This window comes from Sinorhizobium sp. M4_45 (assembly GCF_002885915.1).
In the GTDB taxonomy this organism is placed as follows: domain Bacteria; phylum Pseudomonadota; class Alphaproteobacteria; order Rhizobiales; family Rhizobiaceae; genus Sinorhizobium; species Sinorhizobium meliloti_A.
The window spans coordinates 227,951-284,285 of sequence record NZ_NWVE01000002.1; the positions used below are offsets into that span (position 1 = coordinate 227,951).

53 protein-coding genes, 1 tRNA gene and 4 pseudogenes (1 of these 58 only partly in view) are annotated in these 56,335 nt (G+C 61.8%); 41 read left to right on the forward strand and 17 right to left on the reverse strand.

Annotated features, from left to right (window positions below; genetic code table 11):
• Positions 1-59 precede the first annotated feature (59 nt).
• Together CN933_RS06735 and aceA are read right to left on the reverse strand one after the other, a co-directional pair.
• On the reverse strand, positions 60-299 hold the full coding sequence (locus tag CN933_RS06735) for an SMc00767 family acetate metabolism repressor (RefSeq protein ID WP_003527087.1): 240 nt from the start codon (positions 297-299) through the stop codon (positions 60-62).
• A gap of 109 nt (positions 300-408) precedes the next feature.
• Positions 409-1,698 (reverse strand): isocitrate lyase, encoded by a 1,290-nt coding sequence (gene aceA, locus CN933_RS06740; protein WP_018094265.1) that lies wholly within the window; start codon positions 1,696-1,698, stop codon positions 409-411.
• A 228-nt stretch (positions 1,699-1,926) separates the two neighbouring features.
• Here aceA and CN933_RS06745 point away from each other — a divergent pair, with 228 nt between their 5' ends.
• From CN933_RS06745 to CN933_RS06765, 5 genes are all read left to right on the forward strand, one after another.
• Positions 1,927-3,339 (forward strand): helix-turn-helix domain-containing protein, encoded by a 1,413-nt coding sequence (locus tag CN933_RS06745; protein WP_102761371.1) that lies wholly within the window; start codon positions 1,927-1,929, stop codon positions 3,337-3,339.
• Positions 3,340-3,614: 275 nt separating this feature from the next.
• Positions 3,615-4,709 carry a polyamine ABC transporter substrate-binding protein gene (locus CN933_RS06750; protein WP_102761372.1) on the forward strand — a complete coding sequence of 365 codons (1,095 nt, stop codon included), beginning with the start codon at positions 3,615-3,617 and terminating at the stop codon, positions 4,707-4,709.
• A 115-nt stretch (positions 4,710-4,824) separates the two neighbouring features.
• The gene (locus tag CN933_RS06755; protein WP_026168535.1) at positions 4,825-5,967 is read left to right on the forward strand and encodes an ABC transporter ATP-binding protein; all 1,143 of its coding nucleotides are present in this window, start codon (positions 4,825-4,827) and stop codon (positions 5,965-5,967) included.
• A gap of 4 nt (positions 5,968-5,971) precedes the next feature.
• Positions 5,972-6,883, forward strand: a complete 912-nt coding sequence (locus CN933_RS06760) for an ABC transporter permease subunit (protein ID WP_018094269.1) — start codon at positions 5,972-5,974, stop codon at positions 6,881-6,883.
• Positions 6,884-6,886: 3 nt separating this feature from the next.
• Positions 6,887-7,708: an ABC transporter permease subunit gene (locus CN933_RS06765; RefSeq protein WP_018094270.1), complete on the forward strand. Its 822-nt coding sequence runs from the start codon at positions 6,887-6,889 to the stop codon at positions 7,706-7,708.
• 201 nt (positions 7,709-7,909) lie between these two features.
• Here CN933_RS06765 and CN933_RS06770 read toward each other — a convergent pair whose 3' ends face one another.
• A complete protein-coding gene (locus tag CN933_RS06770) occupies positions 7,910-9,736 on the reverse strand; it encodes an AsmA family protein (protein ID WP_018094271.1) in 1,827 nt (608 codons plus the stop codon).
• A 172-nt stretch (positions 9,737-9,908) separates the two neighbouring features.
• Between CN933_RS06770 and CN933_RS06775 the strand changes: the two genes are divergently transcribed.
• Positions 9,909-11,861 (forward strand): acetoacetate--CoA ligase, encoded by a 1,953-nt coding sequence (locus CN933_RS06775; protein ID WP_018094272.1) that lies wholly within the window; start codon positions 9,909-9,911, stop codon positions 11,859-11,861.
• A gap of 6 nt (positions 11,862-11,867) precedes the next feature.
• Here CN933_RS06775 and CN933_RS06780 read toward each other — a convergent pair whose 3' ends face one another.
• Positions 11,868-13,550, reverse strand: coding sequence for an ABC transporter permease (locus tag CN933_RS06780; RefSeq protein WP_018094273.1), 1,683 nt, complete (start codon positions 13,548-13,550; stop codon positions 11,868-11,870).
• Positions 13,551-13,672: 122 nt separating this feature from the next.
• Positions 13,673-17,068 (reverse strand): PAS domain S-box protein, encoded by a 3,396-nt coding sequence (locus CN933_RS06785; protein ID WP_018094274.1) that lies wholly within the window; start codon positions 17,066-17,068, stop codon positions 13,673-13,675.
• Positions 17,069-17,300: 232 nt separating this feature from the next.
• Here CN933_RS06785 and phaP1 point away from each other — a divergent pair, with 232 nt between their 5' ends.
• The 4 genes from phaP1 to CN933_RS06805 all read left to right on the forward strand — a co-directional run bounded on the left by phaP1 (position 17,301) and on the right by CN933_RS06805 (position 20,316).
• Positions 17,301-17,747: a phasin PhaP1 gene (gene phaP1, locus CN933_RS06790; protein ID WP_003527110.1), complete on the forward strand. Its 447-nt coding sequence runs from the start codon at positions 17,301-17,303 to the stop codon at positions 17,745-17,747.
• 161 nt (positions 17,748-17,908) lie between these two features.
• A tRNA-His gene (locus CN933_RS06795) sits at positions 17,909-17,985 on the forward strand.
• 314 nt (positions 17,986-18,299) lie between these two features.
• Positions 18,300-19,067, forward strand: a complete 768-nt coding sequence (locus tag CN933_RS06800; protein ID WP_018094275.1) for an SDR family NAD(P)-dependent oxidoreductase — start codon at positions 18,300-18,302, stop codon at positions 19,065-19,067.
• A 10-nt stretch (positions 19,068-19,077) separates the two neighbouring features.
• Positions 19,078-20,316 (forward strand): D-arabinono-1,4-lactone oxidase, encoded by a 1,239-nt coding sequence (locus tag CN933_RS06805; RefSeq protein ID WP_018094276.1) that lies wholly within the window; start codon positions 19,078-19,080, stop codon positions 20,314-20,316.
• A 71-nt stretch (positions 20,317-20,387) separates the two neighbouring features.
• Here the strand turns inward: CN933_RS06805 and CN933_RS06810 are convergent, their stop codons facing one another.
• On the reverse strand, positions 20,388-21,269 hold the full coding sequence (locus CN933_RS06810) for a LysR family transcriptional regulator (RefSeq protein ID WP_018094277.1): 882 nt from the start codon (positions 21,267-21,269) through the stop codon (positions 20,388-20,390).
• 115 nt (positions 21,270-21,384) lie between these two features.
• Here CN933_RS06810 and CN933_RS06815 point away from each other — a divergent pair, with 115 nt between their 5' ends.
• Positions 21,385-22,881, forward strand: coding sequence for a CoA-acylating methylmalonate-semialdehyde dehydrogenase (locus CN933_RS06815; protein WP_018094278.1), 1,497 nt, complete (start codon positions 21,385-21,387; stop codon positions 22,879-22,881).
• A 149-nt stretch (positions 22,882-23,030) separates the two neighbouring features.
• Here the strand turns inward: CN933_RS06815 and CN933_RS06820 are convergent, their stop codons facing one another.
• On the reverse strand, positions 23,031-24,071 hold the full coding sequence (locus CN933_RS06820) for a Fe(3+) ABC transporter substrate-binding protein (RefSeq protein WP_102761373.1): 1,041 nt from the start codon (positions 24,069-24,071) through the stop codon (positions 23,031-23,033).
• Between the two features lie 189 nt (positions 24,072-24,260).
• On the opposite strand from CN933_RS06820, the gene rirA reads away from it, so the two are divergent.
• The 8 genes from rirA to CN933_RS06860 all read left to right on the forward strand — a co-directional run bounded on the left by rirA (position 24,261) and on the right by CN933_RS06860 (position 32,432).
• Positions 24,261-24,725 carry an iron-responsive transcriptional regulator RirA gene (rirA, locus tag CN933_RS06825; RefSeq protein WP_018094280.1) on the forward strand — a complete coding sequence of 155 codons (465 nt, stop codon included), beginning with the start codon at positions 24,261-24,263 and terminating at the stop codon, positions 24,723-24,725.
• 454 nt (positions 24,726-25,179) lie between these two features.
• The gene (locus tag CN933_RS06830) at positions 25,180-26,775 is read left to right on the forward strand and encodes an ABC transporter substrate-binding protein (protein ID WP_018094281.1); all 1,596 of its coding nucleotides are present in this window, start codon (positions 25,180-25,182) and stop codon (positions 26,773-26,775) included.
• A 104-nt stretch (positions 26,776-26,879) separates the two neighbouring features.
• On the forward strand, positions 26,880-27,884 hold the full coding sequence (locus tag CN933_RS06835) for an ABC transporter permease subunit (RefSeq protein WP_018094282.1): 1,005 nt from the start codon (positions 26,880-26,882) through the stop codon (positions 27,882-27,884).
• A gap of 10 nt (positions 27,885-27,894) precedes the next feature.
• Positions 27,895-28,803, forward strand: a complete 909-nt coding sequence (locus tag CN933_RS06840; RefSeq protein WP_018094283.1) for an ABC transporter permease subunit — start codon at positions 27,895-27,897, stop codon at positions 28,801-28,803.
• A 1-nt stretch (position 28,804) separates the two neighbouring features.
• Complete coding sequence (locus CN933_RS06845; RefSeq protein WP_018094284.1) at positions 28,805-29,659, forward strand: ABC transporter ATP-binding protein; 855 nt, start codon at positions 28,805-28,807, stop codon at positions 29,657-29,659.
• A complete protein-coding gene (locus CN933_RS06850) occupies positions 29,656-30,483 on the forward strand; it encodes a dipeptide ABC transporter ATP-binding protein (RefSeq protein ID WP_018094285.1) in 828 nt (275 codons plus the stop codon). Before CN933_RS06845 ends, CN933_RS06850 begins: the two co-directional genes overlap by 4 nt.
• Positions 30,484-30,547: 64 nt before the next feature.
• On the forward strand, positions 30,548-30,892 hold the full coding sequence (locus CN933_RS06855) for a RidA family protein (protein ID WP_018094286.1): 345 nt from the start codon (positions 30,548-30,550) through the stop codon (positions 30,890-30,892).
• A 409-nt stretch (positions 30,893-31,301) separates the two neighbouring features.
• A complete protein-coding gene (locus tag CN933_RS06860; RefSeq protein WP_018094287.1) occupies positions 31,302-32,432 on the forward strand; it encodes an AI-2E family transporter in 1,131 nt (376 codons plus the stop codon).
• Positions 32,433-32,735: 303 nt separating this feature from the next.
• Here CN933_RS06860 and rsiB2 read toward each other — a convergent pair whose 3' ends face one another.
• Complete coding sequence (rsiB2, locus tag CN933_RS06865) at positions 32,736-33,533, reverse strand: PhyR-type response regulator RsiB2 (protein ID WP_018094288.1); 798 nt, start codon at positions 33,531-33,533, stop codon at positions 32,736-32,738.
• A gap of 244 nt (positions 33,534-33,777) precedes the next feature.
• Between rsiB2 and CN933_RS06870 the strand changes: the two genes are divergently transcribed.
• Complete coding sequence (locus CN933_RS06870) at positions 33,778-33,966, forward strand: NepR family anti-sigma factor (RefSeq protein WP_018094289.1); 189 nt, start codon at positions 33,778-33,780, stop codon at positions 33,964-33,966.
• 77 nt (positions 33,967-34,043) lie between these two features.
• On the opposite strand, the gene CN933_RS06875 is transcribed toward CN933_RS06870, so the two are convergent.
• A complete protein-coding gene (locus CN933_RS06875) occupies positions 34,044-34,292 on the reverse strand; it encodes a YMGG-like glycine zipper-containing protein (protein WP_003527142.1) in 249 nt (82 codons plus the stop codon).
• A gap of 172 nt (positions 34,293-34,464) precedes the next feature.
• Between CN933_RS06875 and CN933_RS06880 the strand changes: the two genes are divergently transcribed.
• The 4 genes from CN933_RS06880 to CN933_RS06895 all read left to right on the forward strand — a co-directional run bounded on the left by CN933_RS06880 (position 34,465) and on the right by CN933_RS06895 (position 37,121).
• Positions 34,465-34,854 carry a hypothetical protein gene (locus CN933_RS06880; protein ID WP_245425063.1) on the forward strand — a complete coding sequence of 130 codons (390 nt, stop codon included), beginning with the start codon at positions 34,465-34,467 and terminating at the stop codon, positions 34,852-34,854.
• A gap of 146 nt (positions 34,855-35,000) precedes the next feature.
• Positions 35,001-35,165, forward strand: a complete 165-nt coding sequence (locus CN933_RS06885; RefSeq protein WP_003527150.1) for a DUF1328 domain-containing protein — start codon at positions 35,001-35,003, stop codon at positions 35,163-35,165.
• A 239-nt stretch (positions 35,166-35,404) separates the two neighbouring features.
• Positions 35,405-36,658 carry an NAD(P)/FAD-dependent oxidoreductase gene (locus CN933_RS06890; RefSeq protein ID WP_018094291.1) on the forward strand — a complete coding sequence of 418 codons (1,254 nt, stop codon included), beginning with the start codon at positions 35,405-35,407 and terminating at the stop codon, positions 36,656-36,658.
• A gap of 214 nt (positions 36,659-36,872) precedes the next feature.
• On the forward strand, positions 36,873-37,121 hold the full coding sequence (locus CN933_RS06895; protein ID WP_018094292.1) for a hypothetical protein: 249 nt from the start codon (positions 36,873-36,875) through the stop codon (positions 37,119-37,121).
• 24 nt (positions 37,122-37,145) lie between these two features.
• Here the strand turns inward: CN933_RS06895 and CN933_RS06900 are convergent, their stop codons facing one another.
• Together CN933_RS06900 and CN933_RS06905 are read right to left on the reverse strand one after the other, a co-directional pair.
• Entirely contained in the window at positions 37,146-37,718 is a 573-nt protein-coding gene (locus tag CN933_RS06900) for an MgtC/SapB family protein (protein WP_018094293.1), read from the reverse strand.
• A gap of 125 nt (positions 37,719-37,843) precedes the next feature.
• Positions 37,844-38,290, reverse strand: coding sequence for a hypothetical protein (locus tag CN933_RS06905; protein ID WP_018094294.1), 447 nt, complete (start codon positions 38,288-38,290; stop codon positions 37,844-37,846).
• Between the two features lie 305 nt (positions 38,291-38,595).
• On the opposite strand from CN933_RS06905, the gene CN933_RS06910 reads away from it, so the two are divergent.
• Entirely contained in the window at positions 38,596-39,252 is a 657-nt protein-coding gene (locus CN933_RS06910) for a DUF8692 domain-containing protein (RefSeq protein WP_018094295.1), read from the forward strand.
• 200 nt (positions 39,253-39,452) lie between these two features.
• On the forward strand, positions 39,453-39,818 hold the full coding sequence (locus CN933_RS06915; protein WP_018094296.1) for a UCP034077 family protein: 366 nt from the start codon (positions 39,453-39,455) through the stop codon (positions 39,816-39,818).
• Here CN933_RS06915 and CN933_RS06920 read toward each other — a convergent pair.
• Entirely contained in the window at positions 39,802-40,086 is a 285-nt protein-coding gene (locus tag CN933_RS06920) for a hypothetical protein (protein ID WP_018094297.1), read from the reverse strand. The genes CN933_RS06915 and CN933_RS06920 overlap by 17 nt on opposite strands.
• A gap of 7 nt (positions 40,087-40,093) precedes the next feature.
• A complete protein-coding gene (locus CN933_RS06925; protein WP_018094298.1) occupies positions 40,094-40,906 on the reverse strand; it encodes a DUF899 domain-containing protein in 813 nt (270 codons plus the stop codon).
• Positions 40,907-41,027: 121 nt separating this feature from the next.
• Here CN933_RS06925 and CN933_RS06930 point away from each other — a divergent pair, with 121 nt between their 5' ends.
• The 3 genes from CN933_RS06930 to CN933_RS06940 all read left to right on the forward strand — a co-directional run bounded on the left by CN933_RS06930 (position 41,028) and on the right by CN933_RS06940 (position 43,570).
• Positions 41,028-42,251 (forward strand): hypothetical protein, encoded by a 1,224-nt coding sequence (locus tag CN933_RS06930; RefSeq protein ID WP_018094299.1) that lies wholly within the window; start codon positions 41,028-41,030, stop codon positions 42,249-42,251.
• A 34-nt stretch (positions 42,252-42,285) separates the two neighbouring features.
• Entirely contained in the window at positions 42,286-42,930 is a 645-nt protein-coding gene (locus CN933_RS06935; protein ID WP_018094300.1) for a Vgb family protein, read from the forward strand.
• A gap of 271 nt (positions 42,931-43,201) precedes the next feature.
• A complete protein-coding gene (locus CN933_RS06940; protein ID WP_018094301.1) occupies positions 43,202-43,570 on the forward strand; it encodes a DUF1236 domain-containing protein in 369 nt (122 codons plus the stop codon).
• A gap of 12 nt (positions 43,571-43,582) precedes the next feature.
• On the opposite strand, the gene CN933_RS06945 is transcribed toward CN933_RS06940, so the two are convergent.
• The 3 genes and pseudogenes from CN933_RS06945 to CN933_RS31790 form a co-directional block, all read right to left on the reverse strand.
• Positions 43,583-43,765 (reverse strand): hypothetical protein, encoded by a 183-nt coding sequence (locus CN933_RS06945; RefSeq protein WP_080636391.1) that lies wholly within the window; start codon positions 43,763-43,765, stop codon positions 43,583-43,585.
• A 213-nt stretch (positions 43,766-43,978) separates the two neighbouring features.
• Complete coding sequence (gene chrA, locus CN933_RS06950; protein WP_234704901.1) at positions 43,979-45,442, reverse strand: chromate efflux transporter; 1,464 nt, start codon at positions 45,440-45,442, stop codon at positions 43,979-43,981.
• A pseudogene (locus tag CN933_RS31790) lies at positions 45,402-45,594 on the reverse strand (sulfurtransferase); the annotation flags it as partial. The pseudogene CN933_RS31790 and the gene chrA, both read right to left, overlap by 41 nt.
• A 4-nt stretch (positions 45,595-45,598) precedes the next feature.
• Here CN933_RS31790 and CN933_RS32520 point away from each other — a divergent pair.
• The 11 genes and pseudogenes from CN933_RS32520 to CN933_RS07005 all read left to right on the forward strand — a co-directional run.
• Positions 45,599-45,688 (forward strand): annotated as a pseudogene (locus CN933_RS32520) (LysR family transcriptional regulator); the annotation flags it as partial.
• A gap of 218 nt (positions 45,689-45,906) precedes the next feature.
• Positions 45,907-47,415 (forward strand): ATPase domain-containing protein, encoded by a 1,509-nt coding sequence (locus tag CN933_RS06960; RefSeq protein ID WP_102761374.1) that lies wholly within the window; start codon positions 45,907-45,909, stop codon positions 47,413-47,415.
• Positions 47,399-49,444, forward strand: coding sequence for a hybrid sensor histidine kinase/response regulator (locus tag CN933_RS06965; RefSeq protein WP_102761375.1), 2,046 nt, complete (start codon positions 47,399-47,401; stop codon positions 49,442-49,444). The genes CN933_RS06960 and CN933_RS06965 overlap by 17 nt, the downstream gene beginning before the upstream one ends.
• 90 nt (positions 49,445-49,534) lie before the next feature.
• A pseudogene (locus tag CN933_RS32345) lies at positions 49,535-49,758 on the forward strand (DUF378 domain-containing protein).
• 28 nt (positions 49,759-49,786) lie between these two features.
• Positions 49,787-49,948, forward strand: a pseudogene (locus CN933_RS32350) (tryptophan-rich sensory protein); the annotation flags it as partial.
• On the forward strand, positions 49,945-50,454 hold the full coding sequence (locus CN933_RS06975; RefSeq protein WP_018094306.1) for a hypothetical protein: 510 nt from the start codon (positions 49,945-49,947) through the stop codon (positions 50,452-50,454). The pseudogene CN933_RS32350 and the gene CN933_RS06975, both read left to right, overlap by 4 nt.
• A gap of 297 nt (positions 50,455-50,751) precedes the next feature.
• On the forward strand, positions 50,752-52,551 hold the full coding sequence (locus CN933_RS06980) for a site-specific integrase (RefSeq protein WP_102761376.1): 1,800 nt from the start codon (positions 50,752-50,754) through the stop codon (positions 52,549-52,551).
• Complete coding sequence (locus tag CN933_RS06985) at positions 52,552-53,136, forward strand: hypothetical protein (protein WP_102761377.1); 585 nt, start codon at positions 52,552-52,554, stop codon at positions 53,134-53,136.
• Positions 53,137-53,647: 511 nt separating this feature from the next.
• Complete coding sequence (locus CN933_RS06995) at positions 53,648-54,745, forward strand: phage portal protein (protein WP_245425065.1); 1,098 nt, start codon at positions 53,648-53,650, stop codon at positions 54,743-54,745.
• 2 nt (positions 54,746-54,747) lie between these two features.
• Positions 54,748-54,939 carry a hypothetical protein gene (locus CN933_RS07000; protein WP_102761380.1) on the forward strand — a complete coding sequence of 64 codons (192 nt, stop codon included), beginning with the start codon at positions 54,748-54,750 and terminating at the stop codon, positions 54,937-54,939.
• Positions 54,940-55,162: 223 nt separating this feature from the next.
• The gene (locus tag CN933_RS07005; RefSeq protein ID WP_102761381.1) at positions 55,163-55,753 is read left to right on the forward strand and encodes a hypothetical protein; all 591 of its coding nucleotides are present in this window, start codon (positions 55,163-55,165) and stop codon (positions 55,751-55,753) included.
• A gap of 59 nt (positions 55,754-55,812) precedes the next feature.
• On the opposite strand, the gene CN933_RS07010 is transcribed toward CN933_RS07005, so the two are convergent.
• Complete coding sequence (locus CN933_RS07010) at positions 55,813-56,151, reverse strand: hypothetical protein (RefSeq protein WP_102761382.1); 339 nt, start codon at positions 56,149-56,151, stop codon at positions 55,813-55,815.
• 148 nt (positions 56,152-56,299) lie between these two features.
• Between CN933_RS07010 and CN933_RS07015 the strand changes: the two genes are divergently transcribed.
• Positions 56,300-56,335: the 5' portion of a hypothetical protein gene (locus CN933_RS07015; protein ID WP_102761383.1), read on the forward strand. The gene runs 204 nt beyond the window's last position; 36 of the gene's 240 nt are visible here — the first part of the coding sequence; the start codon lies at positions 56,300-56,302; its stop codon lies beyond the right edge, outside the window.

Here is a 56,335-nt window from a genome sequence, read left to right on the forward strand (position 1 = left end):
GTGGCTGTGACTCAGGGCGGAAAGGATGAGTGCTACCGTTGTCCAGGTGACGACAGCCATCAGTGCCGTCCCTGGGTGACGATGACGGGGATCAGAAGATCGCCCCAGTTGCCGTCGCCGCCGTGATGGCGGGCCGAACGGACCAGTTCGACGGAGACGCCGGCGTCCACGGCCTTCATGACCGCCTGGTTGAGGCGATGCAGGTCGTTGGCGACCATGCGGATCGCCGCCTGCTGTTCCGGTGTCATGGCCGACGATTGTTCCTCGGCCCGTTCCTTGACGCGTGTCTGTACAGTCATCGGAGTGCTCCTTTGGGCGATGGTCGCGGGGGACTTCTTCGACCCGCTTCAGTTTCGAGGTCTGGTTGGGGACGCGCGGCGGGGCAGGGGTGCCGCGCGTCCCGCTCGTTCATTCTGCTGCCGGGCGGAACTGATCGTGCTCGGTGGATTCCTTCATGGCCGTGGTCGACGACTGGCCGCCGGTGATCGCGACCGACACGGCATCGAAATAGCCGGTCCCCACTTCGCGCTGGTGCTTGGTCGCCGTATAGCCGTTGGCTTCGGCTGCGAATTCCGCTTCCTGCAGTTCCGAATAGGCCGCCATCTGCCGGTCCCTGTAGCCGCGCGCCAGTTCGAACATGCCGTAGTTCAGCTGGTGGAAACCGGCGAGCGTGATGAACTGGAACTTGTAGCCCATGGCGCCCAATTCGCGCTGGAACTTGGCGATCGTCGCGTCGTCGAGGTTCTTTTTCCAGTTGAAGGACGGCGAGCAATTATAGGCGAGCAGCTTGCCCGGATGCGCCCTGTGCACGCCTTCGGCGAACTTGCGCGCCTGCTCCAGGTCGGGCTTGGAGGTCTCGCACCAGATGAGATCGCAATGCGGCGCATAGGCGATCGCGCGGGCGATGCAGGGCTCGATGCCGTTCTTCACCTGGTAAAAACCCTCGACGGTGCGGCCGGCATCGTAGTCGACGAAGGGGCGGTCGCGCTCGTCGATATCGGAGGTGAGCAGCTTCGCCGCTTCCGCGTCGGTGCGGGCGATGACCAGCGTCGGCGTACCCATTACGTCGGCGGCAAGCCGTGCCGCATTCAGATTGCGGATATGCGCCGCGGTCGGGATCAGCACCTTGCCGCCGAGATGGCCGCACTTCTTTTCCGACGCGAGCTGGTCCTCGTAGTGGACGCCCGCCGCACCCGCTTCGATGAAGGCCTTCATGATCTCGAAGGCGTTGAGCGGCCCGCCGAAGCCGGCTTCCGCATCGGCGACGATCGGAGCGAACCATGTATCGACGGAGAGACCCTTGCCTTCCGCCGTCTCGATCTGATCGGCGCGCTGAAGCGTGCGATTGATGCGCTTGGCAAGTTCGGGAGCCGCGTTGGCCGGATAGAGCGACTGGTCCGGATACATGGCGGAAGCGGTGTTGGCGTCGGCTGCGACCTGCCAGCCGGAGAGATAGATCGCCTTCAAGCCCGCGCGCACCATCTGCATCGCCTGATTGCCGGAAAGCGCGCCGAGTGCATTGACGAAGTCCTCCTCATGGATGAGCTTCCAGAGGCGGTTCGCACCCATTTCGGCAAGCGAATAACGGATCTCCACCGAGCCCCTGAGCCGCTTCACGTCCTCGGCGGAATAGGGCCGCTCGATTCCGTCGAAGCGCCCCTCCGGCGCATGGGGAACGAGCTTGTAAAAATCAGTCATACTTGCCTCCTCGTGAAATCGCTTCGTCTTCGGCTTTCGTCTTGCGGCACCTCTAGGCCGAAAGATCATGTGACAGTTTTTACATTGCGCTGCATAAACCTGCTATCGAATTCCCGTAGCTAGCGGCTGGAAACGGGTTAGCTTGTCTTGCCTTTGACAGTATGCGGAAGTAAAGTTGTAAAAGATGTCAAAGCGGATCATCTGCCGAATTTGTAAAGGGAATTACAAATGGCCGAGAACAAGATCTTTGCCGGGCCGCGGGTCAGGCGAATCCGAAACGGCCTTCAGCTGACGCAGACGGCCATGGCCGAGGGGCTTGGCATCTCTCCTTCCTATCTGAACCTCATCGAGCGCAACCAGCGGCCGCTGACGGTGCAGCTGCTCTTGAAACTGGCCTCCGTCTACAAGGTCGACCTCGAAGAGCTCCAGGGCGAGGCGGGCAGCGGTCTTGCGCAGCTGCGCGAGGTCTTTGCCGATCCGCTGCTTGCCGGCGAACTGCCGGGGGATCAGGAGTTGGTGGAGGTCGCCGAAGCGGCGCCGAACGTCTCCGGTGGCATCGTCAAACTTCATCGCGCCTACCGCGAACAGGCGTCGCGGCTGAGGGATCTCGCCGCCCTGCTGGCGGGCGAGGGACACATGGCGGCACTTGCCGATACGCGCCTGCCGATGGACGAAGTCCGCGAGGCTTTCGAGGCACGGGCCAATCACTTCGCCCGCATAGAGGAGGCGGCGGAGGCCCTGCATGCAAGCCTCTCGCCCGGAGACGATCTTTCAGGCGCAATGAAGGCTTGGCTCAGAAGGGAGCACGGCCTGGCGGTGCGGACGCTGCCGGTGCACGTGATGCCCACCCTGCGCCGCCGCTTCGACCGCCACTCGATGCGCCTCTTCGTCTCCGAACGCCTGTCGCCCTTCGATCAGCTGCGCGAGATCGCGATCGAGGTGGCTTCGATCGCCTGCCATGAGGCGATTGCCGCCGAGCTCGAGCAGTTCCGCTTTACCACGGCCGAAGCGCGGCGCATCGGCCGCTTCGAACTCGCGCGCTATGCTGCCCATGCGCTGATGATGCCCTATGCGGCATTTCTCGCCGCCGCGCAGCGGATGAAATACGATGTGGCTGTCCTGGCAGCGCGTTTCCAGGTTTCCTACGAGCAGGTCGCCAACCGTCTGACGATGCTGCAGCGGCCCGGTGCGGCGGGGGTTCCGTTTTTTCTCATCGAGATCGACAGCGCCGGCAACAGGCTGCGTCGCGCCGGAGCGCAGGGATTTCCCCATGCCCGCTTCGGCGGCGGCTGTCCCAAGCTCAACGTCCAGGCTGCCTTTGCCGTGCCCGGCCAGGTTCTCGTCGATCGCGTCGGAATGCCTGACGGCACCGAATTCATCACTGTCGCACGCACCGTCGACGGTCCGCAGGCCGCCTTCCACGAACGGGTTCGGCGCACGGCGATCCTCGTCGGTTGCGAGGCCGCCTTCGCGAGCGAGATGGTCTATGGCGCCGCCGCGGTCGTGCCGGCGATCGCAATCGGTCCGGCCTGCCGGCTTTGCGAGCGGCAGGGGTGCCTGGCGCGCGCCGAACCGCCGATCACTCGACCGCTCGGTCTCGACGAGATGGCCACCGGGCTGAGCGTCTTCGACTTTCAGTGAGCCTGCGCGAAATGGCACGCAATCCGCAGCGGACGTCGTGATGACGCCAGCAACTCCCCGAAACGCTCCCCATCCCTGCGACAAGGACAGGGTGCGGTAAGAGGAGGGAATTTCGGGTGAAAAACCGCGAACCACTTTTTTCCTGGAACCGCTCTAACTCCTTGAGCTTATCGAGAAAGATGCCTAACCTCCGCATCGGCACGATCAAAAGACGGGGCGTAACGGCACTGGAGAAGAAATTACTGTCCCGAGCCGATAATCAAGAGGGGAGTTGCATGTCCAAACTCATCGTCGCAACCTTGACCACCGCGGTGCTTGCGGGATCGACCATGCTGGCTTCGGCCCAGGAGCGGGTCGTCAACGTCTATAACTGGTCGGACTATATCGATGACAGTATCCTCGAGGATTTCACCGAGGAGACCGGCATCAAGGTCGTCTATGACGTGTTCGACTCGAACGAGATTCTGGAAACGAAGCTGCTCGCCGGCGGCTCCGGTTACGACGTCGTCGTTCCGACCGCCTATTTCCTGCAGCGCCAGATCGCTGCCGGGGTGTTCCAGAAGCTCGACAAGTCGAAACTGCCGAACATTTCCAACATGTGGGACATGGTCATGGAGCGTACCGCGCAGTACGATCCCGGCAACGAATACGCCGTCGACTACATGTGGGGCACGACCGGCATCGGCTACAATGTCGAGAAGATGAAGGAGATTCTCGGCACGGACGAGAAGCCGAACTGGGATGTCATTTTCGACCCGGAGATTGCGGCGAAGTTCAAGGACTGCGGCATCCATCTCCTCGATTCCCCCACCGACATCATGCCTTCGGCGCTCGCCTATCTGGGGCTCAATCCCGACAGCCACGACCAGGCGGACCTCGAAAAGGCAGCCGACCTGCTGATGAAGGTCCGGCCCAATATCCGCAAGTTCCATTCGTCCGAATATATCAACGCGCTCGCGAACGGCGACATCTGCCTCGCCGTCGGCTTCTCCGGCGACGTCTTCCAGGCGCGCGACCGGGCGGCCGAGGCGAAGGCCGGCGTGACCGTCGACTACTCGATCCCGGAGCAGGGCGCGCAGATGTGGTTCGACATGCTGGCTATCCCCGCCGATGCGCCGCATGTCGCCGAGGCGCATGAGTTCATCAACTACATGATGAAGCCGGAAGTCATCGCCAAGGCCTCGAACTACGTGTTCTACGCCAACGGCAACAAGGCCTCGCAGGAGTTCCTCGACAAGGAAGTGCTCGAAGACACCGCCATCTATCCATCCGATGCCGTGATGCAGAAACTCTTCACCACGACGCCCTTCGAGGCCAAGGAGCAAAGGGTATTGACCCGGCTCTGGACCAAGATCGTCACTGGTCAGTAGGAAAACGAATTGCCCGGACCTCAAATCCGGGCAATTTTCTGCATGTTTCTGCGCTCAACTCTCGACGTGTCGGCGCCGGCCATTGCGTATGGGCTGCGCCATTCGAGGATAGATGATGAAGTCTCTCGGAAGTATCCGGCGTTCTTTCGCGCCATGGGCGGACCCCGCCTCCAAGCCTTTCATTTCCGTCAAGAACGTCACCAAGAAGTTCGGTGACTTCACCGCCGTGGACGATCTTTCGCTGAACATCTACACGCGCGAATTCTTCGCCCTGCTCGGCGCTTCGGGCTGCGGCAAATCCACCCTCCTGCGGATGCTGGCCGGTTTCGAGCAGCCGACATCGGGCGAAATCATCCTCGACGGCCAGAGTCTGGCGGGCATCCCGCCCTACCGCCGCCCCGTCAATATGATGTTCCAGTCCTATGCGCTGTTTCCGCACATGACGGTCGAAAACAACGTCGCCTTCGGCCTGAAGCAGGACGGAATGCCGAAAGCGGACATCGCCGAACGCGTCGGGCAGATGCTGAAGCTCGTCAAGCTCGAGAAGTTCGCCAGGCGCAAGCCGCATCAGCTTTCCGGCGGCCAGCGCCAGCGCGTCGCCCTTGCCCGTTCTCTGGCAAAGCGGCCGAAGGTGCTGCTGCTCGACGAACCGCTCGGCGCGCTCGACAAGAAGCTGCGCGAGGAAACGCAATTCGAGCTCATGGACCTCCAGCAGGAACTCGGCCTCACCTTCGTCGTCGTCACCCACGATCAGGAAGAGGCGATGACCATGGCGGACCGCATCGCCGTCATGAGCCACGGCAAGGTCGTCCAGGTGGCGACGCCGGCGGAGATCTACGAAGCGCCGAATTCGCGCTTCGTCGCCGATTTCATCGGCGACGTGAACATATTCGACGGCAAGGTCACCGCGGCCGAAGACGGCTATATACGTGTCGAGACGACGGGCGGTATACCGGTCCGGATGGCGTCGCCGGAAACGCCGGGAAACGGCGCAAAGGCGGCCGTCGCCATCCGGCCCGAGAAGATCAGAATTGGCCGACAGCCGCCGGCGCATGCGCCGGTGAACGCCGCCGAGGGCGAGATATGGGACATCGGCTATCTCGGCGACATGACGGTTTTTCACATCCGGCTGAAGGACGGCAAGGTCGTCAAGGCGTCATCGCTCAACGCGGCGCGAGCGGTCGAGGACCCGCTCGGTTACGACCAGCAGGTCTGGATCTCCTTCGGTGAAGATGCGGGCGTCGTTTTGAAGGATTGAAGCCATGGCGAAACTCGCCTCAGCCATCGTCAGCCGCCTGGTCATAATCATTCCCTATGCCTGGCTCCTGTTCTTCTTCCTCATTCCTTTCTTCATCGTCTTCCGCATCTCGCTGTCGCAGACGGCCGTCGCGATGCCGCCCTATATGCCAGTCTTCGACCTGGCGGGCGGCCTTTCCGGCATCGTGGAGAAGCTCGGTGAATTCTCGCTCGACAATTACGTATGGCTGACCGAGGACGTCCTCTATTTCAACGCCTATATATCGAGCGTCGTCATCGCCGCTATCTCGACCCTGCTGACGCTCCTGATCGGCTATCCGATCGCCTATGGCATGGCGAAGGCGCCGCGTTCGCTGCGACCCACGCTGCTGATGATGGTGATCCTGCCCTTCTGGACGAGCTTTCTGATCCGCGTCTATGCCTGGATCGCCATCCTGAAACCGGAGGGCCTGCTCAACCAGTTTCTGTCGGCGGTCGGCCTGATCGATCAGCCGCTCATCATCCTCAACACCAATTGGGCGATCTATATCGGCATCGTCTATTCCTATCTGCCCTTCATGGTGCTGCCGATCTACTCGGCGCTTGAGAAGATGGACCACTCGCTGACCGAAGCCGCCCAGGACCTCGGCTGCACGCCTGCCGCCGCCTTCTGGCGCGTGACCTTTCCCCTGTCGCTCCCCGGCGTCGTGGCCGGCTGCCTGCTCGTTTTCATTCCGGCTGTCGGCGAGTTCGTGATTCCCGACCTCCTCGGCGGCTCGGAAACGCTGATGATCGGCAAGACCTTGTGGAGCGAGTTCAATTCCAATCGCGACTGGCCGGTTTCGTCTGCCGTGGCGATCATCCTGCTCATGATCCTGGTGATACCCATCGTCTATTTCCAGAACATTCAGGCCAGAACCGACGGCGAGGGGAGGTGAGCTATGGAGAAGTGGTCCCGTTTCAACATCGCCTCGGTCGTTCTAGGCTTCGGCTTTCTCTATCTGCCGATCGTGCTCCTGGTGATCTTCTCCTTCAACGAGTCGAAACTGGTCACCGTCTGGGCGGGCTTCTCGACCAAGTGGTACAGTCAGCTCTGGCATAACCAGGGCCTTCTGGACGCGGCCTGGGTAACGATCCGGGTGGCGTTCCTTTCGGCGACCTGTGCGACCGTCCTCGGAACTCTGGCGGCACTCGCGCTGGTGCGCTACACCCGATTTCGCGGCCGTGTTCTCTTTTCCGGCATGGTCTATGCGCCTCTGGTGATGCCGGAGGTGATCACCGGCCTGTCGCTGCTGCTGCTCTTCGTGGCGATCGGGTTCGACCGCGGTTTCTGGACGATCACGCTCGCCCATATCACCTTCACCATGTGCTTCGTCGCGGTCGTGGTCCAGTCGCGTCTTCTGAGCTTCGACCAGTCGATCGAGGAGGCGGCGCTCGATCTCGGCGCGACCCCGGTCAGGACCTTCTTCGCGATCACGCTGCCGGTGATCGCGCCGGCCGTCTTTTCCGGCTGGATTCTCGCTTTCACGCTCTCGCTCGACGATCTCGTGATTGCTAGCTTCACGACCGGGCCGGGCGCCACGACGCTGCCGATGAAGATCTATAGCCAGGTCCGCCTGGGCGTGACGCCGGAAATCAATGCCATCTGCACGATCCTGATCGGTATCGTCGCTTTGGGTGTGATCGTCGCATCGATCGTCACGAAGCGTCGTGAAGTCCAGCGCGAAAAGGACGAGCGAGCAGCCTTCGCGGCGATTGGTTGAGCGAGGGCGTGTTGAGGTTCATCTCGCGTTTGTGACGGCTGCTCGGAGGAGTGCCATCTCTTTTCCTCCTCATCTCTCACGAGCACAGGGGTGAGGAGATCAAACAAGCCGCTGCGAAAACCGCCAATCTCAACAGGCTTCAAAGCACTTCCACGAAAAGTGTGTAACGGTTTCCGTCCGGAGTGCATTGTCTCAAAGATGTTACTGTGGACTGAGGAGAACCGAAAGCGGTGAGATTACTGCGTTCGGCCAGGAGCCGCCGATGAAGAATTGCAGCGGTTCCTTGTTGGCCTCGGGGCCTGCGAGCGTTCCCGCCAGGGCCAGACTGCCGCTTCGATAGGGGACGACGCCGGTCACCGAAATATTGCCGGCGGGGCCGACGAAAGCGGCCCGGTCCAGCCGTGCGGTGCCGCTGCCGAAGCTCGCCTCGATGTCGGCCGTCTGGAACTCGAGCGTGCCGTCGCTTGCCTGCGACAGGGAGAAGAATTCCCCCTTGCGCACGAGATCGGTGAAGGCGTGAACGTCGAAATCGGCGAGCCTACCGTTGGTGAGCGAATAATCGAGACGGCCGAAGACATCGGCGAGCCCCGTCTCCCAGAGGGGGCGGCCGGTCGCAAGTTCGACGCTGAGAACGCCCCGGCCGGTCGGAACGGGACCCTTGAGGCCGAAGCTGTCGAGGACGGCAGCGAAATCGGCGTCTTTCAGGTTCATCTGCAGCTTGCCGCCTTGCCCCACCCCTTTTTCCGAGAGCACGGCGCGGCCGCTCAGCCTGCCATTCGCATAGGTGCTGTCGCCGATGTCGAGCGAAACCCGGCTTCCGTCGATCATCACTCCGGCAGCGACATCGGTCAGGTGCAACGGACCGGCCAGGACTTCCTGGGACGACAGCCGGACATCCAGACGCCAGCCCCCGACAAGAGTCTGGGCCATCCGCCATCCGCGGTCGTCCTCCTGTGCCGGCTTCAGCGTTGTCAGGGGCAAGCCGTTGAGGTCGATCCGGTCGAAGGCGAGCGTGCCTTCCACGCGCGGCTCCTTGCCGGAGGGCAATTGCACATCCAGAACGCCCGTCGCCGTGGCTTCGCCGACCGCCAGCTGCAGGTCCTCGAGCTTCAACGCCGTCTCACCGGTGGTCACCCTCGTATCGATACTGAACCCGCCCGGAGGCAATCCCGCATCCGGAGCCCCGCGGTACCACGCGGCAAGCGCTGCCAGTGAAGGTGCGGACATCTGCAGATGGCCGAAGGCGAAAGGCTGGGTGGAGAAATTGCCGATACCCTCGAAGGAAAAGGTCAACGGAGCCGAGGTGAGCGATGTCTTGAGAGCGGCGTTGCGCCTGGCGAAGAGGGCGAGCGGCTCCTCGCATACGAAGGCCCAGCCAACCGCTTCTCCGCCGATGATCGCGGAGAATTGTGCGCTCAGCCGCCCTCCGAAGGAAGGCCATTTGAGGGTACCGGAAATCCCCGCGACGTCTATGCCCTCACCGGTTGGCGCCATGTGGTCGACAACGCGGAAGCGGCCATTCTCGATGGTGATGTCTCCGAAGGGAGCCTCGTCACGCGGCACGGTATTGCCCGGCGGCACCAGCCAGTCCGGTTTTTGCCAGTTGAACGCGCCGTCGGCCCCGCGCTCGAGCGTGAGGACCGGATCGACGAGCGTGATCTCGTCAAGAGCCTGTTCGCCACGAAGTGCGGAAAGCAGGCTGAACGAAGCGGTGATGCGGCCGATCTCGGCGAGCGGGCGCGGCTCGGGTCCGGTGGAGACGATCGTCGTTGCGGGGAGCGTCACCACGGGTTCCGGCCAGAACCGGACTTCCGGCTCGCCGCTGATCTTGCTTTTCCCGCCCGACCAGTCGTCGAGCATCCGCTCCATCGCCGCGCGGGCCTCGGTCGTCGAAACCACGAGCGGCAGCGCGGCATTGTATGCGGCGGCGAGGGCGATGCCTATGGCGGCCGACCAAACGAGGTGGCGCCGGCGAAGCCGCGCCCACAGGCGCGAATCGCCCAATATCTGGAACATCTTCCTCGTCATTTCGGTCGGACTGCCATCGCCTCGGGTAAGCCGCTTGGATAGGACTTCAGCCTGCATAAAGCAAATGCCGCTGACATGGAAATGTCGCCGTCGCGATCATGCGGAGCCGCATCCGCACTGTTTGTTCCGCGCTGCAGCATGATATAGAAAAGTCCGAAGAGCGGAGGAAAGCATGCAAGCAGAACGGCCTTTATGGATTCCGGACAGGGAAATTCTCGAGCGCAGCCCGATGGCTGAGTTCATCGCCTGGTGCGGGGAGCGCTTCGGGCGCAGCTTCTCCGACTATGATGCCTTTCATGACTGGTCGGTGACCGAGCGCGGCGATTTCTGGACCGCCGTATGGGAGCATTGCAAGGTGATCGGCGAAGGCGGAGAAAGGGCGCTGGTCGACTGCGACCGGATGATCGACGCCCGCTTCTTTCCGGAAGCGAAGCTCAATTTCGCCGAAAACCTGCTGCGCAAGTCGGGGAACGGCGATGCCCTGATCTTCCGCGGCGAGGACCAGGTGAGTTATCGGCTGACCTGGGACGAACTGCGCGCCCTGGTGTCGCGTCTGCAACAGGCGCTGAAGGCGCAGGGGATCGGCGTCGGCGACCGCGTCGCCGCTATGATGCCGAATATGCCGGAGACGATCGCCCTCATGCTTGCGACCGCTTCGGTCGGCGCGATCTGGTCGTCCTGTTCGCCCGATTTCGGCGAGCAGGGCGTTCTCGATCGCTTCGGCCAGATCGCCCCCAAGCTCTTCGTCGTTTGCGACGGCTACTGGTATAACGGCAAGCGGCAGGACGTGGACGCGAAGGTGCGTGCGGTGGCCAAGGCGCTCGGGGCGCCGACCGTCATCGTTCCCTATGCCGGAGACAGTGCCGCGCTTGCGCCGACCGTCGATGGCGGGGTGACGCTTGCCGATTTCATCGCCGAATTCCAGGCCGGACCGCTTGCCTTCGAGCGCCTGCCGTTCAGCCACCCGCTCTATATACTGTTCTCCTCGGGCACGACCGGCGTACCCAAATGCATCGTCCATTCTGCCGGCGGAACGCTGCTGCAGCACCTCAAGGAACATCGCTTCCATTGCGGGCTGAGGGACGGCGAGCGGCTGTTCTATTTCACCACCTGCGGCTGGATGATGTGGAACTGGCTGGCCTCGGGCCTCGCCGTAGGCGCAACGCTGTGCCTCTATGACGGCTCACCTTTTTGCCCCGACGGCAACGTGCTCTTCGATTATGCCGCCGCCGAACGCTTCGCCGTGTTCGGCACGTCGGCGAAATATATCGACGCCGTGCGCAAGGGTGGATTCACCCCGGCAAAGACGCACGACTTGTCGTCCTTGCGGCTCATCACGTCCACCGGCTCGCCGCTTTCGCCGGAGGGCTTCTCCTTCGTCTATGACGGCATCAAGGGCGATGTCCAGCTCGCCTCGATTTCCGGCGGCACCGACATCGTCTCCTGCTTCGTGCTCGGCAATCCGCTGAAGCCGGTGTGGCGCGGAGAGATCCAGGGCCCCGGCCTCGGCCTCGCCGTCGATGTCTGGAACGACGAAGGCAAGCCGGTGCGCGGCGAAAAGGGCGAACTCGTCTGCACCAGGGCGTTTCCGTCGATGCCAGTCATGTTCTGGAACGATCCGGACGGCTCGAAGTATCGAGCCGCGTATTTCGACCGCTTCGACAACGTCTGGTGCCACGGCGATTTTGCCGAATGGACGCCGCATGGCGGCATCGTCATCCACGGCCGCTCCGACGCGACATTGAATCCCGGCGGCGTGCGCATCGGCACGGCGGAAATCTACAATCAGGTCGAACAGATGGATGAAGTCGCCGAAGCACTGTGCATCGGCCAGGACTGGGAGGACGATGTCCGCGTCGTCCTGTTCGTGCGGCTGGCCTCCAGAGTCGAGCTGACCGAAGGACTGACAAGGGAGATCAGGAACCGCATCCGGTCCGGCGCCTCGCCGCGGCACGTGCCGGCGAAGATCATCGCCGTCGCCGACATACCTCGCACCAAGTCCGGCAAGATCGTCGAACTGGCTGTGCGCGACGTGGTGCACGGCCGTCCGGTCAAGAACAAGGAAGCGCTGGCGAACCCGGACGCTCTCGACCTCTTCGCGGGGCTGGAGGAACTCAAGAGCTGAATTCGTCTATGACCTGCGTTCGAGCGACCGGGACACCAGGATGACGGGGACCATCCCGGCCAGGACGATGATCATCGCCGCAACGGAGGCGTCTTCCACCTTCGCCCGCGAGGCATCCTCGTAGACCAGCGTCGCGAGCGTATTGAAATTGAACGGACGCAGCATGATGGTCGCGGAAAGCTCTTTCATCGTCTCTATGAAGACGAGGAGCGCGGCCGTCAGCACTGCGGGCCGCATCATGGGCAGGAGGACCGCCCGCAGCGTCTGGCCGCTCGTGCGCCCGAGCGCGCGTGCGGCCATGTCCAGATGCGGCGACAGTTTCTGGAAGCCGGCCTCGAGCGTCCCTTCCGCCATGGTCAGGAACCGGACCGTGCAGGCATAGATGATGGCAAAGCCGGTGCCGCTCATGAGCAGGCCGGTGGAAATCCCGAAAAGCCCCCGCATCTCGGCGTCGATGGCATTGTCCAGGGCCGCGAGCGGAAAGAGCACCCCGATTGCCAGGACCGTTCCGGGCACGCCATAGCCGAAGGAGGCGAGCCGCCCGGCGATATCGATGATGCGCGAACGCCCGGTGCGCGCGGCATAGGCGAGCACGAAACCCAGGAGCACGGTCGCAAACGCCGTCAGTCCGGAGACGAGGATGCTGTTTAGCAGCGCACTCAGGAGGCGGGGTGCCAGGAACTGGTCGAGGCGTTTCAGGGCATAGTCGCCCAGAACGAGGAATGGAACGGCAAAGCCCGACAGCGTCGGCAAAAGGCAGGCGGCCGTCGCTGCCCATTTCTTCCAGCCGGAAAGTTTCAGCCTCGCGGCGTCGTGAACTGCGGCCGTGGTCTTCTGGCTCGCAAAGCGCTGTCTGCGGCGCGCCACCCTCTCGACCATCATCAGCCCAATGACGAAAACCAGCATGATGCAGGCGATCTGCGCCGCGCCGGCGAGGCTGCCGCGGTTGAGCCAGGTGTCGAAGATGGAGAAGGTCAGGGTCTGCACACCGAGAAATTCGACCGCCCCGATATCGTTCAGCGTTTCCATGGCAACGAGCGTGAGGCCGATCATGATCGCCGGCCGCGCCATCGGAAGCTGGACGCGGAAGAAGACCTTCAGCGGTCCGGCGCCGAGCGTCCGGGCCACGTCCGCGGCGGCGCGGCCCTGCATGAGGAACATGGAGCGGCAGGCGAGATAGATATAGGGATAGAGCACCGAGCTCAGCACGAGCACGGCGCCGCCGAGGGAGCGCACGTCGGGAAACCAGTAATCGCGGCTCGTCTGAAATCCGAAGAGGGCTCGGATCAGACCCTGCACAGGGCCGGTGAAGGTGAGCAGCTCCCCGAAGGCATAGGCCGAAAGATAGGCCGGTATGGCAAGCGGCAGCACCAGGGCCGCGGAAAGGAAGCGGCGTAACGGAAATTCATAGGTTGCCACCAGCCAGGCGGTGACGATGCCGATCACGGCGGTGGCGGTGCCTGTGAACAGGACCAGGAGAAGCGTGCGACCGGTTGCGCGCGGGATGACGTTTTCAATGAGATGCGGCCAGTCTGCGGTGCCGCCGGAAATGGCGAGCCACGCAATGGCAAGAATCGGCATGAGCACGACGGCGGAGGCGAGTCCGGCCCAGCCGGTGAGCAGCGGATGGTGAAGGCCGGTGCCGGAGCTGGCGTAGCGCCGCTTGAGGCTTTTGGCGGTGAAGTGCAAACGATCCGTCCGAAGCAATGCCGATCGAAATGACGAGTGAGGAAACGGCCCGCAGTTTCCTCGACCTTCGAGAACCGACAAACTGGTTCCTTCAGGTCAACATTTCCTTACAGCATTCGGTTTCAATTGGCCAAGACGCGTTGTGAGGGAAAGGATATTTCCACCAGTGTGCCCTCGTTCGGGGCCGAAGTGATTGCGAACTGCGCTCGGTTCGCTTCCGCCATCGCTTTCGTCAGCGGCAGGCCGAGGCCGGTGCCGTCGCCACGCTTGCGGCCGCCGGTCGTGACCTGACGGAAGGGCTTCATAGCCTGGTCGAGCTCGTTGCGGGTCATGCCGATGCCGGTGTCGCGGATTCTCAGCATGACGCTGCCATTGGCCTCGTAGGACGTCGACACGACGATCTGGCCGCCCGACGGCGTAAAGCGGATGGCATTCGCGAGGATGTTCAGGGCTATCTGCTTGATCGAACGGTCGTCGGCGACGACTTCCGGCACGGAGCCCGACAGCGAAGTGCGGATAATCACGCGCTGGCTATTGGCCTGCGGCTGCACCAGCGACACGGCCTCGGAAACGGCCTCATTGAGATCGACGGCGCCGAAGTCGAGATCCATCTCGCCGGCCTCGATCTTCGAGATGTCGAGCAGATCGTTGACGATGTCGAGGACATGCCGTCCCGACCGGCCGATGTCGCCGGCATATTCGATATAGCGCGGATGGCCGATGGGGCCGAAATGCTCGCTCGCCATCATGTCGGAAAACCCGATAATGGCGTTGAGCGGCGTGCGGATCTCGTGGCTGACCCGGGCCAGGAATTCCGTCTTGTGAGCATTTGCCGTCTCGGCGGCGCGCTTGGCGTTGCGAAGTTCCTCTTCGGTCCGCTTCCACTGGGTGATGTCGCGGATGACGGCGCAGTAACCGTTGGAGGAGGAGAGCCGGCCGATGGTCATGAACAGCGGAATGAAGCCGCCGGCGGCCTCGCGGCCGATCACTTCCCGGCCATCGTTGAGCACGCTTGCGACGCCGTGGCCGGAAAGGCCTTGGAGATAGTCGATCACCGCCTTCTGGCTCTCATGGGCGAAGAGCGCGGCGAACGGCTTTCCGCGCATATCGGCCTCGTCATAGTCGAAGAGCGCGCTTGCGGAGCGGTTCATCGTCCGGATGTCGCCGTCCCGTCCGAGGACCACGACCCCATCGGTCGCGGTCTCCAGAATCGATCGGAGCTCGTCGATCTCCATCCGGAGCCGGCTTGCTTCTGCCGCTCCTTCGTCTTCGAGCGCCTGCTTCTCCGCTTCGCTTGCGCCGGCCGGGGTCAGCGCAAGCATCAGCGCGCTCTTTCCTTCCCAGCGGATCGAATGCAGGTGGGCGCCGACGGGAACGAGCCTGCCATCCTTGCGGACCAGCGTCATGGTTCCGTTCGGCTTTGCCGCGCCTGCCTCGTTGCCGAGAGCGAACAGGGCCTCGAGGCCACCCTCCTGCTCGAAGGCTTCGAGATCCTCATATCCGGTCAGCCGCAGGAATTCCGCATTGGCATGCAGCAAGGCGTCGCCGTGGTGAACCAGCAACGCGACCGGCAGCCTGTCGAGGATGTCGCTGCTCATGGCTGCGCCGTTGCGTGCGGCGAGGCCGGGCTCCGTTGCCGCAGCAGGGGTCTCGCCCGCGGGCGTCGCATCGTGCTGTCCGCCTGGCGCCTCGGCTTCCTCCGTCTGTCGGCTTTCTTCCATGGCAGCCGGCGTGCTGGGGGAGGTGTCCGTTGCGGGCCGGCCTTCGGATTTGCCCTCCTGCGGCAGCGGATCAGGGGCGAAATGCTCGCCGAGCTGCCTTGCAATCTCGCGGAAGGCCGCCTGCTCGCCGCGGGTCAGCGCGCCGGCTCCCGCCGGTCGGCGCTCGTCGAGGTCGATGACCTTGTCGGAGGCCTGCCGTCCGGTGGTTTCGACGACCCGCAAGGCGGGCTGTTCGCCGCGGAAAGGGTCTTCCGATACGTCCTGTGCAGCCTCGGCCGCATCTTTCCCACTCTCGGCGGCAGGGCCGGTCCTGGAGCCAGCCTCGGCCTGCGGCGCATCGGCGCCCTCAGCCGACATGTCGCTTGAAGCCTGCGCGATCGGCGCCGGCGCCGGCCGGTCGAGCGAAAGCCCGGCCGCCTTCGCGTCCGGCACGGCGTCGGCGACCCTGACAATGCCGAAGCCGCGGAAGCCGTCGAACTCGCGCGAACGGGAATAGGTGGGAAGGGCGGCGAGATCGACCGGCACCTTGAGATTGGTTCCCTGGACCGGCCAGAAGATCGTTTTGCCGGACCAGGTATCGCGGCGGTGCAGAAGCTCGTTGATCTTGTCGTCGGGGTCGAGATCGTAGCGGTCGGCGAGATCGGTGAAGGTCACGCCGATCACGTCGGCGGCCTTCGGGCCGACGGCCGACGCGAACTCTTCGGAGATTTCGCTGAAACGTCCCTCCGCGTCGATCTTCCAAACGAACCGAACCGCCCGTCCGCCGGCCGCAAAGGCAAAGTCGGCGGTTTCGCCGCCACGATTCGCATCGCCAGCCGGTTCGCCGGAAGCCGGTTCGGCTTCAAGCGGCGTTTCAGGCTCGGCGAGATCGGCCGCCTCGGCCTCGTCCTTCGGAGCGAGCTTCCCTTGCGCAGCCTCCGCGGTGCCGTTCTCGACAGGCACTTCGTGTTCTCTCGCCGCAGCCGCCTCCGGGGCCTCGGTTTCCTCAACGGGTGCTTCCGCCTGGTCCGTCTCCGCCGGTGTCGCGGACGGAGGAACCGCCTCTCGTGTTTCGCTCGACGGCGCAGGTGCGGCGGGGATCGCCTGCTCCTGCGCTGTTCCGCCGACGGCCTCTTCGGTCTCCGGTTTTTCGAGAATTGCCTCGACTGCGAAGAGCAGGTGGAGGGCCGGGTGGTCCGAAATCTTGCCGACTGCAGCCGGCAGGCGCCCTTTTTCCGTCGCGACCGGACGCTTGATCAGGCGATCCTTGTCGTTCGCAGCGGCTGCAACGAGCGTTCGGCGAATATCCGCCGAAAGGCCAAGACTATCGAAGCCGGTCGAGCCGGCAATGATGGACCCGTCGCTATCGAGCACGGCCATGTGCGTATCCGGGCCGTCGAGCCCGGCAATCATAGCCTCTGCGCGGGCCTCGGCCGAAAGCGCCTTGCCGTTGTTCGGCGCGGTGAACAGAATTGCCTCTTCCCCGGGCGCGATGCGGATCATCTCCACGGCGGCGTTGAGCGGAAGCCGGCGAAAGCCCGATGCCATACGGATCAGAAGCTGCCGGCGGTCCCCGACGGCGGCGAGCTGCGCCGCGGCGGCGCGCAGCTGGCGAAGCGAAAGATCGCTCGGATCGAGGTCGGTATCGATGAAATCGTAGACCGAGGCCGTTCCGAACAGCTTTGCGCCCTGGTCGTTGGCCCATAGCACCCGCGCGACACTCTTCGAAAAAAGGACGGACGCATCCCCCCGGGCAAAATGCTCCCGCACCCGTGCATGCACGGCAATGTCGATGAAGGGGTACTGTCTTTCGGGCATCGGCAGACCTACTGACGGATCGCTTGCGCGTTAACGCTCTATTAATACCCAGCCCATCGGCGAGGGTCCAGCAACGGTGCGGCCTCGGCCACGTCTTTCGGCGCGGAAGGTTAATGTGCACGGTTTATTGTGCGCTGCACAAATTTATTGCAACGCACAACCAAATCCGCTATAGAACCGTCATCAATCAAAACGGCGCCTCTCAAGAGGGCCACACCAAGGAGCGCATGAAATGGCTACCAGGAAGACCGAAGACGCATTTTCCCTCTCTTTCGACCCGACCAAGTTTGCCGACAGCTTCCGCGAGTTCGCCGAAAAGGGCGCCGCGCAGTCGAAGGAAGCCTACGCCAAGATGAAGACCGCGACCGAGGAAGCAGCGAAGACTGTCGAAGCGACGGTCGAGAGCGCTCAATCGGGCACCGTCGAACTCGGCCTCAAGGCCATCGACGCGCTGCGCACCAATGCCGAAAGCTCGCTCTCGCACATGGAAGCTCTGCTCGGCGTGAGGTCGCTCTCCGAACTCGTCGAACTGCAGACCGCCTTCATCCGCAAGCAGGCCGAGCTTGCCGTCGAGCAGGCGAAGACGATGCAGGAAGCAACGCGCAAGGTCGCCGAGAACGTTGCCAAGCCCGGCAAGGATGCCGCGGAAAAGGCGATGTCCAGCCTCAAGAAGGGCTGATCGGCCGCGCCGTTTCAATCGGATTCGAAGCAAAGACCGGGTGGCTTGCCATCCGGTCTTTTTGCTGGATAATCTGAACTTAAGGCTTGCAAATCGGTGTGAGTGACCGTATGTGAGCCGCCAAGCGACGACCCGAATAACATTGGAGTCGCCCGTCGAGTGCGGTTGTAGCTCAGTTGGTTAGAGCGCAGGTTTGTGGCACCTGAGGTCGGTGGTTCGAGACCACCCAACCGTACCATTTCTTTCAAGACATATCCTTCCAGCCGGTCCACGATCCGCAAGGCTCGTGGTTGTGGTCGAATGCCCAGGCGGCGAAAACGCCGATAGGTCTGGCACTTCGGCCTTCTGCGCTCGCCGCACTCAATCCTCGTTGCGTCGGGGATGTGGCCCCGACCTTATCACCTCTGGAATATAGACTGCTTCGTCACGCTGCGGCATTCTCACCGAGTGGGACAAGCATCATAGCTGCCTTAGCCGACCTGGACATCAAGACGCTGAGAGAGCCGTTCCAGGCCGCGCCGGCAGGCAGCACGACGACGGCTGGAGGAGCACGTGGCTGGTCGACTGGACGGAAAAATTGCGCTTATCAGCGGCGGGGCAGGGGGGTGTGGTCTCGCCGCCACCGAACTTTTCGCTCGGGAGGGCGCAGCGGTCGGGATCGTGGATCTCCCGCAGAGCGATGGCGAGGCCATCGCCGCCCGCCTCCGCAGCGAGGGCTTCAGAGCGGCATTCGCCTCGGCCGACGTGTCGGACGAACGTCAGGTAACGCAAGCGGTGGAGAGGGTTTCGGGAGAACTCGGACCGATCACGGTCCTGTTCAATCACGCGGGCACCATCGTCATTCGGCCGTTTCTGGAGACCACGGTCGACGAGTGGGACAGGCTGATGGCCGTCAACGTGCGCAGCATGTTCCTCATGACCCGCGCCGTTCTTCCCCAGATGATCGACGCCGGAGGCGGATCGATCGTCTGCACCTCTTCCATATCGGCGGTGGCCGCAACGCCGATGGAGGTTCTTTACAATACGACCAAGGGGGCGTGCCACATGTTCGCCCGATCCGTCGCCGTGGAGTTCAGGGATCGGAACATCCGGTGCAATGCGGTTTGCCCCGGTTTCATCCAGACGGCGCACGGCCAAAGGGAAGTCGAGGAGCTGACCCGCTACGGGGTCGATGTCTCCGAGGCGGCGATCGCCGCCCAGCAGGGGCGGATGTCCCGGCCGGACGAGGTCGCCAAGGCCGCCCTTTATCTTGCGAGCGACGACGCAAGCTTCGTCAGCGGCGCCCATCTGTTCGTCGACAATTGTTTTACAGCGGTGTGAGGGGAGAAACATGGCTTTCGAGAAAGGTGGAGTCTGGCGGAACTGGGTAGGCAATCAGTATTGCGTATCGCAATACAAGGCCTCGCCCGAATCCGAGTCCGAACTGGCCGAACTGGTCGCAGAGGCGGACAAGCGGGATCTCGGAGTGCGCGTCTCGGGTTCGGGCCACTCCTTCACGCCGGTCGTAGGGACCAGCGGTCTCCTTTTGTCGCTGGCAAATCTCAGGGGCGTTCAGAACGTCGACAAGGCGCGCAAGCAAATTACCGTGGCAGGCGGAACGCGCATCAACGAGGTGGGCAAGACGCTGAAGCAGCACGGACTGTCGCTGATCAATCAGGGCGATATCGACAGCCAGGCGGTCGCCGGCGCCTTTACCACCGGAACCCACGGGACCGGGATCAAGCTCGCAAACATGGCGTCTTCGATCGCCGGAATGAGGATCGTCAAGGCGAACGGGGAAATTCTCGACATCGATGGGAGCCACGAAGAACTCCTCCACGCGGCTCAGGTCTCGGTCGGCACGCTCGGCGTCATCTCGTCCATGACGCTCAACGTCATGGACGCCTATAACCTGCACGAGCGGCTGTGGCGTGACGACTTCGAGACCTGCATCGAGCGCCATGACGAACTGGCCGCAAATCACCGGCATTTCGGATTTTTCTGGTGCCCGACGCCGGAAAGCCGTCACCTCTACTGCCTGCCGGATACCTCGGCCGTCTCGTCCACGAACAAATTGGCCGATGTCTGCGAAATGAAGGTGACGGATATCACCGACGCAGCGCCCATGGAGAGCGAGTTCGAAAAGATCGCCTACAGTTCGGAAGTCTATCCCATCGAATACGTCCCCAACTTCGTCGAACTCGAATATGCGGTGCCCCTCGAACACGGCAAGGCAGCAGTCAGAGCCGTGCGCGATCTCATGCTCAACAAGCATACGAACTGCATCTATCCGATCGAATATCGCTTCACCGCCGGCGATCCGGCGTGGATGAGCCCCTTCCATCACCAGGACAGCATCACGCTCTCCGTCTCGGGCGGCCCGGGGATCGATTACTGGGCATATCTGAAGGACGTCGACCAGATCCTGCGCGGATACGACTCGCGGCCGCATTGGGGGAAGATGCATTTCCTCGACACCGACGATGTGACGCATCTCTATCCGCGTGCCGGGGACTTCCGCGCGCTGCGAAGGGAACTGGACCCGAAAGGGCGCTTCCTGAACGACCATCTGAAGATGCTGCTCGGCTGACCTTCATGATTTCAGGTGGAGTTGACACGCGGGATGCGGCCGAAACCGCACACAGTTTTCCTCATCCCGCTCTAAACGAATATCTGATGCTCCGCCGTCACCAGTTCCTGCAGAAACGCTGCGACCGTGCGCACGCGCACCAGGTCGCGGGCGCTCTCGTGATAGGTCGTCCAGTAGGCGCGTCGGATCGTCGTCTGGGGGAGCAGGCGTACAAGCTCCGGATATTGCCGGGCGATGTAGTTATGCAGGATGCCGATGCCGGCGCTGGAGCGGGCGGCTTCGGTCTGGCCCGTGGCGCTGGAGATCTCGAAGGAGGCATTCCAGCTGCGCATGACCTCGCTGGAGAAATTGAGCGACGGCGTGAAGATCAGATCCTCCACATAACCGATCCGGCGATGGTTCTTGAGATCGTCGACAGACCCGGGTGTGCCGTAGCGGCCAAGATATTCTGCCGATGCGTAGAGGCCCAGTGTATAATCGGTAAGCTTGGACGAGACGAGCCGCCCCTGTTCCGGCCGTTCGATGGTAATCGCGATATCGGCCTCGCGCTGCGACAGCGAGAAGGAGCGCGGAACAGGAACGAGCTGGAGCTTCAGTTCCGGGTAACGTGCCGTGAGCCGCCCGAGACGCGGCGCCAGGAACGAGACGCCGAAACCATCAGGGGCGCCGATGCGCACCGTGCCCGCGATCGCCGTATCGATCCGCCCGACCTGCGATTGGGCGGCGAGCATCTCGGTTTCCATGCGCTCGGCCGCGGCAAAGAAGACCTCGCCTTCGGCCGTTAGTTCGCAGCCGTTGGGACGCCGGATGAGGAGCTTCGCTTTCAGCTTTTCCTCGAGCGCGGTAACCCGCCGGCTGAGCGTCGCGTGATTGATGCCGAGCCTTTTCGAGGCGGCGAGGATCTGGCCCGTCCGAGCGACGGCCAGAAATACCCGGACGTCGTCCCAGTTCATGCGAACGCTTTCATGGGCTTTAATTTGTGCACAACGGTTCCTGAAATTCGGAAATTGAATTGTTGAAATCGTAGTGCGATCATGAGGGCACAATCAAGGGTCAGGAGAAACACTCATGTATGAACTCGGTCATTTTATCGACGGCAAGCGCGTTGCCGGCACGAGCGGTCGCGTCAGCAACATCTTCAACCCGGCAACGGGCGAAGTTCAAGGCACCGTAGCGCTGGCGAGCGACGCGGACCTGGCCGCCGCCGTCGAGAGCGCCAAGGCTGCCCAGCCCAACTGGGCCGCAACCAATCCTCAGCGCCGCGCCCGCGTCTTCATGAAGTTCGTCCAGCTCCTGAACGACAACATGAACGAGCTGACCGAGATGCTTTCCCGCGAGCACGGCAAGACCATCGACGACGCCAAGGGCGACATCGTGCGCGGCCTCGAAGTCTGCGAATTCGTCATCGGCATTCCACACCTGCAGAAGAGCGAATTCACCGAAGGCGCGGGTCCCGGCATCGACATGTACTCGATCCGCCAGCCGGTCGGCGTCGGCGCCGGCATCACCCCGTTCAATTTTCCCGGCATGATCCCGATGTGGATGTTCGCCCCGGCGATCGCCTGCGGCAATGCATTCATCCTCAAGCCTTCCGAACGCGATCCCTCCGTGCCGATCCGCCTTGCCGAACTGATGATCGAAGCCGGTCTGCCGGCGGGCATCCTCAACGTCGTCAACGGTGACAAGGGCGCGGTGGATGCGATCCTGACGCATCCCGATATCGCCGCCGTTTCCTTCGTCGGCTCGACCCCGATCGCCCGCTACGTCTATGGCACGGCTGCGATGAACGGCAAGCGTGCGCAATGCTTCGGCGGCGCAAAGAACCACATGATCATCATGCCGGACGCCGACCTTGACCAGGCGGCCAACGCACTCATCGGCGCCGGCTACGGTTCCGCGGGCGAGCGTTGCATGGCGATCTCGGTCGCCGTTCCGGTCGGCGAGGAAACCGCAAACCGTCTGATCGACAAGCTTGTTCCGATGGTCGAAAGCCTGCGCATCGGTCCCTATACCGACGAAAAGGCCGATATGGGCCCCGTCGTCACCAAGGAGGCGGAGCAGCGCATCCGCAGCCTGATCGACAGCGGCATCGAGCAGGGTGCGAAGCTCGTGGTCGACGGCCGCGACTTCAAGTTGCAGGGCTATGAGAACGGCCACTTCATCGGCGGCTGCCTCTTCGACGACGTCACACCCGACATGGACATCTACAAGACCGAAATCTTCGGACCCGTCCTGTCGGTCGTCCGCGCCAGGAATTACGAAGAGGCCCTGTCGCTGCCGATGAAGCACGAATACGGCAACGGTGTCGCCATCTACACCCGCGACGGCGATGCGGCGCGCGACTTCGCCTCCCGCATCAATATCGGCATGGTCGGCGTCAATGTTCCGATCCCGGTTCCGCTCGCCTACCATTCCTTCGGCGGCTGGAAATCCTCGTCCTTCGGCGACCTCAACCAGCATGGGCCGGACTCGATCAAATTCTGGACGCGGACGAAGACGATCACGTCCCGCTGGCCGTCCGGCATCAAGGATGGGGCCGAGTTCTCGATACCGACGATGCGATAACGCGGCAGCGAACGCCTGACCGACTGGGGCCTCCTTCGGGAGGCCCCGGATTGGATCGAGGCGGCGCGAATAACCGTTCGTCCCACTGGAGCCGTCACGAAAACGGCGGGCATGCGCCCGCCGTCCTCGTATTGCTTAGATCGTCGGTCTCAGTCCTGCGGGCCGTCGTTGTAGCCGATCTTGTCGACGATTTCCGAGGCCTTCTTGCGGTTTGCCGCGATTTCGGCAAGCGGCAGCGTGTCCGGCTTGATCTCACCGAAGGACTTAACGACTTCCGACGGTTCGGCGCCCGGCAGAACCGGATACTCGAAGACCTGTTCGGCATAGATTTTCTGCGCTTCGCCTTCCGACAGGAATTCCATGAGCTTGAGGGCATTTTCCTTGTTCGGCGCATTCTTGGCGAGCGCCATGCCGGAGATGTTCACATGCGTGCCCCGGTCCTTGGTGTTCGGGAACAGCACCTTGATCGCCGAAGCCCATTCCTTCTGCTCGGGCTCCTTCTCGTTGGTGATCATAAGGCCGACATAGTAGCTGTTGCCGAGCGCAATGTCGCATTCGCCGGCGAAGATCGCCTTGGCCTGGTCGCGATCGCCGCCGTCCGGCTTCTTGGCGAGATTGTTCCTGAGGCCGGTCAGCCATTTTTCCGCTTCGGCTTCGCCGTAGTGGGCGATCATGGAGGCGAACAGGCCGACATTATAGGAGTGCTGGCCGTCGCGGGTGCAGATCTTGCCCTTCCACTTCGGGTCGGCGAGTTCCTCATAGGTGATGTCGTCCTGCGCTACGCGCTCCTTCGAGGCATAGACGACGCGGCCGCGTGTCGTCAGGCCGAACCAGTTGCCGTCCGGATCCCGGAAATGGTCGGGAATGTCCTTGTTGATGGTCTCGTTGACGACCGGCTGCGTCACGCCCGCGTCCTTCGCTTCGGTCAGGCGGCTGATGTCCACGGTCAGAATCACGTCGGCTGGAGAGTTTGCGCCTTCAGCCTGGATGCGCTCGACAAGACCCTTGTCGAGGAAGAGGACGTTGGTCGTAATGCCCGTCTTCTCGGTGAAGGCGTCCAAAAGCGGCTTAATGAGGTCCGGCTGCCGGTAAGAGTAGATGTTGACCTCTCCGTCGGCTCGGACCGCCGTAGAGGCAAGAAACGTCGCCGCTACGGACAGCGCTCCGATCAGCGCTTTTGAAATTTGCATGGTGCTCTCTCCTTTTTCGTGTTTTAAACTTAACTAACTCAATCATATTTCTGCCGTCCGCCGGCGCGTCAGTCAACAGCGAAAAGGTAAAGAGATAACCTTCGTGAATATTTCCACTTTTTGGAATTGTTCCAAACTGCGATCCGTCCTATATGATGAGGCACGAATTTATCGAATCCGGAGCAAAAAATGCGTCTGACGAAGCAAACCAACTACGCGGTACGCATGTTGATGTACTGTGCTGCGAACGGCGAGAAGCTCAGCCGCATTCCCGAGATTGCCAGGGCTTACGGCGTATCCGAGCTGTTCCTCTTCAAGATTCTGCAGCCGCTCACGAGAGCCGGCCTGGTCGAGACGGTGCGCGGCCGCAACGGCGGCGTCCGCCTGCCGAAGCCGGCGTCGGAGATCACCCTTTTCGACGTCGTCAAAGTCACGGAAGACAGTTTCGCCATGGCGGAATGCTTCGAGGCGGGCGAGATCGACTGCCCGCTGGTGGACAGCTGCGGCCTCAACGCCGCGCTGCGCAAGGCGCTGAACGCCTTTTTCGAAGTGCTTCAGGGATACACGATCGACGACCTGGTCAAGGCCAGGCCGCAGATCAACTTCCTCCTGGGCCTGGAAGAGCCGGTGCGCCCGCAGACCTCGGCCGCCTGAGTTCACTCGCGTCTGCGAGCTTGTGGCCGAGAGGCTCTGCCCTGAAGCAGCGTGAGAGCGGGACGGAAAACCCGCGCACGCTGGCGGCAACTCATCCGCGAACTGCTGCTTCCAGTCGACAGTCTTGCTTCCGGCGGGCGATCTCGGCACCTTGAAGGTAGCGAGCATTTTCGAGGTCGAATGTTTCCCTTCGACAGCGCAGCTTAGAGTTTATCTGCATTCCCCTTGAGAGTTCGCGACTCGCATTGCTTGCCCCGGAACCGCGGCTGCCGGCGAAAGTCGGGGATAGTTCCGCATGCTCTGTTTGCGGAAGAATTTTTCGCATAGACAAAATTCCAAAGCGACTTATTGCATTGCGACGCCAAATGTCGTTCCATCCGCCCTTGACCGGGTGTAAACGTCATGCCGTGTCAGATAAATTGCGAGAACAAAAACAAATCTGGGAAGCAAGCTCATGAAAAAGCTCACTACTCTCTTGGCAGCGACGGCGATTGCCACGCTGATGGCCGGCACCGCCTGGTCGAAAACGTTCGTCTTCTGCTCGGAAGGGTCGCCGGAGGGCTTTGATCCCGGCCTCTATACGGCCGGCACGACCTTCGACGCTGCCGCGCATACCGTCTACAGCCGTCTTCTCGAGTTCAAGAAGGGCACGACGGAGACCGAGCCCGGGCTCGCCGAAAGCTGGACGATTTCCGACGACGGCCTTGAATATACTTTCAAGCTGCGTCCCGGCGTCAAGTTCCAGACGACCGAGTTCTTCACCCCCACTCGCGAACTGAACGCCGACGATGTGATCTTCTCGATCGAGCGCCAGTGGAAGTCCGACCATCCGTGGCACGGCTACGTAACCGGCGGTTCCTGGGAATATTTCGCCGGCATGGGCCTGCCGGAACTGCTCGAGTCGGTCGAGAAGGTCGACGACATGACGGTCAAGATCAAGCTGAAGCGCAAGGAAGCGCCGTTCCTCGCCAATCTTGCCATGCCCTTCGCTTCGATCATGTCGAAGGAATATGCCGACAAGCTGCAGGCCGAAGGCAAGATGAACCAGCTCAACCAGATGCCGCTCGGCACCGGTCCTTTCGCCTTTGTCGGCTACCAGCAGGACGCGGTCATCCGCTACAAGGCTCATCCGGACTTCTGGGGCGGAAAACAGAAGATCGATGATCTGGTCTTCGCGATCACCACGGATGCGGCCGTTCGCTTTCAGAAGCTGCAGGCCGGCGAATGCCACCTGATGCCATATCCGAACGCGGCCGATGTGGAAGCCATGAAGGCCGATCCGAACCTGAAGGTGATGGAGCAGGCCGGCCTCAACGTCGCCTATCTCGCCTACAACACGACGCAGGCGCCTTTCGACAAGGTCGAAGTGCGCAAGGCCCTGAACAAGGCGATCAACAAGCAGGCGATCGTCGATGCCGTCTTCCAGGGACAGGCGCAGCCGGCGGTCAACCCGATTCCGCCGACGATGTGGTCCTATAACGAACAGATCGAAGACGACACCTACGATCCGGAAGCGGCCAAGAAGATGCTCGAGGATGCCGGCGTCAAGGACCTATCGATGAAGGTCTGGGCAATGCCTGTCGCGCGTCCCTACATGCTGAACGCCCGTCGCGCCGCCGAACTGATGCAGGCGGACTTTGCAAAGGTCGGCGTCAAGGTCGAAATCGTCTCCTACGAATGGGCGGAATATCTCGAGAAGTCCAAGGCCAAGGACCGCGACGGTGCGGTCATCCTCGGCTGGACGGGCGACAATGGCGACCCGGACAACTTCCTCGACACTCTGCTCGGTTGCGATGCCGTCGGCGGCAACAACCGCGCGCAGTGGTGCAACAAGGAGTTCGACGACCTCGTCACGAAGGCGAAGGAGGCATCCGACGTCGCAGAGCGCACCAAGCTCTACGAGGAAGCGCAGGTCATCTTCAAGCGCGAAGCTCCCTGGGCAACGCTCGACCACTCGCTCTCCATCGTCCCGATGCGCAAGAATGTCGAAGGCTTCGTGCAGAGCCCGCTCGGCGACTTTGCTTTCGACGGCGTTGATATTGTAGAGTAATCTTATCGACAGATCCGAAGGGGGCGTTTGCCGCTGGCGAGCGCCCCTCTTCCTTTTTGCCAGTGCCGCCACTCATGCGGGCACGGTTGGCATGAGGTTTGACTATGTTCCGATTCCTTCTGGGGCGTTTGGCAGTGCTGATCCCGACTTTCATCGGGGTTTCCATCATCGCCTTTTCCTTCATCCGCCTGCTTCCCGGCGATCCCGTGGCGCTGCTTTCCGGCGAACGGGTGATGTCGCCGGAGCGGCATGCCGAGATCTCCCACCAATTGGGCTTCGACCGACCCATCGTCATGCAGTACCTGGATTATCTCTGGGGCGTTCTGCAGGGCGACTTCGGGACGTCGATCGTCACCAAGAAGCCGGTGATCGATCAGTTCATGGAGCTCTTCCCGGCGACCGTCGAGCTGTCGCTCTGCGCCATCATCTTCGCGGTGGTCGTCGGCATCCCCGCTGGTGTCGTCGCGGCAGTCAAGCGCGGGTCCATCTTCGACCAGATCATCATGGGCACCGCGCTCATCGGCTTCTCGATGCCGATCTTCTGGTGGGGCCTGCTGCTGATCATCGTCGTCTCCGGCATTCTGCAGTGGACGCCGGTGTCCGGGCGTATCTCGTTGATGTTCTTCTTCCCGTCGGTCACCGGCTTCATGCTGATCGACTCGCTATTGTCCGGCCAGGAAGGGGCGTTCCAGTCGGCCTTCAATCACCTCATCCTGCCGACGATCGTTCTCGGCACCATTCCGCTCGCCGTCATTGCGCGCCAGACCCGCTCTGCAATGCTCGAAGTGCTTTCCGAGGACTATGTGCGCACGGCCCGTGCCAAGGGGCTCTCCACCTTCCGTGTGGTCGGTATTCATGCGCTGCGCAATGCGATGATCCCTGTCGTCACCACCATCGGCCTGCAGGTCGGTGTGATGCTGGCGGGCGCGATCCTGACGGAGACGATCTTCTCCTGGCCGGGGATCGGCAAATGGATGGTCGATTCGGTCTTCCGGCGCGACTATGCCGTCATACAGGGCGGGCTTTTGATCATCGCCGCGGTCATCATGCTGGTGAACCTCGCCGTGGATCTGCTCTACGGCCTGATCAACCCCCGCATCCGGCACTGAGGAGAGCGATATGACCGAAGTTACTGCGACAACCGCCATATCGACCGATCCGACGCGCCGGGCGCGTCTCGCCGAATTCTGGTACTATTTCTCGGAGAACCGCGGCGCCGTTATCGGCCTGTTCTTCTTCCTGTTCCTGGTGCTGCTCGCCATCTTCGCTCCGCTGGTGGCACCCCATAACCCGACCATCCAGTTCCGCGAGGCGGTGCTGCTCCCGCCCGTCTGGCAGGAAGGCGGCCGCGCGACTTTCCTGCTCGGGACCGACGCCGTGGGCCGCGATATGCTCTCCCGCCTCATCTACGGCACACGTTTCTCGCTCTTCGTGGGCGTCATCGTGACGGTTCTGTCCCTGACGGGCGGAATCCTCGTCGGCGTCATCGCCGGCTATTTCCGCGGGTGGATCGACACGGTCATCATGCGGATCATGGACATCATCCTGGCCTTCCCGTCGCTCCTGCTGGCGCTCGTCCTGGTGGCGGTGCTGGGGCCGGGCCTCACCAATGCGATGATCGCGATCGCGCTGGTTTTCCAGCCGCATTTCGTCCGCCTGACGCGGGCGGCGGTGATGACGGAGAAAACGCGCGACTACGTCGTGGCGGCGAAGGTCGCCGGAGCCGGACATGCGAGGCTGATGTTCAAGACCATCCTGCCGAACTGCATGGCCCCGCTCATCGTCCAGGCGACGCTCTCGTTTTCGAGCGCGATCCTCGATGCGGCGGCACTCGGCTTCCTGGGTATGGGTGCGCAGCCGCCGACGCCGGAATGGGGAACGATGCTGGCGGAAGCACGCGAATTCATCCTCCGTGCCTGGTGGGTCGTGACGCTTCCCGGCCTCGCTATCCTCGTGACCGTTCTGGCAATCAATCTGATGGGCGACGGCCTGCGCGACGCGCTCGACCCCAAGCTGAAGAGGTCCTGACATGGCGCTTCTCGAAATCGAAAACCTCGTCGTCGAATTCCAGACGGCGTCCGGGCCGTTCCGAGCCGTCGACGGCGTCTCGCTCAAGGTGCATGAGGGCGAGGTCCTGGCGATCGTCGGGGAATCGGGCTCCGGCAAATCCGTGTCCATGCTTGCCGCCATGGGGCTTCTGCCCTGGACCGCCAAGGTGACCGCGGACAAGCTCGCCTTCAATGGACGGGATCTATTGAAGATGCCGGCCTCCGACCGTCGCAAGATCGTCGGCAAGGACATTGCGATGATCTTTCAGGAGCCCATCGCCAGCCTCAATCCGTGCTTCACGGTCGGTTTCCAGATCGAGGAAGTGCTGCGCATACATATGGGCCTCGACCGGGCAGCGCGGCGTAAGCGCGCCATCGAGCTGTTCGATGCGGTCGGCATTCCCGACCCCGCCGAGCGCCTCGGGCACTTTCCGCACCAGATGTCGGGCGGGCAGTGCCAGCGCGTGATGATCGCCATCGCGCTTGCCTGCAACCCGAAACTGCTCATCGCGGACGAGCCGACGACCGCACTGGACGTGACGATCCAGAAGCAGATCCTCGATCTCCTGATGAAGCTGCAGCAGGAATACCGCATGGGCCTCATCATGATCACCCATAATATGGGCGTCGTAGCGGAGACGGCGGATCGCGTCATCGTGCAGTACAAGGGCCGGAAGATCGAAGAGGCCGATGTCCTTTCGCTGTTCGAGTCGCCGAAGAGCAATTATACCCGCGCGCTTCTCTCGGCCTTGCCGGAGAATGCGACGGGAGACCGGTTGCCGACGATTTCCGAACTTTTCAATGAGCAACAGATGCTCGAGGGAGCTGCTCGATGACCCATGTTCTCGAAGCCCGCAACCTGGTGCGCGACTATCATATTCCCGGAAACCTGTTCCGTGCGGCGCGCACCGTTCATGCGCTGAAGGGCGTAAGCTTCACGGTCGACGAGGGCAAGACGCTCGCGATCGTAGGCGAAAGCGGCTGCGGCAAGTCTACGCTCGGACGCATCATCACGCTCATCGACCCGGCGACGGCGGGCGAGCTGTCGATCGACGGCAAGACGGTCGACATCGCGCGCGAGGGGCTGACGGCGGAGATGCGCCGCAAAGTTCAGATCGTCTTTCAGAACCCTTACGGCTCCCTCAATCCTCGCCAGAAGATCGGCGATATTCTCGCGGAACCGCTCATCATCAACACCAAGGTTCCGGCAGGCGAACGCCGAGAGCGGGCAATGGCGATGTTGAAGAAGGTCGGCCTCGAGGAGAAGCACTACAATCGCTATCCGCACATGTTCTCCGGCGGCCAGCGGCAGCGCATTGCGATTGCCCGTGCGCTGATGCTCAATCCCAAGCTTCTGGTTCTGGATGAGCCGGTTTCGGCGCTCGACCTCTCCGTACAGGCGCAGGTTCTGAACCTGCTCGCCGATCTGCAGGACGAATTCAAGCTCACCTATGTCTTCATCAGTCACGATCTGTCGGTGGTGCGCTACATCGCCGATGACGTAATGGTGATGTATTACGGCGAAGCGGTCGAGTATGGCAGCCGGGACGCGGTATTCTCCGACCCGCAGCACGATTATACAAAGACCTTGTTCGCGGCGACGCCGCGGGCGGATGTTGCCAGCATCAAGGCCCGGCTCGCCCGGAAGAATGCCGCCTGAGCGGAAATACGTATCACCCAAATGCCGGCAGACCGTTGTTCGGCCCAACACCAGGATGAGGATTATGGAAATCAAGCGTTTCGAAAGCGGCTCGAGGATGAGCCAGGCCGTGGTCTACAACAACACGGTCTATCTCGCCGGCCAGGTCGGCAATGCCGGCGACGACGTCGTCACCCAGACGAAGCAGGCGCTGGCGGAGGTCGATCGTCTGCTGGCGCTCGCAGGCACGGACAAGACGCGCATTCTTTCCGCGACCGTCTGGCTCGCCGACATGGCGGATTTCGCCAAGATGAATTCGGTCTGGGACGCCTGGGTGCCTCAGGGCCACGCGCCGGCGCGCGCGACCGGCGAAGCGAAACTCGCAACCCCGGAATATCTCGTCGAAGTCATCGTGACGGCAGCTCTCTAAGCCGTTGGCGCAAGCAGATATACGCTCCACTTTCCCCGCCGTCGGCCCCTCGGCCGGCGGCGTTTTGCTGCCGTCCTTACACGCTTGTCGCGCAGGAACGATTTCCGCAGTTGCGGCGTTTATCGGTGCGTTCCGCAAGGAGGATGAGACATGCTCTACCGGGTGCCAGGACCCGTCGTGACGTGCCGGTATTCGGCATGGATCTCTTCCCGCGCACGCCGCAGGGCGTGGCCTAAACATTGCTGATCACCATCGGTGGGCCTGGCCTGCTTTCCGCCACGCTTCACCTGTCCCGCTTGAGCGACATTGAGCAAGGCTTCGCGGGGGCATCCGCGGTGGAGTGCGCCACCTCCTTCCCGCATTCGCGAACGAACTGTTCGCAGCACGAGCGTTTGAGAGGTAGGTGCCGATGGACATAGTCGGGCGGACGACGGCCGAGCGTCGACGAAAGCGCGAAGCGGAGAGAGAAATCGCGCTTGCCGAGGCATCGGCGATCGTCGCCCGAAAACGCGACAGCATCGATCTCGCCGGCGCCTGGAGCGTCATTGGTCTGTTTGTGATCGCCTGCGCGGCCGTCGTCTATGCGATGGAAGCGATCCTCCTGCCGATCACGCTCGCCGTCGTCATCGGCATCGTTCTCGGCCGCGCTGCCGATGAACTGGCCCGGTTCGGGCTGCCGCCCATGTTCGGCGGCCTTTTGCTGGCACTTTGCTTTCTGCTTGGCCTGTCATACCTGGTCAACGCCATCCTCTGGCCGATCACCGAGGTCGCGCGCGAGGCGCCGCGGCTGGTCGAAGGCCTCATGGAGCGGATATTGCCCTATCTGCAGCGCTTCGAATGGATAAACGTAGCGCTTGCCCGCGGCAGCGGAGAAGAGGCTTTCGCCGACGTCATCGTCAAGAATGCGGGACCGCTGATCGGCGGCGCGGCGGCAAGCCTGACGCCCGCTCTGGTGCAGACCCTGATCTTTTTGGCCGCCCTTGTGCTCTTCCTGCTGGGGCGCGTTCAGTTGCGCAGCACGATCATTCTCGCTTTTCCCAGCCGCGAAGGTCGCCTGAGCGCGATCCGGATCATGAACGCCCTGGAGGATGCGCTTACGCATTATTTCTCGACCGCCAGCCTGATCTATCTGGCGCTGGGCTTCATAACCATGGTCATTGCGCTGGTCGGCGGATTGGCGATGCCCCCGCTTTGGGGGCTGTTCGCCTTCGTCTCGAGTTTCATTCCCTATCTCGGGGTCACCTTCATGACCCTCTCTTTGCTCGTCGGCGGGCTGATGACGCATGATGCGCTCATCGTGGCCATCGCCCCGGCGGTCGCCTTCTTCACCGTTCACCTCGCCATGGAAAATCTGCTGGTGCCCGCCATCCTCGGCCAACGCTTCGATATCAACCCGTTCCTGGTCTTCGTCGCGATCATTTTCTGGACGTGGATGTGGGGTGCTGTCGGGGCGTTTCTCGCCTTTCCGCTGTCGCTGATCGCGATGATCATTTTCGAGCAGACCCTGCTGCCGCAGCCGGAACGCCAGTTGCCGGGCTGATCCCTTCATGCGCGCGCCTCATAAGACGCGCGGCGCTGTAGAAAGTCTCTCCTTTTCCTCATCCCTTTGCTCGTCACAGGGATGAGAGCAGCGCCGCGTCTGCGGCGCGGAAGAACCTTTCCAGCCCAAGGACTTGGACTGGCTGGATTCCTGTGACAAGCACAGGAATGAGGAAGCGGCGGCGGGTGGCCGAATCTCAACAGGCCTCAGAGCACTTCCAGGAGAAGCGTGTACCGGTTTTCCTGGAAGCGCGTGGGACCAAAGAGTCAGAGTATTTCAGCGTTTCCATGAAACATGAATGCTCTAGCTCGCTCCGGCTTGCGCATGTTCGTCGAAGAAAAGAGCCTGACTGATCAGCGCCTTCACGGTTTCCGGGTTGAAGGGTTTGGTCACCAGAAAGGCCGGCTCGGGTTTCTTGCCGGTCAGTAGCCGTTCGGGAAAGGCGGTGATGAAGATGACCGGTACGGCCGCCTGCGTCAGGATGTCGTTGACCGCGTCTATGCCCGAACTGCCGTCGGCAAGCTGGATATCCGCGAGCACCATTTTCGGCGATGTCTGGTGATAGAGATCAAGCGCCTCGCGGCGCGTGCGGGCGATCCCGGTGACCCGGTGACCGAGGCTCGTCACCATGTCCTCGATGTCCAACGCGATGAGAGGCTCATCCTCGATGATCATCACGTCGGTCGCGATCTGGCGCGAAATCTCCTCCGAGGCGCTGGTCAGCAGCTTGCCGAAGGCGCCGTGGTCCAGCCCCATGATTTCCGCAGCCTCGCCGGTCGAGAAACCCTCAAGGGCGACGAGAAGGAATGCCTGTCTCTGGGGCGGCGCGATGAGGGAGAGATTGGAAGCCGCCTTCTGCTCCCATGCGAAAGGCGAAGCGAGCTGGGTTCGGTCGATCTTGAGTTTTCCGAACAGGGAACAGAACAACTTGTAAAGACCGATTCGATCGTTCGACGCGGCCGGGAAAAGCCCCAGATCGTCGATCAGCGCTTCGAGCACGGCAGAGACATAGGCATCGCCGGCTGCTTGCGAGCCGGTGACGGCACGGGCGTAACGCCGAAGATAGGGGAGGTGGGGCGCAATCCTTGTGGAAAGTGGCATTTAGACCTTCCTAAACTATTGTGCATATGTTCCTGTCTTGCCGACGGCGCAAGCAGGATACCTCAAATGTTTTGAGCACGTATTCCTGTTTATGGAAAGCCTTGAGAAACAATCGCGGCAAATGAATTGGGCGACCGGCTGCTGCGACCTGAATGGGGTTGGCTGAAGCTTATTCCGACAGCACGAACATCAGGTACCGCGGATCTGAAATGGCGCGGAACTGCAGCCCGCACGGAACGGGAAGATGAAGAAGTCCTCAAAGAAAGGCGCCGTGCCAGCGGGGATCGACCGCGCCGAGACGACGCAACCTCACGGTCAAATCGCTTCGAAGCTGAAGGCCCTCTACCAGGCGGTGGAGAACGAACCCGTGCCGCAGCACTTTCTGGACCTTCTGCACCGTCTGGATGAGGCCGAAGAACGACCGCGCGAGTGACGCCGCAGCTTTCACGCTGGCGGCCACCGACAAAACGAGCCGCCCCGGCAGGAGCGCGGCCCGGAGAACTATCCGTATCAGCAGCGCGCCGTGTAGCGGCGGCCGTAGCGGTCGCGATAGACGCAATAGCCGGGCTCGTTCGCACGACCGATAAGGGCACCGGCGACACCGCCGACAGCGGCACCTACCGCAGCTCCCCTGACATCATTGGATATGGCACCGCCGATGATACCGCCGGAGGCAGCGCCGATTGCCGCACCTCGTTCCGTTTGCGTGCAGGCAGCCAAGGGAAGGATCAGGCTTGCGACGACGAGTAACTTCTTCATGACGCGTTCCTATTCAGGGTTGACACAGAACTGCTGGAGATGCCGAGCATAGTCTTCGGTGGAAATGCGCACCGAGGCATGGCTGGAGCCGCTGCGACGCTCATCTGAGCGTCGGTCCCCGTTGGAGGGGTGGTCACAACAGGCGCCGCCAAGGCTTGCATTCCCATCTCCCATGGATGCCGCCGCCGCGGCGCTTGTTATTGTCGCCAAAACGCCGATTGGCGCCTTTTGTTCCGCGCGCGATGACGCCGGCGCGCATGCCTGTTGCCGGAGGGACACGGAGCCGTCGTCATTTATGCGACTGGCGTTCGGCACGTTCCAGAGTCTCGAGCAGCGCCTGGATCCGCTTGTTGTACTTTTCCTCGGAGTGCCGCTGAAGGTCGCGCATCGTCCTGCCGATATGGAGATTCCGATCACGCAGATCGGCCTGATAACGGCCCGCATCGTTTACGGTCTTCCAAATATGTCGCGATGGTATCTTCATTGTCTTCCTGGAGATTCTTTCATTCCGAACAACGCCAAGCGCTTTCGAAGGTTCCTCTCGCTTGCACGCGAAATATAAGTTCCGTTCTATTTGCGGTTCTCTTGGTTAATCAATGCTTTCTGAACCGGACAGACACCCTCGCACCGCGTAGCCACAGCCGGCCCGGGAACAAAGGCGAGCCGACACGCGTTTCGATTTCGGTAACGCAGACAAGGAGATAGCAGATGCTCTATTACGCTCTCGTGTTCCTGATCGTCGCGATCATCGCCGGCGTCCTCGGCTTCGGCGGAATTGCCGGCGCTTCGGCGGGAATTGCGCAAGTCCTCTTCTTCCTGTTCCTCATATTCCTCGTGATCTCGCTCGTAGCGGGTCTCATCCGCCGAACGTGAGCCTCCAGGCGGGGCTTGCCGCCCGCAAAAAAGGTGCCGATCGATAAGGGGTGGAGCTCTCGTCTCCACCCCTTTCCAGTTGTGGTGTGACGCTCTGTTCCCTTGCCCTGCCGGGTCCGCTTGGCTATTCATGCGAATATCCGCCGCGCATGTCAGGACACCATCTCCCATGAAATCCCTGGAAGTTGTCGTCGTGAAGTGACGCGGCACGGCGGCATGACGGATAGGAGCATCTGCACATGAAGACGGACGTAGTGGTTCTCGGTGCCGGCATTATCGGGATTTCCAGCGCGATCCATCTGGCTCGGCTTGGAAAGTCGGTGGTGCTTCTGGATCGGCGCGGCGCCGGGGAGGAAACGTCCTTCGGCAATGCAGGCCTGATACAGCGCGAGGGCGTCTTCCCCTACGGCTTCCCGCACAATTTCGGAGCGCTTTTCCGTTACGCCCTGAACAACACGATCGACGCCAGCTATCACTTCCGTGCGCTGCCCAGTCTCGTGCCGTTCCTCGCGCGCTACTGGTGGCACTCGGGCTTCACCCAGCACCAGAAGATAGCTCATCTCTATGCCCCGCTTATCGAACATTCGATTGCGGAACATCAGGACCTGATCGACGCATCCGGCGCCGGCGACCTCATTCGCAAGGATGGCTGGATGAAGGTTTTCCGCACCGAAAAGGAGCGGGACGCGGCCTATAAGGACGCAGAACGGCTTTCCGCCGGGTTCGGAGTCAATCACCAGAAGCTTTCGACCAGCGAGCTGAAGACGATCGAACCATCCATCCAGGTCGAACTCGCCGGCGGCCTGCGCTGGACGGATCCGTGGTCGATCCGCGATCCGCACAGCTTGAACAAGGCATATCTCGCCTATTTCCAGTCGCTCGGCGGCCGGCTCGTTTCCGGGGATGCCGCGACACTGGAGCACATTCTGGAAGGGGCGGGATGGCGTGTCGCAACACCGGACGGCCCGTTGGAGGCGCGGGAGGTCGTCGTCGCGCTCGGGCCGTGGGCCGATACGGTGACGCGAAAGCTCGGCTACCATTTCCCGCTCGCCGTGAAGCGCGGCTACCACATGCATTACGGCGCCCGGGAGGGCGCTCAGCTCAACAACTGGGTGCTCGACGCCGAGAAGGGATATTTCCTGGCGCCGATGCTGCGCGGTATCCGGCTGACGACCGGCGCCGAGTTCGCACTGCGCGATGCGCCGAAAACGCCGGTGCAGCTGACGCGGGCGGAGCGGGTCGCTCGCGAATTCTTCCCGCTCGCCGAGCGGCGCGACGAGGAGCCGTGGATGGGCGCGCGGCCCTGCACGCCCGACATGATGCCCGTTATCGGCAAGGCTCCGCGACACGAAGGCCTCTGGTTCGCCTTCGGCCACGCGCATCACGGCATGACGCTCGGGCCGGTCACCGGCCGCGCGCTGGCACAGGCGATGACGGGTGAGAAGCCCGTGATCGACATTGCGCCGTATCGGCCGGAGCGCTTCCTCGCATAGAGGATGAGGAGGAGTGTGTTCGATGGTTTAGCTCGAGCCGAGCTGAAACGTCGACCGTGACAATGGCAGCGCTTCATGAGGAGAGGCGATCGTCATAGCTGTTTTTTAATTCTGGCGCCGGAACCAACCTGGTCTTCGCGTGTTTCTCCTCCGGCTGACCGCGAGAGTCGGCAGGCTTGGGCTTTGCCCCGCCGAGGGAGGAGTTTCAAACACGATGAGCAAGCACACGGTGGAGTTTGCCGGCGAGGCTGTCGGTGCGCTGATTCCGGAGAACGGCCGATTGCGGTTCATGGCCGTGAAATTCAGCGTCTGGTCCCTGGAAGGCCAGTTGTTCGCGACGCCGGACGAAGCCCGTAAGGCCGTTGCTGTCATTCATGGCCTGAAGGAGGGCAGGTCGGTCTTCGACAACCGTCCGCTCCCCTTGGGCGGGTATCAGACAACCCCAATTTCCGAACTGCGCTGATCGGGCGGCCATTGGCGGCTCCGATCATCGTTCGCCCACATCGACCCGGTCTCGGGGCCGGTCTTCTCCTCCATCTTCATTCTTCTGCGACGTAGCGTCCGTGTCGTAGAACTCGTCCGGTGCCTTCCACTGCAACGCCACCTCCAGCCGGCCGAGGACAAAGAGCACGACGAGGCTCGCAATGGCGGCGAAGGCCGCTATCAGCCAGAAGCCGAACCCGACCCCGAGACCGACGGCGCCGGCAAGCCACATGCCGGCGCCGGTCGTCAGGCCCTTCACCTCACCCTTCGAAAAGACGATCATGCCGGCGGCGAGAAAGGCCACTCCCGCGGTTACGGCTTCCACGACGCGAATGGGATCGATGCGCACCTCGGGGCCGGAAAGGCTTTTCATGTGCACGCTTTCGATGGCGACCACCGCGAAGATCGCGGAGGCGAGGCTGACGAGAATATGGGTCCTGAGCCCTGCCGGTCGCTGCCGCTTTTCACGCTCGACGCCGATCATCGCGCCGAGCAGGATGGCGCCGAAGAGCCGCGCGAATATCACTGAGTAAGGCGTTTGGGTATCGACAAGGATGTCGTTAAAGACTTCGTTCATGAAAGACGAACGCGCTCCGTCACTCGACCGCTCGGGGCGGATCTGATTGCAGAAGTGCGGGATGGCGCGGCAAACCGCGTCATCCCGCTCGACTTCATCCCGCCCGACAAGGGGCGTTCGTCGATCTACTGCGCAGGAGTGCTCTGCGGCTGGGCCGGCGTGGCAGGTGCTGCCGGTGCAGCTGGCGTCTCGGGCGCTGCCGGGGTCTGGGTCTCAGGTGCTGCCGGCGCCGTCGTTCCTCCGGCGGGCGGCGTCGCCTGGTCCGTAGGTGCGGTCTGATCCGCAGGCGCGGCCTGATCCGTGGGCGCGGCGGCCGGCGGTGTGGCGTCGGACGGGGTCGTCTCGGATTGGCTCGGCGTGACCGGCTCGTTCTCGGCATCCCTGGTCAGCTCTGCCGGCAGCCAGGCGATCAGCGCGAGTACCAGGCCAGCAAGAATGATGACCAGCAAAGGCCAACTGCTACGGCGCGATCTGGTCACGGGCGCTTCGGGGTCCCGCGGCGTCGGTTGGCCGGTGGCAGGATCGAGCGGCGGTTTCTCCCGCAATTCTTCGTGCTGGTTCATGACATACATCCTTTCTCTCCGTCACCCCGCCTGCAAATCGCCTTTGCATGGATCCCCAAATCAGCATGACCAAAGGGGAGGGGTTCCGTACCACCGCAAGTAAATTGCGGCCTCGTCGCGCCCCGGTGGGCACGCGACGCAACGATTAACGTCCCGCAGGCTGCAAGGTTCCGTTGTGTCCGGGACCGTGCCGCCCGGCCCCCGACTACCTTTCCGGGAGATCCGCAACCGCCGGTCGCCCCTTGTCATAAAACTGTCACAAAGGCAGCTGACCGTCCGCGGTGGCATGGCTGGGGCTGTTGCGGAGGATCGAGATGGATGTCGAAGGCATCACCACGGCCAAAGCCCTGACACGCGACAGGCGGACACAGGGTGATTTCCACTACGCCCTTCTCGTCATCTGCTCCTGCATCGTGCTGTTGACGTCGATCGTCATCGCCGATCGGCTTTTCGGCATCGACTACTACGACCTCGTACGCGACCCCAACGCGATTGCCGGGCAGCCGAAGTATTTCGGGCTGGTCTCCAATCTCGGCGTCATTCTCTGGTTTACGGGAGGGATTGCTGCCCTCCAGGCCTATTGGTCCGGCGCCGGCTTCGGCGCGCCGCATCTGCGACGCACGCTTCTCGCCGGCGGACTCTTTTCGGGCCTGATGGGCATCGACGATCTCCTGATGCTTCACGAGGCGATTGCCACGGCGGGCGTCCCGGAGCCGCTTGTCCTTGTTCCCCATATGCTGTTGCTGGCGACGCTCTGTTATCACGCCTGGTATATCCGCCGGGATATTCAGTGGGTCCTGCTTGCCGCCGCCGTCGCCTCGCTCGGCTGTTCCTTCCTGGTGGACGCGGTTTCGGAACACTTCGCCGGAATGGTTTTCGTCGAGGAGGGCTTCAAGATCCTCGGCATCATGTTCCTGGCCGTCTTCCTCAGCCTCACGAGTCATGCGGCACTGAAAACGAAGCGCCGCTGAAACGCAGCCGGCAGGGGGATATGCAGGCCTGTTGCAGGCGCTTCCAAATCTGCTAGATCATAACGACCTTGGGCCGCGTCGGCCTAAAGTCACGAGCATGCTCAATTCGAACAGGTTGAGAAGCGGGATGCGGGCGGAAAAGCGCACACACTTTTCCTCATCCCGCTCTCCACCATCCTCTGGGATAGGGGCTGAAGACGATGCAGATGGCGAGATTGGCTTGCACTGGTCTGATCCTTGCCGTGTCGGGGGCTGAAAGGCTCCATGCCGAACCGCTTTATACGGTGGCCGACCTTGGCGCCGCGCTCGGCAGATGCTGGACTCCGCCGCAAGGCTTCACGGATTCCTTCGTCACCCTTAGGTTCGGGTTCCGCGGCGACGGTACGTTGATGGGCCCGCCCCGGCCGACTGCGATCAAAGTGAACGGCGACGAAAAGCAGCGGCAGGCATTCGTGACCGCCGCCACCGAGGCGCTGCAGAATTGCGTGCCGCTGGAATTTTCGAAATCACTTTCCGACGAGATCGCGGGCAACGTGTTCACGCTGCAGTTCAAGTCGGCGGAGTGATCCGCGGAAGCGCCGGATCGCATGGCGCTTCCCGTCTTGCGGAAATCAGCTTCAGCCATGGAGCCAGGTGAAAGACCGACATCAGCAAATACATGCTACTCATCCCGTTCAGCAGCGAAGCGCCCGGTATCGAAGCGCCCTGTATCGATGAGCAGATATCCGCACCGTTGCCGGCGGCCAGAAGCGTCATAACCGCGAAAGTCGGTGCGGCGGCGAAGCCCAGCCAGTCGCCGAGGCCTCGCGCGACGGTACCCGTTGCGAGCCGCATCGGACCGTCACACTTGGGGATATTCGTCGTGGCGGCGCCACCATATGCCGTTCTCGTTGCGTCCGAGGGGAGCCCGGTCGAGCCACTGATACATGCCCCATAGCCCATCCAGTCCACGCGCATAGCTGGAATAGGTGTGATAGACGATTCCATCCTCGATCGCGAAGGCGCTGACGCCGGGCCTGTCGCGTGTATAGGTGGCGACGTCGGTTCCCGTCATGGCTGCGATCTGTGCGACCGGCCCCTCGCTGCCGCTCGGGTCCCAATCCCGGACTGTCCTGCCCGCGAGCGGCTCAGATGCCGGTTGTTCGGGGATTGGCGGCTCGCGGCGGAAATTATACTCGATGCCGCCCTCGCGCTGTTGTTGTTCGGTGAACCAGACGCAGAAATCGCGGTTGAAGTCGCCGTCGTCCGAAGAAGCCCAGGGGAAGCTCCATCCCAGCCGCTGCTTATAGGCCTTGAGCTTCGCAAGCGGCGCGCGCGAAACCGCGGAGAAGGCGACGTCGTGGTTTTCGAGATGAGCGACGATCCCGTTGAACCCATCGGCGATCGCAGAGCAGGACGGGCAGCCGGCCGTATAGTCGGGGCCGAACATGAAATGATAGACGAGGAGTTGCGAGCGCCCCTTGAAGAGGTCGCGCAGCGAGGCCTCGCCCTCGTCGGTTTCGAACCGGTACGCCTTGTCGATCCGTACCCAGGGCAATTCCCGGCGCCACCGCGCCAGCTCGTCGCTTCGCCGCGTCAGGTTCTTTTCGGCCTCGAGCAGGTCGAGCCGCGCTGCCAGCCATTCTTCCCGTGTTCCGATTGCATGTGCCGTCATCATTCTTCTCCTTTGGCCATTTGTCGTCGTACATTGCCCGGGGGCGGGCTGCTCGACCGACAGGAACCCAGACTAGGGCCGGAGATCGAATGGTGAGAGTGACAAGTGTGACGGGATTTCGATGGACTCGCTGATCACCGCTGCGGCACGGGCGCTCGCAGCCGGCGATCTCCTCGGCGTACTGAACCGCGTGGCTTTGCGCGACGACGCGCATGCGCTCGCGCTTCGGGGCATTGCGATGGCGCAGCTCGGAGATTTCGGCCGGGCGAAGACTCTTCTCAGAAGCGCTGCGCATGCCTTCGGCCCGAGACAGGCGGTGGCGCGGGCGCGCTGCATCGTCGCCGAGGCCGAGATCGCGCTCGTCTCGCGGGATCTCGGCTGGCCCACGAAAACGCTCGAAGCGGCGAGGTCGACGCTCGAAGCGCATGGCGATCACGTCAATGCAGCGCATGCGCGCAATCTCGAGGCCCGGCGCCTGCTTCTCATCGGCCGCCTGGACGAGGCAGAACGCGCGCTTGCGGAACTGGACTCCGGCATGACGCTCCCCCCGGCGACGCGGGCGGCCCGCGAACTCGTCGTCGCCGGCATCGCCATACGGCGTCTGCAGGCGAAAGCCGCGCGGGTCGCGCTCGCCCGAGCCGAACGCGCCGCGCGCGAAGCCAATATCCCGGCACTGACGGCCGAGGTCGAAAGCGCATCGCTCGTGCTCGATGCGCCCGTCGCGCGCCTGATCGGCAGCGGTGGCGAGCGCTCTCTCCTCATCGAGGAAGTGGAAACGCTGCTCGCGTCGGGAGCGCTCGTGGTGGATGCCTGCCGCAATGTGGTGCGGGACGAAAGGCTGGTCGTCTCGCTCGCGACGCGCCCGGTGCTCTTCGCGCTTGCCCGCGCGCTCGGCGAAGCCTGGCCGGCAGACGTGCCGAGAGCCACGCTCCTCGCGCGCGCCTTCCGGGCAAGACATGCGGACGAATCGCACCGCGCCCGGTTGCGCGTGGAGATCGGACGGCTCCGCACGGAACTTCGTGCGCTGGCGCAGGTGTGGGCGACGAAACAGGGCTTTGTGCTTTCGCCGCGCCGCGCGGGCGAGGTCGTCGTGTTGACGCCACCGGTAGAAGAGCAGCACGCGGCGGTGCTTGCCCTGCTGGCCGACGGAGAGTCGTGGTCGAGCTCGGCACTGGCGATTGCGCTCGGGGCGAGCCCGCGCACCGTGCAGCGCGCACTCGAGCAGCTTGCGTCGGCCGGCAAGGTACAGTCCTTCGGCCGCGGACGGGCGCTTCGCTGGATGACCCCGCCCGTCCCGGGCTTCCCGACAGTCTTGTTACTCCCCGGCCCGCTACCGAGCGACTAGGATGCGAGGCAGCTACAGCGACGAGGATGGAAAAATGAAACGATCGAAAGCCGAAATTCTCCAGGAGTACGGACCTTTTCCGAATACCGAGCAGGTGGCCGGCGTCACCTTCGATGGCCGGCACGTCTGGTTCGCCTCCGGCGACAGGCTGAACGCCCTGGATCCGGAGAGCGGCAAGACGGTGCGCTCGATCGATGTCGCCGCACATGCGGGAACGGCCTTCGACGGTCGGCATCTGTTCCAGATTGCGGAAGATCGTATCCAGAAGATCGATCCGGAGACCGGCCGCGTGCTTGCCACCATTCCGGCGCCTGCCGAGGGCGGCGATTCAGGCCTGGCCTGGGCGGAAGGAACGCTTTGGGTGGGCCATTACCGAGGGCGGAAGATCCACCAGGTGGATCCCGACACCGGGAAGATTCTCCGCACCATCGAATCCAACCGGGTCGTCACCGGCGTCACCTGGGTCGATGGCGAACTCTGGCATGCCACATGGGAGGGCGACGAGAGCGACTTGAGACGCCTCGACCCGGAAACGGGAGAAGTCCTCGAAACGCTCGAAATGCCCCCGGGTGCAGGCGTTTCCGGCCTTGAATCCGATGGCGGCGATCGCTTTTTCTGTGGCGGAGGAAGCAGCGGGAAGGTGAGGGCCGTGCGCAGGCCAAGCCGGGTTTCCGCATAGACGGTCACCGGGATGGACGGCAATGAAGGTCCCAGAGCGTTTAGAAGGGACAATCGCGTTGACTCTGGGACCTTCAGACGACGTGGGCGGCTGACGAGGATGCCGCCGTGGTCGTCTCAGAGCGATATGCGTCACGAGGAGCAGCGTGCAATGGTCCTAGGACCTTTAACCTTCCCGTGTAGGACCAAGGTCCGATACCGCCAACAGGCCGGAACAAAGCTCGCGGCAGGCGATTCTTCACGAGAAGGGATTCGTAGCTGGAGTAGCTCTCATGACAATTGTCCTCGTCAAGAGCTCCGTTGCCTTGGGTGTTGCGGTTTTCTTGACCGCGGCTCCTGTAAAAGCGCAAAGCACAAACGAGATCGGCGCTGCCGATACCACGGTGGTCGCTGCCGCAGGACCCGTCGAGGGTACGGCGATCGACCCGCCGCCGCCAGGCGTGACGCAATACGTCGAACTGCAGCCGCTTCCGCAACGGCCGCTTGTGCTGCAGGAGCAGATATCCGTTGGCAAACCGGTGCCTGAAACAGTCTTTCTCAATACGGTTCCGGCCGACAGGCGCTATGGCTTTGCGGTGGTCAACGAGAAGCGCGTCATCGCGGATGTGAAGAGCCGCACCGTCGTGCAGGTGGTCAAATAGGCGCGGCGAGCGCTATAGCGCCCCGCCTGTGACCGGGTTCACTTCGGGTTTCTCACTCGTGTCCTTTGCCCCTGGAGGCTGGACCGTTGGTGGTGCGATCGACTCCTCGTCCCGGCGCTTCTTTCGGTTTGCCGGCTGACGAATATCGGCTGGTTCAGACTGTTCAGGGGTCGCATTGGTATCCTTGGTGCTCATCGTCTTCTCCTTTCGGCAGAATGAAAACGGGCCAGCCGCGGCTGGGTTCCTGATGCGGGCGCCTGGGTACGGCGATTATAGCGACGTCTTCAAGGAACTACGCGGCACCGAGGTGAGCGTGCGGCCGCGGCGCGTCCGCCTCGGTCACGACCCCCATGACATAGGATGAACGCGTCGGAACATCCATCCGCGAGTCGAAGCGCTGCTGGCGCGTTACAGGAGCTGGATCCACTCCATGAACAATCCATAGACAAGGCCGATGAGGGAGCAGCCGGCTAAGACTGTCAGCATGCCGATTTTGAACCGGAACACCGCGACCATCGCGCCGACGGTCAGAATGAGAGAGTCCAGGTTCACGGAACTCAGAACCGGCACATCGACGGTCATGCCGTATCCGCGGGCTTCATAGAGTTCGCGAAAGAGCACGTGCAGCGCGAACCAGACCGCCAGATTCAGGATGACCCCGACGACCGCCGCGGTGATTGCCGCCAGCGCGGCGGACAGAGCCCTGTTGCTGCGCATCGTTTCCATGAACGGCGCGCCGAGGAAAATCCAGAGAAAGCAGGGCACGAAAGTCACCCAGGTCGTGAGCAGCGCGCCCAGCGTGCCAGCGAGCAACGGATGAAACAGACCGGGGTCGCGGTAGGCGCCCATGAAGCCCACGAACTGAGTGACCATGATCAACGGGCCCGGCGTCGTCTCAGCCATGCCGAGGCCGTCCAACATCTCGCCGGGCTTCAGCCAATGATAGTGCTCGACGGCTTGCTGAGCGACATAGGAGAGAACCGCATAGGCGCCGCCAAAGGTGACCATCGCCATCTTAGAAAAGAAGATCGAGATGTCGGTAAAGACATTGCCTGGGCCAGGAAACGCGACAAGTGCAAGCACCGGAGCGAACCACAAAAAGAGAGCGACACCGGCAACCTTGAGCGACCAACTGATTGGGGGGCGTGCATGGGCCGGAACCTCTTCGCCAAGCGCGGTCTCGATATCAGCGACTTGCCTGCTGCCGACTTTTCCGTGTCCGTTGCCCGCCTGAAAGGCAGCCCAGCCGGCTCGACCGCCGACAAAGCCGATGAGACCCGCAGCGAGGACGACCAGTGGGAAGGGGGCGCGGAACAGGAAAAGCGCGATGAATGCCCCGGCAGCAAGGGCTATCATGGCGCTGTTCCTGAGCGCCCGACGGCCGATACGAAGAACCGCTTCGAGCACGATCGCCAGAACCGCGGCTTTCAATCCGAAGAACAGCGCCTGAACGGCGCCGACATTTCCGAAGAGGGCGTAGATCCAGCTCAGCACCATGATGGCGACGGCGCCGGGGAGCACGAATAGGGCCCCTGCAACCAGACCCCCCTTGGTCTTGTGCATGAGCCAGCCGATATAGATGGCTAGCTGCTGTGCCTCCGGCCCTGGCAGTAGAGTGCAATAGTTCAGCGCATGCAGAAATCGGGTCTCGCCAATCCAGCGTTTCTCCTCGACAATGATGCGGTGCATCATCGCAATCTGCCCGGCTGGGCCACCGAAGCTCAAAGCCGCCACGCGTGCCCAGACCCGGAGCGCCTCGCCAAAGGAAATACCGTGGCTCAAAGCCTGACCTTGAGCCGATGTGGTCGTGTTCTTTGCAGTTTCGGTCAATTCACGCTCCCTTCTTCGGCAACAGCCATTTGTGTATCTCATCAGTCGCGTCACGGCACCACGATAGAAGGCGTCGTACGGAAGTAAGCCTGCCTCAACTTGTTCATTGTCGCCCGCGTTCATGCGCGACAGCCCCAGCGAGCGGCGAGAAGGCCCGGTGCTTGCCGAGAAAGATCGAGGCGAGCCGTGTCGGCGCCGGATTACCCTGACATCAAGGTGGAGCTCTACAGCGAAAACGGGATGCGCAACATCGTGGAGAAGCGCTTCGATGCCGGCGTTCGTTTGGGGAGACGCGAAATTGCGCCAAGGACCTGCTGCGGCGTCACCTCACCTGCTGCCACACTCTCGAACCGACCGCTCTGCCTCAGGCTCAACGGACGCTCACAACCGCTCGCCGCCCCGGCTGAGTTTGGCTGCGATGGCGGAACGAATCTCCTGGCTTCAACGTCTTCCCCTCTAGGAAACCAGCGCATTTACTCTACTTCATAGGCCGCCATGGAGGATGTATGACAGACAGTTCAAGTGCAAAAGCGAAGACCGGGGTGGAGGGCCTCGACGACATTCTGTCCGGCGGGCTCTCACGCCGCCACGTCTTCCTGCTCGAAGGGGCTCCCGGTTCGGGGAAGACGACGGTCGCATTGCAGTTCCTCCTCGAAGGCGCCAGCATTGGCGAGCGCTGTCTCTACATTACGCTTTCGGAAACCGAGGAGGAACTGCGCGACAGTGCCCTCTCGCATGGGAAGGACATCGGCGATCAGGTCGAGATTTTTGAGCTCGTTCCACCGGAAAGCCTTCTTGATGCCGATCAGCAGCAAAGCCTCCTGTACTCCTCCGACCTGGAGCTCGGGGAGACCACAAAGCTCATCTTCGAAGCCTTCGAGCGGGTGAAGCCCCATCGGGTGGTGATCGACAGCCTCTCGGAGATCCGGCTGCTGGCCCAGAGTTCGCTGCGCTACCGCCGCCAGATCCTGGCGCTGAAGCACTTTTTCTCGCGCTCCGACGCAACGGTTCTGCTTCTCGATGACATGAGCTCCGACGCCATGGACAAGACTGTCCATAGCGTGGTGCATGGTGTCATCCACCTTGAGCAGCTTGCTCCGGACTACGGGTCTGAGCGTCGCCGTCTACGGGTTCTCAAATATCGTGGGCAGGCGTTCCGCGGTGGCTATCATGACTTCATCATCAAGACCGGCGGCGTGGCGGTCTTCCCGCGGCTGCGCGCCTCGGAGCACAGGTCGGGCTTTCAGCGGACCATACTGGCGAGCGGCATCAGTGAATTCGACGATCTCCTCGGCGGCGGCATCGCACGCGGCTCCAGCACGCTGCTGATCGGCCCTGCCGGCACCGGCAAGAGCCTATTTGCACTTCAGTTCGTAGAGGCTGCGATCCGCCGCGGCGAGCGGGCGGCGATCTTCGTCTTCGACGAGGAGCTGGGGCTGCTGTTTGCCCGCACGAAGGAGATGGGGCTCGACCTGGAGGCCCTGCGCGAGGAGGGCCTGATCCACATCGAACAGCTCGACGCCGCCGAACTGTCACCCGGCGAGTTCGCACAGCGCGTAAGGGACAGGGTAGCCAGTTTCGACGCCAAGACAGTCGTCATTGACAGCATCAACGGCTATCAGGCTGCGATGCCTGAGGAGAACGCACTTATCCTGCACATGCATGAACTGCTGCAATATTTGAACAGGCAGGGTGCCAACACCTTTATCACCGTCGCGCAGCACGGCCTCGTCGGCGACATGAAGTCGCCGGTGGACGTGACGTACCTTGCGGATACAGTCATCCTGCTGCGCTACTTCGAGGCGGAGGGTCGGGTTCGCCGGGCGATTTCGGTGATCAAGAAGCGCACCGGACAACACGAGGATACGATCCGCGAATACAAGATCGGAACAAAGGGGTTGACGCTCGGCGAACCCCTTTCCGGGTTCCAGGGAGTCCTGCGTGGTGTTCCTGTTTTCGTGGGAAACCGACAGCCCCTTTTGCAAACACTTGACGAGGATGGCACCCATTCCTGAGCGAGATGTGTTTGGCCTGATCCACGCCCCGCTGGGCCGCGACGGGCAGATTGCGGCGGCGTTGCTGCAGGAAGCGGGCTTGGTTGCGAAAATTGCCTCGACCCTGGACGCGCTGGTGGTGGATTTGAACGAGAACGCCGCCTTCGCCGTGATGACGGAAGAGGCGTTGCGGTCGGTCGACCTGCGTCCGCTTGTCTCGTGGATCGAGATGCAGCCGAGTTGGTCTGACCTTCCCTTCATCATACTCACCGCGCGCGGCGGCGGTCCTGAGCGAAACCCAGCCGCCGCCCGACTATCGGAAGTCCTCGGCAATGTCAGTTTCGTCGAGCGGCCCTTCCACCCGACGACATTCATCAGCGTCGCGCGTTCCGCGATGCGCGCGCGACGCCGGCAATACGAGGCGAGTGCCCGTATGGAGGCACTGGACGAAGGGGAACGCCGCCTTCAAACGGCGCTGGAGGCCGGCCGCCTCGGGGCTTGGGAACTCGATCTGGCCACAAACGGCTTGATTACCTCGCCCACCTGCAGGGAAATCTTCGGCCGCTCGCCGGAGGACGGCTTCACCTACGAGGACTTGCTGCAAGCGATCCACCCGGATGACCTGGCACGCATGACGGAGGCGGTGCGCAACACGATGGAAACGGGGGCCGACTACGCCATCGCCTACCGGACTATCTGGCCTGACGGCTCTGTGCACGGCGCTGAAATCCGCGCGCAACTCCACCGGGACCGCACCGGGCGGCCGATCAAGCTGGTCGGGGTTTCAGCCGACATAACCGAGCGCCTGCAGGCCGAAGAACAGCAGCGGCATCTCAACGAGATGCTCGAGGAACGCGTGGCGGAGCGGACTCGCGAGCTGCAAGAGGCGCACAGGCTCGTGCTGGCGGAGGTCAGTCAGCGGGAACGGGCCGAGGAGCAGCTTCGCCACGCGCAGAAGATGGAAGCGATCGGCCAGCTCACCGGCGGAGTGGCGCACGACTTCAACAATCTCCTGATGGCGGTGCTCGGCAACCTTGAACTCATCCGAAAGCATGTTGCCGGCGATGCGAAGGCTACGCGGCTGATCGACGGAGCCTTGCAGGGCGCACAGCGCGGGGCGTCGCTCACCCAGCGGCTGCTTGCCTTCGCCCGCAGGCAGGACCTTCAGGTGGGCCCGGTAAACCTCGCCGGACTCGTGACAGAGATGGAGGATCTTTTGCAGCGCTCGGTCGGATCCCGGATCGCCATAGAGGTGGACGTTCCGGAGCGCCTCCCGCCCGTGTCGGCCGATGCCAACCAGGTGGAGCTCGCCCTCCTCAACCTTGCCGTCAATGCCCGCGACGCGATGCCGGATGGCGGAACGATTCGGATCGAGCTGAAGGAAGCGGAGCAGCCGGCGGTATCGGAATCCCTTGCACCCGGACGCTATGTCCTCCTGTCGGTTATCGACCAGGGCCAGGGCATGGACGCAGCAACTCTAGAGAAGGCGATCGAGCCGTTCTTTTCCACCAAGGAACTCGGCAAGGGCACAGGCCTCGGCCTTTCCATGGTTCACGGACTGGCCTTGCAGTTGGACGGCCGGTTGAAGCTGACAAGCGCCCTCGGTCAGGGAACCACTGCGGAACTATGGATTCCGGTGTCGACATCCGAGAGCCACGAAAAAAGGCAGGACGTCGCGGCAGCAGGCCCTCGGAATGAAGCCGGCCCCAAACGGATCCTTCTCGTCGACGACGACGTCCTGATTGCCATGAGTTCGGCTGACATGCTGGCTGACCTCGGCCACGAGGTCGTGGAAGCCTATTCGGGAAAGGAGGCGCTCTCCTTGATCGATGGCGGCGCCACCTTCGACCTGTTAATCACGGACTACTCGATGCCGGGCATGACGGGAGCGGAACTGGCGAAAGCGGCGCGCGACCGTATGCCGGGGTTACCCATCGTGCTGGCCTCTGGCTACGCGGACTTACCGTCGGGCGTGGAAATCGACGTGGCCAGGCTGCCAAAGCCGTATTCCCAGGACCAACTGGCTCACATGCTTGGAAAGCTATTGTAGCTTCTGGAGCGCAGGGGAGGAACGGTCGATGACTATGCCTTTCCGAGTCGAGTCGATCACGCCGATCACCTCTCGACCTGGAGAAGAACCATGAAGTTTATCAACGTTTTCACTCTCATCCTCCTGAGTGTAGGTGGCCTGAACTGGGGGCTGGTCGGATTATTCAGCTTCGACCTCGTGGCCGCGATCCTTGGGGCTGGCTCGGGGCTCGCCCGGATCGTTTACATCCTGGTGGGGCTGTCGGCCGCCTGGCAGATCGTTCCCCTCTTTATACGCTGGGCTCCGGCAATTTCGCTGCCGGGCAGAACCGATAGGGCTTGGGAGGGACCGCTCGTCTTGCTTTGGGCCGCGATCCTCGCGACAATTATAGTGTTTCACCCCGTGAATGCGGTGGCTGCCTTGCTGCTTGCTCCTTACCTCGCCTGGGTGAGTTTTGCGGCGGCACTTAACATGTCGATCTGGCGGCGCAACCGCTCGAAACCAATGTTGCAGGGCGCCCGATGAGAACCCGATGGATCCTCGTGAATGATCGGATGCAGCAAGGCTACCGGTACGCTCTCGTTGCGCCCGTTGGCCGTGACTTTCATCCCGATTTCCAACCAGACTTGACACCCGCCGAGATGCTTGGGCTCGGCGTGTTCGGTGGCAAGTACATGACCGACTGCCGTAACGAATTCCCCAACAGCTGGTTTGCAGAGGCCCGGCTGTCGCCGCTTCGCAAAGATCCATCACTCAACTGGTTCGGTGTCGACGCCAGCCAACCGCTCAGCGTCTGGCGAGCCAAGGGATGGATACATTCCGACGATCCGCGCGGCTGGTTCCAGTGGTACTGCCGGTATCACCAAGGACGTCGCATGCCCGGCGAGGACGAGAGACAGATCGCCCGTTGGAAAGCTATTCGCCGCCATGTCGCTCAGCTTCGCCGAGCCTGCGAGCCTGGGGATTGCTGGTGCCGGCCGCGTCAGCGCCAGGCTCTGCTGCATTGGGCCTATGACAGCCGTTTGATTTGACTTTTATGCCGGTGCTGAAAAACGCTCGGAGCCTCTGCATTTTTCACAAGGTGGGCACCCGCCACACGACTGGGCGACGATCATGCGATCGATGCTGTCTGTCTCGTATGGCATCTGCGGGGTGTCGCCAAATGCGATGCGCGCAAGGGTATTCAGGGAGAATTGGCTGGGGAACCTGGACAGTAATCCAACTTTCTATAGCGCGTTGTTTTCCATTATTTATTTGTTTTTATTGACCTATTTTTTCAAAACTGTTACGGAATGGTGTTACGGAGCACTGTTACGGATAGCCCAAAAATGACCCGATACAACTACCTTGAGCGGCGCGGAAAGAGCGGCACCTATTACGCCCGGATCGACATTCCGACCGACCTTGTTTCGCATCTTGGTTGTGAGGTTCGGAAGAAATCTCTCCGAACGAAAGACGAGAACGAGGCGCGCACTCGCCTATGGCCGATCATTGAGGCATGGCGCGCCGAATTTGCGGACATAAAATCCCGGCGCGAAATCACCGCCGACGACAAGGCCGAAGCCGTCTGGCAGCACTATGAAGCGACCCTTCAGCACGACGACCAGAAGCGCCGGGCGATGCCGACGCCCTCCGATATGGACGCGGAAGAACAGCGGCTATTGCGCCGGATCGAGAAGGGCGAAATCAATTCCGACAGCTTCGCAGGCATGATCAACGCCCACACCGAACTTGAGCTTATGCTTCGAGCGCGCACCGACGACGCTAACTTGCGCGCTCGTCGCCTGACCGCCCTGAAGGCCGCACTGATTTCCGGCGATATCAGGATGATTGAACCGGCCGTGAAGGACTTCATCACCCGGCACCGTCTGCTTGTCGAAATCGGTTCCGACGAATACCGGGAATTATGCGCCCTCATGACGCGGGCGGAAGTGGAAGGCTTACAGCGCACCCTCGAACGTGACGGCGGTGATTTTACCGGCACCCCGAGAGACCCTATCGTCAAGCCCGCAACCGGCACCGCCCGCGAGGCAGCCGCGCTGGGCGAAACCATTATGGACCTGTTCGATACCTACGCCCGAGAAAACCCGAACCGGATCAAGCCCGACACGCTAGCGCAGGCTCGCCGCGACGTTGGCCTATTCGTTGAGCATGTCGGCAGCACGTTCCCGGTGCACAGGATCGATAAGAAGGCCGTCCGCGAATGGAAGGCGCTTTTGCTGCAATACCCGGTGAAGGCGACAGAGACGAAAGCTTTCGAGGGTATGAAGCTTGCGCAGATCGTCAAACACAACGCGACCGTGAAGAAGCCGACGATCAGCACCACGACCGTCAACCGCTACCTGTCCGGCTTCAGCGCCTTTTGCACCTGGCTGACGAACCACGGCTACCTTCAGCAGAACCCCGCCGCTGATATGTTCCTGAAGAAGTCGAAGGAGAAGACCACAAAGCCCTTCACGGTTGACCAGATGAACACCTTGTTCAAGTCGCCTTTCTTCACCGGTTGCCAGAGCGACGAAGCGCCGCGCTTTTGGAGCAAGCCCGGCAATGTGACCATTCGCGACCATCGTTTTTGGGTGCCGCTAATCATGCTCTATTCCGGCGCGCGCCCGGCGGAGATTGCGCAGCTTGGTATTGAAGACGTGCGGCAGGAGCACGGTCATTGGATCATGCATATCACGACCGAAGGCGACGGCGATAAGAGCGTGAAGACGGACGGTTCAATGCGCGTGGTTCCCGTTCACAAGGAACTGGTGAGGCTTGGCTTCCTCAAGTATCACGCCGACATGAGGAAAGCGGGCAATACCCGGCTGTTCCCGCTGGCCGAACGCAATGAGCGCGGGCAGATGATGGCAGACTTCAGCCGGGACTTCCCGCGCTACCTGACGAAGATCGGCCTGAAGAACGGGCGCGGCCTTTCCCTATACAGCTTCCGGCATGGTGTTGCCGACGCACTGCGCCGGGCTGGCTACCTTGATGAGCAATTCGGCTTCATTCTAGGCCACGTCGCAGGCACGATGACGCAGCGCTATGGCACCCTGCCGCAGGGAATGATTGAGCAGCGGGTGGAACTTGTAAACGCAGTTCATTATCCCGGTTTGGCTTTGCAACACCTTCAGGCTGAATAAATGGAAAACCCATACTGGCACGAATTCTATAAACCTCACACTATCGACTTCAACGAAGTGCGCGACCTGTGTTTCCGCTCATTTGCAATCTTGGGCGCGAGCCATTCTTTGATGGGGCTTCCGGGCGAAGAGATAGGTGGCCCGCTGCACGGTCTCTTTTTCAAACAGGCCGAGTCGAGGCTTACGTCGCACTTTCTGGATCTCGCTGTGAAGATGAGGACATTTGAAGACATCTTAGCTACGAACGAGATGAAGGACGAATACGACGCACATATTAAGGCCAGCTTTGACGCTGACCAATTCGGCAGCATAGGGAACGGCGACATTAGAGCCGACCGTGTCGATCTCTCATTCCGCGAGGCATGTAACAAGATCATCCACGCGGAAGACATTCGCTATGTGTATGACAATGGTTCGCATGGTCGAGAGGAAGACTACGCGTGGGGAATGGAAGGAACGATGGAATTAAAAGGGAAATTGCGAAATAAAGATTGGGATGTTTGGTTGCGTGCAGAAGAATTCTTGTCGGCATGCTTAGAAATAGCCGACCACTTCGATCCGCCGGCCGCAATAGTCGAGCCTTAGTGACCGTCCCCGTTTTCCACAAGTTGCTAACACAAAATATAGCGCTCAAATTTCCGTCACAAACCACCCCTTGACCGTTTAAGGCGATTCACGGTTAGTTGTTCGTGCTGAACGCGATGGGAGACAGTGACCGGCGCGGCAACGCCTTAAAGTCACTGTCTCGCACTTAGTGCCTGTTCGGCTGGTGCCCCCTGTGTAAGAGCAAGGGCAGCTTGAGAACCGCCATCGGGTTCTCATGTCTTAAAACTACCCCAAATTCTGACATTTCCAAGCCCTTCGCTTCTACAAATTTGTCAATCCACAGTAGGAATTTCTTCCTATTTCCTCTTGCGGGCCGATTCAGGCCATGAGACACTATTGTCAAGTTAAGCATAAGAGGACGTGATAGTTGAATCTTTCCCTCGTAAATCGAGTGAAGAAAGCCTTTAGTTCACTCACAGAACAGAAGGCGTATTCACTCAATGATCCGGCAGCATTCGAACTGTTCGGCGTTCGTCCGACTTATTCGGGCGTGAACGTTAGCGGCCAGTCTGCGCTTTATGTTCCGGCAGTGCTTCAGGCCGTCCGCCTGATCTCGGAAACAATTGGCTCGCTTCCTTGCAAGGTCTATCGGGAAACCAAAGACGGCAAGGAAGCGGCCAAGGATCACACCGCCTATCGCATCGTGCACAAGCGGGCGAACGAATGGACCGGCGCGGGCGAGCTTCGCACCGTCCTTACCTCCGACGCCCTCATTCATGGCAACGGCTTTGCCCGCGTCGTGCGTTTCGAGGATGGACGCCCTTTTGAGCTTCACCGGCTGAAGCCCGGAACCGTCACAATCCTTGAGGATAAACTGACCAGCGCGCCGGTCTATCGCGTGGCCGAAGATGCTGGCACCCGCGATTATCCGCACACCGAAATTTTGCATGTGCCGTCGTTTCTCGGCACGTCGCCCATAGCTTTCGGCAAGGAAGGCATCGGCCTTGCGACGATTCTTGAACGTCACGGCGCGCAGTTCTTCGCTTCCGGCGCACGCCCGACCGGCATCATTTCGAACGATAAGCCGCAGGGCGGGGAAGCCGGTGCGCAGGCAGTCGGCAATATCCGCAAGTCCTTCCGCGAATGGCTGAAGGGCGGTTCCGCTGACCCGCTCATTCTTGATGCCGGATGGAAGTATGACGCCCCGGCGATGACCTCGACCGATGCGCAGTTTATCGAAAACCGCACCTTTCAGCTTTCCGAAATCGCCCGGATCTTCGGCGTCCCGCCGCATCTGATTTTCGACTTGAACAGGGCGACGTGGGGAAATGCGGAGACGATGGGCGCAAGCTTCCTTCAGCTTTGCCTTCGCCCTTGGCTCGACCGCTGGCAGGACGCCTATGCAACCGTCCTTCTGACTGAAGACGAGCAGGACGTGGCCTATTTCGAATTCGTCGTGGACGACCTGCTTCGCGCCGATGCCGCCGCCCGCACGGCAAACATGACGGCGCTCGTTACCAATCGAATCATGACCCCGAACGAGGTTCGGGCAATCCTCAATCTTCCGCCGCTTCCGGGCGGCGATGACCTCACCAATCCGCACACGACCAGCAACGCCGCGCCGATCCCGGCCCCGGCGAAGGAGTAACTATGAGCGAGAGCATTACCCTTCAGATTTCCGGCACCCCGGAAGCCGTCTTGCGCTTCCTCAACGGTCTGAAGCAGCCGAAGCAGGAGAAGCCCGAACCGTGGTGGAAGATCGAAACCCCGTGGTTTGAGCGTCACGGCAAGCTCACCCCGGAAGAAGCGGCCGACCTTGAGGAAGCAGCCGGGAGACGCTAAGGCGGCTTAAAAAGATTTGCGCCGCGCTGCGACCTCTGCCCGCTGTCTTGCTATAACTCCCATTGTCGGGCGCATTCCAGTCGCTGCCCGATGTCTCGTCTCTCAACCTCCCGGCCTGAATCTCCGCCGGGAGGTTTTTTGTAAGTAACGATTCAGTCATTACTGACTGATCGAAAATTTTAAACTGAGAATTTCTGTTTTACTCTTGATTTAACACCGGGAGTTGATTCATATCGTTTCCGCAACAACACACATATTCGGAAGCATCGATATGAATTCAGTCGCTTATATTGCAAATGATCGCTACGCATTCGAAGTCGCCGCGCTGACCGCCATTCTCCGGTCGATCCATGATGAGCGCATCGCGGCCTATCCGCGCCAGACCGATCCGGCCGAAGTCTATGAGCGCGTGCACGTCGCCTTGCGCGCTGCCCGGTTCGTGGACCTTGGCGAGCCGCGCGTGATCAATTGCCGCGTCGAGCCTGAACACCACGGCGACCTTGTCGAGGCGCTGGCGACCTTGGAACCGGACGCAGTGACGGGAACCATTGAGGGCGATCAGGTGAAGCTCACGCTTGCCGAAGTCGGCGCGATCTTCCCGGCAAGCGCGCGCCCGACTGTGCAGGAGGCCGCACGCGCGGCCTTGGAAGATGCGAAGGCGATCACCCGGCCGTTTCTGGAGACTGTCGCGGCGCTCGGCACACGCGGCTTTGATAAGATGGCTCGGCAGCACATTGAAGCCTTCCGCGCCGAAGCTGACCGTCAGGCTGATGCGGCATTCGCGGCCGCGCCAGATCACCTTAAGAACATCTAAAGCCGCCGATCCTTGGCCAGCCTACCAAAACCGCCGGGGAGACTCGGCGGTCCTTCAATTCACGGAGCGGCCTGATAAAGCGCTGTTCCTAGGTAATACATTGTGCCTGAAAGATTATAGGCGGCCCTCAGCAGGCGGACTTTGCGACAGTATATTTCGATTCTTGCGCCGTTAACGATGATTCCCCCACCGGTCTGGTAAGGGACTTCATATTCAAGTGGCGTGGTAGTTCCGAGGCGCGTGGCCCGGATCGTAACGATTACCGGCGGAGCTGGGGTTGGGTCGCTCCACGAAATTTGAAAATCACGATCATATGATAGATCGGCGAATAGCCCCGACTTATCCATTTCCAATTGGCCAATTTTTACTCCCCACGACATCTGAAAGTAGTCAGCCATGCTCCCCCTCCCTTTCTCCGATCCGAAGTTACCACGTAACGACGGGTCTCGCACGGTCGATTTCTCGTCTTACGAGCACACGATAGAATTCATCGCTCTCGGATATGGAAGGGTTGTGCTATCGCCTCGTTGACCCATAGGAGAATACATGAAGAAGACGACGGTCTACTATTTTGCCAAAGGC

Coding starts and splice junctions, on each gene's coding strand:
- CN933_RS06985 (WP_102761377.1), top strand. CDS start 52,552: ATGGAAAACCCATACTGGCACGAATTCTATAAACCTCACACTATCGAC.
- CN933_RS06880 (WP_245425063.1), top strand. CDS start 34,465: ATGGATGCCGCCGCCGCGGCGCTTGTTATTGTCGCCAAAACGCCGATT.
- chrA (WP_234704901.1), bottom strand. CDS start 45,442: ATGAGATACACAAATGGCTGTTGCCGAAGAAGGGAGCGTGAATTGACC.
- CN933_RS06840 (WP_018094283.1), top strand. CDS start 27,895: ATGACCGAAGTTACTGCGACAACCGCCATATCGACCGATCCGACGCGC.
- CN933_RS06775 (WP_018094272.1), top strand. CDS start 9,909: ATGCAAGCAGAACGGCCTTTATGGATTCCGGACAGGGAAATTCTCGAG.
- CN933_RS06920 (WP_018094297.1), bottom strand. CDS start 40,086: ATGCGGCTCGCAACGGGTACCGTCGCGCGAGGCCTCGGCGACTGGCTG.
- rsiB2 (WP_018094288.1), bottom strand. CDS start 33,533: ATGCCACTTTCCACAAGGATTGCGCCCCACCTCCCCTATCTTCGGCGT.
- CN933_RS06765 (WP_018094270.1), top strand. CDS start 6,887: ATGGAGAAGTGGTCCCGTTTCAACATCGCCTCGGTCGTTCTAGGCTTC.
- CN933_RS06960 (WP_102761374.1), top strand. CDS start 45,907: ATGACAGACAGTTCAAGTGCAAAAGCGAAGACCGGGGTGGAGGGCCTC.
- CN933_RS06910 (WP_018094295.1), top strand. CDS start 38,596: ATGGATGTCGAAGGCATCACCACGGCCAAAGCCCTGACACGCGACAGG.
- CN933_RS06820 (WP_102761373.1), bottom strand. CDS start 24,071: ATGCAAATTTCAAAAGCGCTGATCGGAGCGCTGTCCGTAGCGGCGACG.
- CN933_RS06925 (WP_018094298.1), bottom strand. CDS start 40,906: ATGACGGCACATGCAATCGGAACACGGGAAGAATGGCTGGCAGCGCGG.
- CN933_RS07010 (WP_102761382.1), bottom strand. CDS start 56,151: ATGGCTGACTACTTTCAGATGTCGTGGGGAGTAAAAATTGGCCAATTG.
- CN933_RS06965 (WP_102761375.1), top strand. CDS start 47,399: ATGGCACCCATTCCTGAGCGAGATGTGTTTGGCCTGATCCACGCCCCG.
- CN933_RS06805 (WP_018094276.1), top strand. CDS start 19,078: ATGGCTTTCGAGAAAGGTGGAGTCTGGCGGAACTGGGTAGGCAATCAG.
- CN933_RS06755 (WP_026168535.1), top strand. CDS start 4,825: ATGAAGTCTCTCGGAAGTATCCGGCGTTCTTTCGCGCCATGGGCGGAC.
- rirA (WP_018094280.1), top strand. CDS start 24,261: ATGCGTCTGACGAAGCAAACCAACTACGCGGTACGCATGTTGATGTAC.
- CN933_RS06980 (WP_102761376.1), top strand. CDS start 50,752: ATGACCCGATACAACTACCTTGAGCGGCGCGGAAAGAGCGGCACCTAT.
- CN933_RS06745 (WP_102761371.1), top strand. CDS start 1,927: ATGGCCGAGAACAAGATCTTTGCCGGGCCGCGGGTCAGGCGAATCCGA.
- CN933_RS06975 (WP_018094306.1), top strand. CDS start 49,945: ATGAGAACCCGATGGATCCTCGTGAATGATCGGATGCAGCAAGGCTAC.
- CN933_RS06770 (WP_018094271.1), bottom strand. CDS start 9,736: ATGACGAGGAAGATGTTCCAGATATTGGGCGATTCGCGCCTGTGGGCG.
- CN933_RS06940 (WP_018094301.1), top strand. CDS start 43,202: ATGACAATTGTCCTCGTCAAGAGCTCCGTTGCCTTGGGTGTTGCGGTT.
- CN933_RS06735 (WP_003527087.1), bottom strand. CDS start 299: ATGACTGTACAGACACGCGTCAAGGAACGGGCCGAGGAACAATCGTCG.
- CN933_RS06885 (WP_003527150.1), top strand. CDS start 35,001: ATGCTCTATTACGCTCTCGTGTTCCTGATCGTCGCGATCATCGCCGGC.
- CN933_RS06760 (WP_018094269.1), top strand. CDS start 5,972: ATGGCGAAACTCGCCTCAGCCATCGTCAGCCGCCTGGTCATAATCATT.
- CN933_RS06815 (WP_018094278.1), top strand. CDS start 21,385: ATGTATGAACTCGGTCATTTTATCGACGGCAAGCGCGTTGCCGGCACG.
- CN933_RS06850 (WP_018094285.1), top strand. CDS start 29,656: ATGACCCATGTTCTCGAAGCCCGCAACCTGGTGCGCGACTATCATATT.
- CN933_RS06890 (WP_018094291.1), top strand. CDS start 35,405: ATGAAGACGGACGTAGTGGTTCTCGGTGCCGGCATTATCGGGATTTCC.
- CN933_RS06785 (WP_018094274.1), bottom strand. CDS start 17,068: ATGCCCGAAAGACAGTACCCCTTCATCGACATTGCCGTGCATGCACGG.
- CN933_RS06895 (WP_018094292.1), top strand. CDS start 36,873: ATGAGCAAGCACACGGTGGAGTTTGCCGGCGAGGCTGTCGGTGCGCTG.
- CN933_RS06915 (WP_018094296.1), top strand. CDS start 39,453: ATGCAGATGGCGAGATTGGCTTGCACTGGTCTGATCCTTGCCGTGTCG.
- CN933_RS06930 (WP_018094299.1), top strand. CDS start 41,028: ATGGACTCGCTGATCACCGCTGCGGCACGGGCGCTCGCAGCCGGCGAT.
- CN933_RS06870 (WP_018094289.1), top strand. CDS start 33,778: ATGAAGAAGTCCTCAAAGAAAGGCGCCGTGCCAGCGGGGATCGACCGC.
- CN933_RS06835 (WP_018094282.1), top strand. CDS start 26,880: ATGTTCCGATTCCTTCTGGGGCGTTTGGCAGTGCTGATCCCGACTTTC.
- CN933_RS06860 (WP_018094287.1), top strand. CDS start 31,302: ATGGACATAGTCGGGCGGACGACGGCCGAGCGTCGACGAAAGCGCGAA.
- CN933_RS06750 (WP_102761372.1), top strand. CDS start 3,615: ATGTCCAAACTCATCGTCGCAACCTTGACCACCGCGGTGCTTGCGGGA.
- CN933_RS06875 (WP_003527142.1), bottom strand. CDS start 34,292: ATGAAGAAGTTACTCGTCGTCGCAAGCCTGATCCTTCCCTTGGCTGCC.
- CN933_RS06900 (WP_018094293.1), bottom strand. CDS start 37,718: ATGAACGAAGTCTTTAACGACATCCTTGTCGATACCCAAACGCCTTAC.
- CN933_RS06905 (WP_018094294.1), bottom strand. CDS start 38,290: ATGTATGTCATGAACCAGCACGAAGAATTGCGGGAGAAACCGCCGCTC.
- CN933_RS06810 (WP_018094277.1), bottom strand. CDS start 21,269: ATGAACTGGGACGACGTCCGGGTATTTCTGGCCGTCGCTCGGACGGGC.
- CN933_RS06935 (WP_018094300.1), top strand. CDS start 42,286: ATGAAACGATCGAAAGCCGAAATTCTCCAGGAGTACGGACCTTTTCCG.
- CN933_RS06830 (WP_018094281.1), top strand. CDS start 25,180: ATGAAAAAGCTCACTACTCTCTTGGCAGCGACGGCGATTGCCACGCTG.
- phaP1 (WP_003527110.1), top strand. CDS start 17,301: ATGGCTACCAGGAAGACCGAAGACGCATTTTCCCTCTCTTTCGACCCG.
- CN933_RS06845 (WP_018094284.1), top strand. CDS start 28,805: ATGGCGCTTCTCGAAATCGAAAACCTCGTCGTCGAATTCCAGACGGCG.
- CN933_RS06945 (WP_080636391.1), bottom strand. CDS start 43,765: ATGAGCACCAAGGATACCAATGCGACCCCTGAACAGTCTGAACCAGCC.
- aceA (WP_018094265.1), bottom strand. CDS start 1,698: ATGACTGATTTTTACAAGCTCGTTCCCCATGCGCCGGAGGGGCGCTTC.
- CN933_RS07000 (WP_102761380.1), top strand. CDS start 54,748: ATGAGCGAGAGCATTACCCTTCAGATTTCCGGCACCCCGGAAGCCGTC.
- CN933_RS06855 (WP_018094286.1), top strand. CDS start 30,548: ATGGAAATCAAGCGTTTCGAAAGCGGCTCGAGGATGAGCCAGGCCGTG.